Source organism: Inquilinus sp. OTU3971, assembly GCF_038440215.1.
In genome coordinates this window covers 1-44,382 of the sequence record NZ_JASATH010000047.1, presented here as the reverse complement: position 1 = coordinate 44,382, position 44,382 = coordinate 1, and the positions used below count along the sequence as shown (strand labels likewise).

Annotated in this window: 40 protein-coding genes; 22 read left to right on the top strand and 18 right to left on the bottom strand. The window is 70.8% G+C overall.

Going from position 1 to position 44,382, the window contains the following annotated elements; translation table 11 throughout:
• Positions 1-204 precede the first annotated feature (204 nt).
• The 4 genes from AAHM41_RS14360 (at position 205) to AAHM41_RS14345 (ending at position 4,008) form a co-directional block, all read left to right on the top strand.
• Positions 205-684 carry a hypothetical protein gene (locus AAHM41_RS14360; RefSeq protein WP_342237235.1) on the top strand — a complete coding sequence of 160 codons (480 nt, stop codon included), beginning with the start codon at positions 205-207 and terminating at the stop codon, positions 682-684.
• A 118-nt stretch (positions 685-802) separates the two neighbouring features.
• A complete protein-coding gene (locus AAHM41_RS14355; RefSeq protein WP_342237234.1) occupies positions 803-2,851 on the top strand; it encodes a DUF4139 domain-containing protein in 2,049 nt (682 codons plus the stop codon).
• A gap of 96 nt (positions 2,852-2,947) precedes the next feature.
• A complete protein-coding gene (locus tag AAHM41_RS14350; protein WP_342237233.1) occupies positions 2,948-3,256 on the top strand; it encodes a hypothetical protein in 309 nt (102 codons plus the stop codon).
• A 35-nt stretch (positions 3,257-3,291) separates the two neighbouring features.
• Positions 3,292-4,008: a helix-turn-helix transcriptional regulator gene (locus AAHM41_RS14345; RefSeq protein WP_342237232.1), complete on the top strand. Its 717-nt coding sequence runs from the start codon at positions 3,292-3,294 to the stop codon at positions 4,006-4,008.
• 134 nt (positions 4,009-4,142) lie between these two features.
• Here AAHM41_RS14345 and AAHM41_RS14340 read toward each other — a convergent pair whose 3' ends face one another.
• On the bottom strand, positions 4,143-4,505 hold the full coding sequence (locus AAHM41_RS14340) for an arginase family protein (RefSeq protein ID WP_342237231.1): 363 nt from the start codon (positions 4,503-4,505) through the stop codon (positions 4,143-4,145).
• Between the two features lie 127 nt (positions 4,506-4,632).
• Between AAHM41_RS14340 and AAHM41_RS14335 the strand changes: the two genes are divergently transcribed.
• The 4 genes from AAHM41_RS14335 (at position 4,633) to AAHM41_RS14320 (ending at position 7,233) form a co-directional block, all read left to right on the top strand.
• A complete protein-coding gene (locus AAHM41_RS14335; protein WP_342237230.1) occupies positions 4,633-5,208 on the top strand; it encodes a manganese efflux pump MntP in 576 nt (191 codons plus the stop codon).
• Positions 5,209-5,362: 154 nt separating this feature from the next.
• The gene (locus tag AAHM41_RS14330; RefSeq protein ID WP_342237229.1) at positions 5,363-6,526 is read left to right on the top strand and encodes a helix-turn-helix transcriptional regulator; all 1,164 of its coding nucleotides are present in this window, start codon (positions 5,363-5,365) and stop codon (positions 6,524-6,526) included.
• A 57-nt stretch (positions 6,527-6,583) separates the two neighbouring features.
• Positions 6,584-6,820, top strand: a complete 237-nt coding sequence (locus AAHM41_RS14325; protein ID WP_342237228.1) for a hypothetical protein — start codon at positions 6,584-6,586, stop codon at positions 6,818-6,820.
• Positions 6,821-6,822: 2 nt separating this feature from the next.
• Positions 6,823-7,233, top strand: a complete 411-nt coding sequence (locus tag AAHM41_RS14320; protein WP_342237227.1) for a PIN domain-containing protein — start codon at positions 6,823-6,825, stop codon at positions 7,231-7,233.
• 24 nt (positions 7,234-7,257) lie between these two features.
• Here the strand turns inward: AAHM41_RS14320 and AAHM41_RS14315 are convergent, their stop codons facing one another.
• The gene (locus tag AAHM41_RS14315) at positions 7,258-10,746 is read right to left on the bottom strand and encodes an indolepyruvate ferredoxin oxidoreductase family protein (RefSeq protein ID WP_342237226.1); all 3,489 of its coding nucleotides are present in this window, start codon (positions 10,744-10,746) and stop codon (positions 7,258-7,260) included.
• A gap of 279 nt (positions 10,747-11,025) precedes the next feature.
• Between AAHM41_RS14315 and AAHM41_RS14310 the strand changes: the two genes are divergently transcribed.
• The 3 genes from AAHM41_RS14310 to AAHM41_RS14300 all read left to right on the top strand — a co-directional run bounded on the left by AAHM41_RS14310 (position 11,026) and on the right by AAHM41_RS14300 (position 15,159).
• On the top strand, positions 11,026-12,378 hold the full coding sequence (locus AAHM41_RS14310; RefSeq protein ID WP_342237225.1) for an ABC1 kinase family protein: 1,353 nt from the start codon (positions 11,026-11,028) through the stop codon (positions 12,376-12,378).
• 101 nt (positions 12,379-12,479) lie between these two features.
• On the top strand, positions 12,480-13,307 hold the full coding sequence (locus tag AAHM41_RS14305; protein WP_342237224.1) for a universal stress protein: 828 nt from the start codon (positions 12,480-12,482) through the stop codon (positions 13,305-13,307).
• A gap of 346 nt (positions 13,308-13,653) precedes the next feature.
• Positions 13,654-15,159, top strand: a complete 1,506-nt coding sequence (locus AAHM41_RS14300; protein WP_342237223.1) for an aminoacyl--tRNA ligase-related protein — start codon at positions 13,654-13,656, stop codon at positions 15,157-15,159.
• 114 nt (positions 15,160-15,273) lie between these two features.
• Here the strand turns inward: AAHM41_RS14300 and AAHM41_RS14295 are convergent, their stop codons facing one another.
• Together AAHM41_RS14295 and AAHM41_RS14290 are read right to left on the bottom strand one after the other, a co-directional pair.
• Positions 15,274-15,870, bottom strand: coding sequence for a cation diffusion facilitator family transporter (locus AAHM41_RS14295; protein ID WP_342237222.1), 597 nt, complete (start codon positions 15,868-15,870; stop codon positions 15,274-15,276).
• Between the two features lie 13 nt (positions 15,871-15,883).
• Entirely contained in the window at positions 15,884-16,834 is a 951-nt protein-coding gene (locus tag AAHM41_RS14290; protein ID WP_342237221.1) for an arginase family protein, read from the bottom strand.
• Positions 16,835-16,970: 136 nt separating this feature from the next.
• Between AAHM41_RS14290 and AAHM41_RS14285 the strand changes: the two genes are divergently transcribed.
• Positions 16,971-17,549: a TetR/AcrR family transcriptional regulator gene (locus AAHM41_RS14285; protein WP_342237220.1), complete on the top strand. Its 579-nt coding sequence runs from the start codon at positions 16,971-16,973 to the stop codon at positions 17,547-17,549.
• Between the two features lie 160 nt (positions 17,550-17,709).
• Complete coding sequence (locus AAHM41_RS14280) at positions 17,710-18,294, top strand: DUF308 domain-containing protein (protein ID WP_342237219.1); 585 nt, start codon at positions 17,710-17,712, stop codon at positions 18,292-18,294.
• Between the two features lie 124 nt (positions 18,295-18,418).
• Here AAHM41_RS14280 and AAHM41_RS14275 read toward each other — a convergent pair whose 3' ends face one another.
• Positions 18,419-19,678 carry an NAD(P)/FAD-dependent oxidoreductase gene (locus AAHM41_RS14275; RefSeq protein WP_342237218.1) on the bottom strand — a complete coding sequence of 420 codons (1,260 nt, stop codon included), beginning with the start codon at positions 19,676-19,678 and terminating at the stop codon, positions 18,419-18,421.
• Between the two features lie 78 nt (positions 19,679-19,756).
• On the bottom strand, positions 19,757-20,377 hold the full coding sequence (locus AAHM41_RS14270) for an FMN-binding negative transcriptional regulator (protein WP_342237217.1): 621 nt from the start codon (positions 20,375-20,377) through the stop codon (positions 19,757-19,759).
• Between the two features lie 208 nt (positions 20,378-20,585).
• Here AAHM41_RS14270 and purB point away from each other — a divergent pair, with 208 nt between their 5' ends.
• Positions 20,586-21,875: an adenylosuccinate lyase gene (gene purB, locus AAHM41_RS14265; RefSeq protein WP_342237216.1), complete on the top strand. Its 1,290-nt coding sequence runs from the start codon at positions 20,586-20,588 to the stop codon at positions 21,873-21,875.
• Positions 21,876-22,046: 171 nt separating this feature from the next.
• The gene (locus AAHM41_RS14260; protein WP_342237215.1) at positions 22,047-23,198 is read left to right on the top strand and encodes a trans-sulfuration enzyme family protein; all 1,152 of its coding nucleotides are present in this window, start codon (positions 22,047-22,049) and stop codon (positions 23,196-23,198) included.
• A gap of 10 nt (positions 23,199-23,208) precedes the next feature.
• Here AAHM41_RS14260 and AAHM41_RS14255 read toward each other — a convergent pair whose 3' ends face one another.
• Both AAHM41_RS14255 and AAHM41_RS14250 read right to left on the bottom strand, forming a co-directional pair.
• On the bottom strand, positions 23,209-24,981 hold the full coding sequence (locus AAHM41_RS14255) for an ABC transporter ATP-binding protein (protein ID WP_342237214.1): 1,773 nt from the start codon (positions 24,979-24,981) through the stop codon (positions 23,209-23,211).
• Entirely contained in the window at positions 24,978-26,705 is a 1,728-nt protein-coding gene (locus AAHM41_RS14250) for an ABC transporter ATP-binding protein (protein ID WP_342237213.1), read from the bottom strand. The genes AAHM41_RS14255 and AAHM41_RS14250 overlap by 4 nt, the downstream gene beginning before the upstream one ends.
• A 265-nt stretch (positions 26,706-26,970) precedes the next feature.
• On the opposite strand from AAHM41_RS14250, the gene AAHM41_RS14245 reads away from it, so the two are divergent.
• On the top strand, positions 26,971-27,252 hold the full coding sequence (locus tag AAHM41_RS14245; protein ID WP_342237212.1) for a hypothetical protein: 282 nt from the start codon (positions 26,971-26,973) through the stop codon (positions 27,250-27,252).
• A 106-nt stretch (positions 27,253-27,358) separates the two neighbouring features.
• Positions 27,359-27,700 (top strand): hypothetical protein, encoded by a 342-nt coding sequence (locus AAHM41_RS14240; protein ID WP_342237211.1) that lies wholly within the window; start codon positions 27,359-27,361, stop codon positions 27,698-27,700.
• 7 nt (positions 27,701-27,707) lie between these two features.
• On the opposite strand, the gene AAHM41_RS14235 is transcribed toward AAHM41_RS14240, so the two are convergent.
• Positions 27,708-28,577, bottom strand: a complete 870-nt coding sequence (locus tag AAHM41_RS14235; RefSeq protein WP_342237210.1) for a phosphotransferase family protein — start codon at positions 28,575-28,577, stop codon at positions 27,708-27,710.
• 63 nt (positions 28,578-28,640) lie between these two features.
• Here AAHM41_RS14235 and AAHM41_RS14230 point away from each other — a divergent pair, with 63 nt between their 5' ends.
• Complete coding sequence (locus AAHM41_RS14230; protein WP_342237209.1) at positions 28,641-28,979, top strand: GFA family protein; 339 nt, start codon at positions 28,641-28,643, stop codon at positions 28,977-28,979.
• A 9-nt stretch (positions 28,980-28,988) separates the two neighbouring features.
• On the opposite strand, the gene AAHM41_RS14225 is transcribed toward AAHM41_RS14230, so the two are convergent.
• From AAHM41_RS14225 to AAHM41_RS14210, 4 genes are all read right to left on the bottom strand, one after another.
• Positions 28,989-30,095, bottom strand: coding sequence for an ABC transporter substrate-binding protein (locus AAHM41_RS14225; RefSeq protein WP_342237208.1), 1,107 nt, complete (start codon positions 30,093-30,095; stop codon positions 28,989-28,991).
• On the bottom strand, positions 30,092-32,518 hold the full coding sequence (locus AAHM41_RS14220) for a TonB-dependent siderophore receptor (protein ID WP_342237207.1): 2,427 nt from the start codon (positions 32,516-32,518) through the stop codon (positions 30,092-30,094). The genes AAHM41_RS14225 and AAHM41_RS14220 overlap by 4 nt, the downstream gene beginning before the upstream one ends.
• Positions 32,519-32,634: 116 nt before the next feature.
• A complete protein-coding gene (locus tag AAHM41_RS14215; RefSeq protein WP_342237206.1) occupies positions 32,635-33,579 on the bottom strand; it encodes a FecR family protein in 945 nt (314 codons plus the stop codon).
• Between the two features lie 68 nt (positions 33,580-33,647).
• Positions 33,648-34,163, bottom strand: coding sequence for a sigma-70 family RNA polymerase sigma factor (locus tag AAHM41_RS14210; RefSeq protein WP_342237205.1), 516 nt, complete (start codon positions 34,161-34,163; stop codon positions 33,648-33,650).
• Between the two features lie 182 nt (positions 34,164-34,345).
• On the opposite strand from AAHM41_RS14210, the gene AAHM41_RS14205 reads away from it, so the two are divergent.
• A complete protein-coding gene (locus AAHM41_RS14205) occupies positions 34,346-35,104 on the top strand; it encodes an SDR family oxidoreductase (protein WP_342237204.1) in 759 nt (252 codons plus the stop codon).
• Positions 35,101-36,033 (top strand): sigma-70 family RNA polymerase sigma factor, encoded by a 933-nt coding sequence (locus AAHM41_RS14200; protein WP_342237203.1) that lies wholly within the window; start codon positions 35,101-35,103, stop codon positions 36,031-36,033. Before AAHM41_RS14205 ends, AAHM41_RS14200 begins: the two co-directional genes overlap by 4 nt.
• A 12-nt stretch (positions 36,034-36,045) precedes the next feature.
• On the opposite strand, the gene AAHM41_RS14195 is transcribed toward AAHM41_RS14200, so the two are convergent.
• Both AAHM41_RS14195 and AAHM41_RS14190 read right to left on the bottom strand, forming a co-directional pair.
• Entirely contained in the window at positions 36,046-36,999 is a 954-nt protein-coding gene (locus AAHM41_RS14195; RefSeq protein WP_342237202.1) for a DUF1186 domain-containing protein, read from the bottom strand.
• A gap of 5 nt (positions 37,000-37,004) precedes the next feature.
• Positions 37,005-38,066 carry a dipeptidase gene (locus tag AAHM41_RS14190; protein ID WP_342237201.1) on the bottom strand — a complete coding sequence of 354 codons (1,062 nt, stop codon included), beginning with the start codon at positions 38,064-38,066 and terminating at the stop codon, positions 37,005-37,007.
• 206 nt (positions 38,067-38,272) lie between these two features.
• Here AAHM41_RS14190 and AAHM41_RS14185 point away from each other — a divergent pair, with 206 nt between their 5' ends.
• The gene (locus tag AAHM41_RS14185) at positions 38,273-39,067 is read left to right on the top strand and encodes an SDR family NAD(P)-dependent oxidoreductase (protein WP_342237200.1); all 795 of its coding nucleotides are present in this window, start codon (positions 38,273-38,275) and stop codon (positions 39,065-39,067) included.
• On the opposite strand, the gene AAHM41_RS14180 is transcribed toward AAHM41_RS14185, so the two are convergent.
• Positions 38,986-39,939, bottom strand: coding sequence for a helix-turn-helix domain-containing protein (locus AAHM41_RS14180; protein ID WP_342237199.1), 954 nt, complete (start codon positions 39,937-39,939; stop codon positions 38,986-38,988). The genes AAHM41_RS14185 and AAHM41_RS14180 overlap by 82 nt on opposite strands.
• Positions 39,940-40,066: 127 nt before the next feature.
• On the opposite strand from AAHM41_RS14180, the gene pobA reads away from it, so the two are divergent.
• Complete coding sequence (gene pobA / locus AAHM41_RS14175) at positions 40,067-41,233, top strand: 4-hydroxybenzoate 3-monooxygenase (RefSeq protein ID WP_342237198.1); 1,167 nt, start codon at positions 40,067-40,069, stop codon at positions 41,231-41,233.
• A gap of 128 nt (positions 41,234-41,361) precedes the next feature.
• On the opposite strand, the gene AAHM41_RS14170 is transcribed toward pobA, so the two are convergent.
• Both AAHM41_RS14170 and AAHM41_RS14165 read right to left on the bottom strand, forming a co-directional pair.
• Positions 41,362-42,975 carry a GMC family oxidoreductase gene (locus AAHM41_RS14170; protein WP_342237197.1) on the bottom strand — a complete coding sequence of 538 codons (1,614 nt, stop codon included), beginning with the start codon at positions 42,973-42,975 and terminating at the stop codon, positions 41,362-41,364.
• Positions 42,976-42,985: 10 nt separating this feature from the next.
• On the bottom strand, positions 42,986-44,203 hold the full coding sequence (locus tag AAHM41_RS14165; RefSeq protein ID WP_342237196.1) for a mandelate racemase/muconate lactonizing enzyme family protein: 1,218 nt from the start codon (positions 44,201-44,203) through the stop codon (positions 42,986-42,988).
• Positions 44,204-44,382: the final 179 nt, after the last annotated feature.

Here is a 44,382-nt window from a genome sequence, read left to right as displayed (position 1 = left end):
TCGTTCTCCCTTCGCGTTCCCGGCGATGGATCCGCAAGTTTTTCCCCGCGGCGACGCAACGTCCGACCATGCCTCAGGCCCCCGCCCGATGTCCACGATCCTTCCACCTGAAACAACGGAACCCGGACGGGGTGTCGCGCCTTGATTCCCACACCGCATCGCCGGGCGTCCGGCGCGGCCGCCGACAACTTCGAGGAACCGCCCTTGTCCACCTTCCTGCGTACCCTTGCCCTGACCGCCGCCGCCGTCGGCGCCATCGCCTGCGTCCCGCAGGACGGCTATTACGGCAGCGGCTCGTACAACGACGGCTATATCAGCGACGGCGGCTACAGCGACGGCGGCTACACCCGGATCGACAACCGCTACCGCGGCGACCGCAACGACCGCGCCAACAGCTGCCGCCGCGCCTATGACGGCGAGTGCGACGAGGGCCGCTACGGCGGCAGCAACCGCTGCGACGACGGCACCGACACCGCCGATTGCCGCGGCTATGCCAGCCGCGACCGCGACCACGGCCCGAACAGCTGCCGCCGCGCCTATAACGGCCAGTGCGACGAAGGCCGCTACGGCGGCACCAACCGCTGCACCGACGGCACCGACACCGCCGACTGCACCGGCGGCGGCTACCGCAGCAACCGCCGCGGCTATAACGACAGCGACGACAGCGGCTGGCCCTTCGACTGACGGTCCGGCCCCGGCGTGGCGGACTTTTTTCCGCCACGCTCGGCCTTTCCCGGCCGCGGCGCCGCCATGATCGCCGCGCAAGGTCGGGTCCTGCGACCGATCCTGAAGGGGGACCCGCATGACACCGATCCGCCTCGCCTTGCCGGCCGCTGCGGCCGCGGCGTTCCTGGCCATGCCGGCCTTCGCCGCCGAGCCGCTGGCGCTGAAGCGCGTGCTGCTGTCGACCGGCGGCGTCGGCTATTTCGAATACGAGGCCAAGGTCACCGGCAACGAGACCCTGGACCTCGCCGTGCCGCTGGACCAGGTCGACGACGTGATGAAGAGCATCGTCGTCTATGACGACAAGGGCGGCATCGGCGAGATCAGCCTGCCCGGGCGCGAGCCGCTGGCCGCCGCCTTCCGCGAGATGCCGTTCGGGCCGGAGGCGCTGGCCTCCCCCGCCGACCTCCTGAACGCGTTGCGCGGCGCCGAGGTCCGGGTCGAGGGCGCCCGCGGCGTCTCCGGCCGCATCCTGTCGGTGGTGCCCGAGACGGCGAAGGACAAGGACGACGCCCAGATCACCCGCCACCGCGTCAGCCTGATGACCACGGGCGGGGTGCGCCAGTTCCTGCTGGAGGAGGCGGACGGGCTGCAATTCGCCGACCCGGCGCTGCAGGCCAAGCTGGATGCGGCGCTGGCCGCCCTGGCCCGCGATTCGGCCAAGGACCGGCGCACCCTGGCGATCCGCGCCACCGGCGACGGCGAGCGCACGCTGCGCGTCGGCTATGTCGTCGAGGCGCCGCTGTGGAAGACCAGCTACCGCCTGACCCTGGCCGCCGACCCGAAGGCGGAGACGGCAGCGCTGCAGGGCTGGGCGGTGCTGGAGAACATGAGCGGCACCGATTGGCAGGGCGTCGACCTGACCGTCGTCTCCGGCAACCCGGTCACCTTCCGCCAGGCGCTGTACCAGAGCTACACCGTCGCCCGGCCGGAGGTGCCGGTCGAGGTGGCGGGCCGGGTGCTGCCGCCGGTCGACGAGCGCGCCCGGGACGCCGATGGGGACGCGCTGGGCCGCGCCGCGGCGGGGGCCGCCCCGCCGGCGCCGATGGCGATGATGGACCGGATGATGGCCGCACCGGCCATGACGGCAGAGGCGACGAGCGAACCCCAACAATACGCCAAGGTCACCGCGGCGGAATCGGGCGAGACCGCCACCCAGGTCACCTTCCGCCTGCCAGAGCCGGTGACCGTCGCCGCCGGCCATTCCCTGCTGGTGCCGATCATCGACCGCGAGATCCTGGCCGGCCGGGTCGACCTGTACCTGCCGCAGACCGAGCCGAAGCATCCGCTGGCCGCGGTCGACCTGAAGAATGACGGCCAGACCGGCCTGCCGCCCGGCGTGCTGACGCTCTACGAGCGCGCCGGCGACGGCGCCGTGTCCTATGTCGGCGACGCCCGGCTGGGCGCGCTGCCGGCCGGCGAGACCCGGCTGCTCAGCTTCGCCGTCGACCAGAAGGTGACGGTCGACCGCGAGGACAAGCAGGACAGCACCCTGGCCCGCGCCCGAATCGTCGACGGCGTGCTGGAGCTGACCAGCACCCAGCGCGCCAGCGTCACCTATGCCGTCACCGGCGCCGCCGGCGAGGACCGCACGGTACTGCTGCAGACGCCGCGCTACGAGGGCTGGACCCTGACCGAGCCGGCCGAGGGCCCAGGGAAGAATAAAATCGAGATCGTCGCCGGCCAGTACCGAATCCGCCAGCCGGTGGCCGCCGGCAAGACCGAGAAAGTGACGGTGACGCAGGAGCAGCCGCTGTCCCAGAGCATCGACCTGGCCGACGACGCCGACGACCAGATCGCCGCCTGGGCCGAGGACCGCACCCTGCCGGCCAAGGTGCGCCAGGCGATGGCGGAGCTGGCCGGCCAGCTCGCGGTGATCCGCGACCACGAGGCCGAGGCCGGGCGGCTGGACCAGCGCCTGGGCGAGATCGCCCGGGAGCAGGCGCGGCTGCGCCAGAACATCGGCGCCGTGCCGAAGGACAGCGACCTGTTCCAGCGCTATCTCGGCAAGCTGAACGACAGCGAGAGCGAGCTGGAGCAGGTCGGCACCGACCTCGCCAAGGCGCGCAAGGCGGCCGATGCCGCCCGCGCCGCCTTCCGCCAGTCGGTGCGCAAGCTGAACATCTGAGAGCCCACCCCTCCTGACAGTATGCTGTCAGGAGGGGTGTCGTATTCTCCCATCATCGAAGGCCCGTCCCCGGGCCTCACGGATGGAGAGACGGCGATGGCCTTCGTCACCGAGGTGGTGCTGTTCCGGGCCCGGCCCGGCATCGCGGTCGAGACCGCGGTCGAGACCGTGGTCGAGGCGGCGGAGGGCAGCCGACGGGCGCTCGCCGGGCTGGACGGCTATATCGACCGCAGCTTCGGGGTCAGCGCCGACGGCCTGTTCGGCGACATCGTGCGCTGGCGCGACCTGGCCTCCGCCGAGGCTGCGGCCGGAGCGGCGCCGGCCCTGCCCGGCTTCGACCGCTTCATGCAGGTCATCGACGGGCCGGGCGTTCGGCTCTATCACTTCAGGAGCCGTTCCCTCTGACCTTGCCGCCTGCCCCTTCGGCGGGCCTCCCGCCGATGCGCCGAGCCGATCGCCTGATCCAGATCCTGCTGTTGATGCGCGGCCGCAGCCTGGTCACGGCGCAGCAGCTGTCGCAGGCGCTCGAGGTCTCGGAGCGCACGGTCTATCGCGACATGGCGGACCTGCTGGCCAGCGGCGCGCCGATCGACGGCGAGGCCGGGGTCGGCTACCGGCTGCGCCGCGGCTTCGAGCCGCCGCCGGTGCAGTTCACCGCCGAGGAGCTGCTGGCGCTGAGCCTCGGCGCCCGCATGGTCGCGGCCTGGACCGACCCGGCCCTGGCCCGCGCCGCCGGGAACGCCGCGCGCAAGATCTCCGGCGTGCTGCCGGAGGCCAGCGCCGCCTCGCTCGACGAGGTGCCGATCCACGCGCCGGGCCGCCGCCCCTATCCGCTGGAGCTGATGGAGCCGATCCGCATGGCGATCGCCGAGCGGCACAAGCTGCGGCTGCACTACAGCGCGCCGGAGGCGACCAGCGAGCGGATCGTGCATCCGCTCGGCCTGTTCTTCTGGGGCAATCGCTGGACCGCCACCGCCTGGTGCGAGCTGCGCCAGGACTTCCGCAGCTTCCGCCTCGACCGGATCGACACGCTGGAGACGCTGGAGGAGCGGTTCGAGCCGGTCTCCGGCCGCACCCTCGAGGACTACCTCAACCGCGAGCGCGAGTGGCGCGAGGCGGAGGAACGGAAGGCGGCGAGCTCCCGTTCCGGTTCCTAGAGGCCGTCGCCCGAACCATGGCGTCGACGGCCGAACGAACCGGAGGCGTCGCGTGCGCTACATCCTGCTCTGGCTGCTCGGGATACCGATCCCGCTCCTGATCCTGATCTGGCTGCTCTTCCGCTGACCGCGCCTCAGCCGGCCCGCCCGGCCAGCCCGAACAGCAGGTTGAGCACCAGGGCGGCGCCGGTGCGGCCGGTGATGTCGTCATGGTCGAAAGGCGGCGAGATCTCGACCAGGTCGAATCCCAACGTCTTCGGATGGCCGCCGATCCGGTGCAGCGCCTCCTGCACGTCGCGCGCGTCGAGCCCGCCCGGGTTGGGCGCCGCGGTGCCAGGCGCCTGGCTTTGGTCGATGCAGTCGATGTCGACCGAGACATAGAGCGCGTCCACCCCGTCGGTCGCCAGTGCCAACGCCTGCTCGACCTGCCGGCGGTGCGGCTGGCCCTGGCCTGGCTGACCGCCGGTTCGACGGCTGACGGACCGAGCCGACAGCACAGGGTTCAGCCTCGGCAGCACTCTATAGCGGAGCCGAAATATCCGTTATGAAACAAAGACTTGTGCCGTTGACCCATCGCCTTCGCACGACTATCCGGGGCGCATCGACCGTCACCCGGATGCCATCGTGCCCCTTGCCACCACCCTCGGCCTCGCCTTCAGCCTGTCCATGGACGCCTTCGCCGCCGCGATCGGCAAGGGCGTCGCGGCCCGCCGCATCCCGGTCCGCGCCCAGGCGGTGGAGGCAGTGCGGGTCGGCGTCGTGCTGGGTGGGTTCGAGCTGGTCATGCCGCTGCTCGGCTGGGCATTGGGCATCGCCTTCGCCGAGTCCGTGGCGGCAGTCGACCATTGGGTGGCCTTCGTCCTGCTCGGCCTGGTCGGCGGCCGCATGGCCTGGCACGGCATCCTGCCGGAGCGGGTCTCGGCGCCGGACCGGCGGTCGAGCCTCGGCGCGCTGGCCATGGCCGGCATCGCCACCAGCCTGGACGCGACCGCGGTCGGGGTCAGCCTCGCCTTCGTCCGGATCGACATCTGGACCGCGAGCCTGACCATCGGCGCGGTCACCTTCGCCATGTGCCTCCTGGGCTTCGGGCTCGGCCGCGGTGCCGGGGCCGGGCTCGGCCGGCTGGCCGAGGTGCTGGGCGGCCTCGGCCTGATCCTGGTCGGCGCCCGGATCCTGGTGGAGCACCTCGGCGGAGCCTGAGCGGAGCCCAGGATTTCCCGCCCATCGCCGCCTCGACCGGCCATCCCGGGCGCTCGGCGCATGCCAGGAGAGCGCTGCCAGCCTTACCGACAAAGTGCCGGATTTGGTACATTCCAGGCCCATCGACTGAATCGGCGGCTCCGACGAGGCCAGGATGGAGCGGGCGGACGCAATTCTCAGCGCGGTGCAGCAGATCTACGCCTCCGCCTTGTCTCCCGATGGCTGGTCCGGCGCGCTCGACGCCGTCGCCGCGGTCGTCGAGGGGCGCTATGCCGGCGTCCTGATCGAAGACCAGACGCGAGGTCAGGCGCAGTTGCTGACGGACGGGACCTGGGATCCGGAGCATCTCGATCTCGTCACCGCCACCGCCCAGGCCGGGGTGCTGCCGCCCTGGCTCCGGGGCCTGCCCGTGGGGCTCGCGACGCGGAGCTCGACCATCCAGGCGGACCGGGACTACAGCCGATCGCTCTACTACAACGAGGTGGTCCGGCCGATCGGCAACTTCTATGCCGCGGTGGGCCTGCTGGACCAGACGCCGACGCATCGCGGCCTCTTCGCGATCGGGCGTCCCCGCGGCGCCGAGAATTTCGCCGAGGAGGACATATCGGCGCTGCAGCTGATCCTGCCCCATCTGCGGCAGGCGCTCGATCTGCGCCGGCGTGCCGGCGGGGCGGAGCTGCATGCGGCGGCCATCGAGACCGTGCTGGACCGGCTCGATCTCGGCGTAATCCTGGCCGATGCCGCGGGACGGCCGATTCACCTCAACCGCCGGGCGGAGGCCCTTATCGGCCGAGCCGATGGCCTGTCCGTGGGGCCGGCCGGAATCATGGCGGCACTGCCCCAGGAGACCCGGCGGCTGCATCGGGCGATCGCCGCCGCCGTCGCGGCCGGCCTGCCCGCCGGCAGCATCGATGCCGTGGAGCGCGCCGCGGCGGCCGGTGCCTATGTCCGGGTGTCGCGATCGTCCGGGGCGCACCCGCTGCTGTTGACCGTGGTCCCGCTGTCCGGCGCCCATGCCAGGATCCATCCCGGGCAGGCGGCATGGGCCGCGGTCCTCATCACCGATCCGAATGCCGCCGTCGCCCCTGCCCGGGCCCTGCTGCGCGAGATGTTCGGCCTGACCGCGGCGGAATCGGCGCTCGCCGCCGAGATCAGCCGCGGCGACGGCATCCAGGCGGCGGCCGACCGCCTCTCGATCTCGGGCAACACCGCCCGCACCCATCTGTCGCGCATCTTCGACAAGACCGGCACCAGCCGGCAGGCGGAGCTGGTCCGCCTGCTGGCGCAATGCCGACCGCCGGCGCTGCCGTCCGACTGAGCGGTCGCCTCCTTTGCCGCCGTTGTTTGCCGCGCGGAATGCGGCTACTGTGACCCTATGAAAAACATCACAGTTTCCGTGGACGATCACACCTATCGCCGCGCCCGCATGAAGGCCGCCGAGCGAGACACTTCCGTCTCGGCCCTGGTCAAGCAATTCCTGAACGAGCTGGCCCAGGAGGAAAGCGAAACCGAACGATTGAAGCGTGAGGAGGCCAAGTTGCGGGCCTCGATACGCTCATTCCGTGCGTCCGACCGCCTGTCACGCGACGACATCCACGGACGCGGCGCCTGAAATTGGGTCCGTTCCTCGACACCAACATCCTGCTGTATTCCGTCAGCAGCGCAGCGGAGGAAATGAAGAAGCGCGACCGGGCTCTGGCGCTGCTGGACCGCGATGACTGCGTTCTTTCCGTGCAGGTGCTGCAGGAATTCTACGTGCAGGCGACCAGGGCGTCACGACCCGACCCCCTTCCCCACGACATCGCGGTGGGCCTGATCCGCACCTGGCTGCGCTTCCAGATCCAGGAGAACACCGTCGCGATCCTGAAAGCGGCGCTGGAGATCAAGGCGCTTCACCAGTTCTCATTCTGGGACAGCGCCATTGTCGCCGCAGCCCGCGCCGCCGGCTGCCGTGAGCTCCATTCCGAAGACATGTCACACGGCCGCACCATCGACGGCGTGACCATCATCAATCCGTTCCGGTGACGTCCCCCGCCTGAGGCACCGCCCCTACTCCGCCGCCAGCTTCGGCGCGGCCGGGGTGCGCAGGGTGGCCAGCAGCTCGGCCTCACGCGCCTTGGCCTTGTCCAGGGCCTCGTCCTTGATGTGGCCATAGCCGCGGATCTGCTCCGGCACCCGGGCGATGGCGACGCAGACGGCGTGGGTGTCCGGCCCCAGCCGGGCCAGCAGCTCCTCCACCACCGCCTCGTAATCGGTGATCAGCTGCCGCTCGGCCTTGCGCTCAGCGGTCCGGCCGAACGGGTCGAGGGCGGTGCCGCGCAGCCGCTTCATCCGCGCCAGCAGGCCGAAGGCCCGCAGCATCCAGGGGCCGAAGGTGCGCTTCTTCAGATGGCCGGTCTCCGGGTCCTTCTCGGAGAAGGACGGCGGCGCCAGGTGGAACTGCAGCTTGTAGTCGCCCTCGAACTGGGCCTCGAGCTGCTTCAGGAAGGTGCCGTCGGTGTACAGCCGGGCGACCTCGTACTCGTCCTTGTAGGCCAGCAGCTTGTAGTAGTTGCGGGCCACCGCCTCGGTCAGGTCCTCGCGGCCCAGCTTCGCTTCCGCGGCGCGCACCTTGCCGACCAGCGTGCTGAACCGCGCGGCATAGGCGGCGTCCTGATAGGCCGTCAGCTGCTCGACCCGGCGGGCGATCGTCTCGTCCAGGGTGCGCGACAGCCGGTGCCCCTCCTCCTGCGGCGGCGTCGCCAGCCGCTCGACCGTGGCGAGGTCGTGGGCGGCGCGGCGGCCCCACAGGAAGGCGGCCTTGTTCATGGCAACCGCGGTGCCGTTCAGCTCGATCGCCCGCTCCAGCGCCTCGTGCGACACCGGCACCAGCCCCTTCTGCCAGGCATAGCCGAGCATGAACAGGTTGGTGGCGATGCTGTCGCCGAGCAGCGCGGTGGCCAGGCGGGTGGCGTCGACCGCGTCCAGCAGCGCCGGGTCGCCGCCGTTCTTCGCCACCGCCTCCAGCATCGACTTGCCGGGGACGACGAAGTCCGGGTTGCGGGTGAAGGCGCCGGTGATGGTCTCGTGGCTGTTCACCACCTGCCGGGTCAGGCCGGGATGGATCTTCGACTGCGCCTCGCCCGAGGCGGCGACGACCAGGTCGCAGCCCAGCATCAGCCTGGCGCCGCCGGCAGCGATGCGCACGGCGTGGATGTCGGCCGGATCGCGGGCGATGCGGACATGGCTGACCACGGCGCCGCCCTTCTGGGCCAGGCCGGCCTGGTCGAGCACCGAGACGCCCTTGCCCTCGAGATGCGAGGCCATGCCCAGGAGCGCGCCGATGGTGATCACGCCGGTGCCGCCGATGCCGGTGATCATGATGCCGTAGGGCTGGTCCAGCGACGGCAGCGTCGGTTCGGGCAGCGCCGGGAACAGGCTGCCCTCCGCGGCCGGCTTCGGCTTGCGCAGCTTGCCGCCCAGCACCGAGACGAAGGACGGGCAGAAGCCGTTGACGCAGGAATAGTCCTTGTTGCAGCTCGACTGGTCGATCGCGCGCTTGCGGCCGAACTCGGTCTCCACCGGCACCACCGACAGGCAGTTCGAGACCTTCGAGCAGTCGCCGCAGCCCTCGCACACCGCCTCGTTGATGAACACCCGGCGGGCCGGGTCCTCCATCAGGCCGCGCTTGCGGCGGCGACGCTTCTCGGCGGCGCAGGTCTGGTCGTAGATCATCACCGAGACGCCGGGCGTGTCGCGCAGCCGCTGCTGGACGTGGTCGAGCTCGTCGCGGTGCTCGACCGGCACGCCCGCCGGCAGCAGCTTGCTCTGCGTCCCCCGCTCGCCATAGATCTCCGGCCGGTCGGTGACCACGACCAGGGTCTGGACGCCCTCGGCCTTCAACTGGGCCGCGATCATCGGCACGGTGAGGGTGCCGTCGACCGGTTGGCCGCCGGTCATCGCCACGGCGTCGTTGAACAGGATCTTGTAGGTGGCGTTGACGCCCGCGGCCAGCGCCGCGCGGATGGCCAGGCTGCCGGAGTGGAAATAGGTGCCGTCGCCGAGATTGACGAAGACGTGCCTGGTGTCGGTGAACGGCGCCTGGCCGATCCAGGCCGCGCCCTCGCCGCCCATCTGGCTGAAGGTCTCGGCTTTGCGGTCGGGCATCCAGGTCGCCATGTAGTGGCAGCCGATGCCGGCCATGGCGCGGCTGCCCTCGGGCACCCGGGTCGAGGTGTTGTGCGGGCAGCCGGAGCAGAAAAACGGCACCCGGTCGACCGCCGCCTTGACGATCTTCTTCTGGCCCTCGCGCTCCTCCAGGTAGCGCACCCGCTCGGCCAGGCCGGGATGGTCCAGGTACTTCAGCAGGCGCTTGCCGATGGCGACCGCGATCTGGGCCGGGGTCAGCTCGCCGGTCGAGGGCAGGATCCAGTCGCGCTTCTCGTCGAACTTGCCGACGATCACCGGCCGCTTGTCGGCCTGCCAGTTGTACAGCTGCTCCTTCAGCTGGTTCTCGATCAGCGCGCGCTTCTCCTCGACCACGATCAGCTCGTCGAGGCCTTCGGCGAAGGCGCGCACCCCGGTCGGCTCCAGCGGCCAGGGCATGCCGACCTTGTAGATGCAGATGCCCAGCTGCGCCGCCAGCGCCCGGTCGATGCCGAGGTCGTCCAGCGCCTGGCGGACGTCGAGATAGGATTTGCCGGTGGTGACGATGCCGAAGCGGTGCCGGCCGCTGTCATAGACCAGGTGGTCGAGCTTGTTGGCGCGGGCGAAGGCGAGCGCGGCATACAGCTTGTCGCGCATCAGCCGCTCCTCCTGCACCAGCGGCGGGTCGGGCCAGCGGATGTTCAGCCCGCCGGGCGGCATCGCGAAATCCTCGGGCAGCACGATCTGGACCCGGTTCGGGTCGACATGCACCGAGGCCGAGCTGTCGACGTTCTCGGCGATGGTCTTGAAGCCGACCCACAGGCCGGAATAGCGGCTCATCGCCCAGCCATAGAGGCCGTAATCCAGGATCTCCTGGACATTCGTCGGGTTCAGAACCGGCATCATATGGGCGATGAAGGCGTGCTCGGACTGGTGCGGCACGGTCGAGGATTTGCAGGCATGGTCGTCGCCGGCCAGGGCCAGGACGCCGCCGAATTTCGAGGTGCCGGCGAAGTTGGCGTGCTTGAACACGTCGCCGGTGCGGTCGACGCCCGGGCCCTTGCCGTACCAGATGCCGAAGACGCCGTCATGCTTGGCGCCGGGCCAAAGGCCGACCTGCTGGCTGCCCCAGACCGCGGTGGCGCCGAGATCCTCGTTCAGCCCAGGCTGGAACTCGATGTTCTGCTTCTGCAGGAATTTGCGCGCCGCCCACAGCGCCTGGTCGTAGCCGCCGAGCGGCGAGCCGCGATAGCCGGAGATGAAGCAGGCGGTGTTCAGCCCGGCGGCTTCGTCGCGCCGGCGCTGCATCAGGGGCAGGCGGACCAGCGCCTGGATGCCGGTGAGATAGATGCGGCCGGAGTCGAGGGTGTACTTGTCCTCGAGGCTCACGGAAGCAAGCGCCGTTGCCGTCATCGATGCCTCCCGAAAGACCGCCGGTCTGTCGCCGCGGCCACCCCTCAATAGGTAATCTTCTTTCGCCCCGGGGACAATCGCACCAGGGCCTCTCCGGCAAGAAAGCAACGGAAACCCGACAGTATTGCTGTCCTTGATCCAAGATGTCCGGCTTTGCCGAAAACGCGACGGAAACGAACCCGAAAGGGCGCGTGCGACACCGCCGGGGGTGACGGATCGGCCTTGTGTCCCTAGATAGGTCGGGCGGCCGGGCCCGGTCGCGCGACCTCCGGTTGGATCATGGCCGACGAAGAGAACAGTTTTGGTGGCCGCCTGCGCCGCTACGCCCGCGTCTCCGGCGCCATGGGCGGCCTCGCCGCCCGGGTGGCGGGCGAGCGCTATCTCGGCCTCAAGGTCGACCGCGAGGCGCATGCCAACGAGCTGCGGGCGGCGCTGGGCGGGCTGAAGGGCCCGCTGATGAAGGTGGCGCAGATGCTGTCCACCATCCCGGAGGCGGTGCCGAAGGAATATGCGCAGGAGCTGCAGCACCTGCAGGCCAACGCCCCGTCGATGGGCTGGCCCTTCGTCAAGCGCCGGATGGCGAGCGAGCTGGGCCAGGCCTGGCAGGGCCGGTTCCAGAGCTTCGAGCACGAGGCGGCGGCCGCGGCCTCGCTCGGCCAGGTGCACCGGGCGGTCGGGCTCGACGGTCGGCGCCTGGCCTGCAAGCTGCAGTATCCGGACATGCAGTCGGCGGTCGAGGCCGACCTGAAGCAGCTGAAGCTGATCCTCGGCATCTTCGAGCGCTACGACAAGACCGTCTCGACCAAGCAGATCCACGCCGAGATCTCGGAGCGGCTGCGCGAGGAGCTGGACTACGCGCTCGAGGCCCGGCACTCGCAGCTCTATGCCGAGATGCTGGCGAAGGAGCCGAACGTGCATGTGCCGGAGGTGGTGCCGGAGCTGTCGACCAGGCGCCTCCTGACCACCACCTGGCAGGACGGCGAGGGGATCCTGACCTTCGTCCAGGGCAGCGAGGAGCAGCGGGCGCAGCTGGCGCTCAACATGTTCCGGGCCTGGTATGTGCCGCTCTACTATTACGGCGTGATCCATGGCGACCCGCATCTCGGCAACTACACGGTGCGGCCGGACGATTCGATCAACCTGCTCGATTTCGGCTGCGTCCGGGTGTTCCCGCCCAGCTTCGTCGGCGCCGTGATCGAGCTGTACCGGGCGCTGGAGACCAACGACCGCGACCGGGCGGTCGAGGCCTACCGGACCTGGGGCTTCAAGAACATCACCAACGAGCTGGCCGACGTGCTGAACGTCTGGGCCGGCTTCCTGTACGGCCCGATCCTGGAGAACAAGGTGCGGCTGATCGGCGAGGCCAAGAACGGCGTCTACGGCCGCGAGACCGCCGAGCAGGTGCATAGGGAGCTGCGCCGGGTCGGCGGGGTCGAGGTGCCGCGCGAATTCGTGTTCATGGACCGGGCGGCGCTCGGCCTAGGCTCGGTCTTCATCCACCTCAAGGCCCGGGTGAACTGGCACAGCCTGTTCAACGAGCTGATCGCCGATTTCGACCAGGCCATCCTGGCCAAGCGGCAGGCCGCGATCCTGAAGAAGCACGGCCTGACGCCGCCGGTGGCCAGCGCCTGACCGAGCCCAAGCGGGACGCAGCCATGCGGGGCACTGAAACGCTGGATCGGCGGTTTCCATGGGAGGACAATGCCCATGGACTTGAAAGCCCCGGAGGCTGCATGACCATCCAGCACCTGCTCGTCCCCCTCAGCGGCCATGCCGGCGACCGCGCCGCGCTCGATGCCGCCCTGCGCGTCGGCCGGCGCTTCGACGCCTCGGTCGAGGTGCTGTCGCTCCGCCCCGACCCGCAGCGGGTCCTGGCCTATACCGGGGCCGAGATGGCGGTCGCCACCAGCATGCTGCTGGAGGGCGCCGAGAGGGCCTCGAACGAGGTCGCCGCCCGCAACCGCGCCGTGTTCGAGGCCGCCAAGGCCGAGACGGGCGCCGGGCCCGAGGTCGAGTTCCGCGAGGAGACCGGCGGCGAGACCGCGGCGATCGGCCATCGCGGCACCGTCGCCGACCTGATCGTGACGCCCGGCCCGGGCCAGGACCCGAACGCCAGCCGGGCGGTGCTGGAGGCGGCGCTGTTCGAGACCGGCCGCGCGGTGCTGATCGTTCCCGGCGCGGTATCGGAGGATTTCGCCGAGCGCATCCTGGTCGCCTGGGACGGCGGCAAGGAGGCGTCGCGCAGCGTCGCCGCCGCCCTGCCCTTCCTGGAGGCGGCGACCACCGTCAGCGTCTATACCCGCGACGAGGGCGAGGACCGGTGCACCGCGGCCGAGCTGGTGCGCTATCTCAGCCGCCACGGCGCGCCGGCGAACCGGATCGCCGAGGACGACCCGAAGCAGGGGGTCGACGCCGCCATCCTGGCCGCGGCCCAGCGCGCCAATGCCGGGTTGATCGTCATGGGCGGCTACAGCCACAGCCGGTTCCGCGAGATGATCCTGGGCGGCGTCACCGAGCACATGCTGTTCCACGCCGACCGCCCGGTGCTGATGGCGCATTGACCCTGCCGACGCGGGGCTTTCCGCGTCCGGGCGCTTCCGCTAGTCTCGGGCTGCCGTCAGCGATGACGGCAGCCACGGACGAGGATTTCCGGTGACCATCGCCGGCACCCAGCACGACGCCAACTCCACCGCCTGCGGCGGCGGATGGGTCGTGCCTGCCCTCGTTCCCACCATCGGGCGACCGTTCCCGGCGCGCTGACCGCGTCCGGACCGTCCAAGCCAAGGCTTCCCAGCCTCACGCAACGCTCCCGGGCCCGGTCCGCGCCGCGGTCCCGTGCGTCGTTGCGTCCGGACCGTCCGTTCCTGCCTGCACGCCAGGCATCTCCCCACGCCAGGAACACCTCCGATGACACAGAGCAAGACCACCGCCGTCACCCCCACGCGCGCGGACGACTATGCCGGCTGGTACCAGGCCGTCGTGCGCGCCGCCGATCTGGCCGAGCCCGCCCCCGTGCGCGGCTGCATGACGATCAAGCCCTGGGGCTACGGCATCTGGGAGCGGATCCAGGCGATCCTCGACCGCCGCTTCAAGGAGACCGGCCACCGCAACTGCTACTTCCCCCTGTTCATTCCCCTGCAGTACCTGCAGGCGGAGGCCGAGCATGTCGAAGGCTTCGCCGCCGAGGTGGCGATGGTGACGCATCACCGCCTGGCCAATGTCGGCGGCCGGCTGCAGGTCGACGCGCCCCTCGAGGAGCCCCTGGTCGTGCGCCCGACCTCGGAGACGATCGTCGGCGAGGCGTTCTCGCGCTGGATCCAGTCGCACCGCGACCTGCCCGTGCTGATCAACCAATGGGCCAATGTGGTGCGCTGGGAGAAGCGGCCCCGCATCTTCCTGCGGACCTCCGAGTTCCTCTGGCAGGAGGGACACACCGCCCACGCCACCGAGGCCGAGGCGGTCGAGGAGACCGAGCGCATGCTGGGCATCTACCGCGAGGTGGCCGAGGACGCCCTGGCGCTGCCCGTGATCGCCGGCCGCAAGACGACGCGGGAGAAGTTCCCCGGCGCGGTCATCACCCTGTGCATCGAGGCGATGATGCAGGACGGCCGCGCCCTGCAATCCGGCACCTCCCACTTCCTGGGGCAGAACTTCGCCCGGGCCGCCGGCATCCGCTTCACCGATGCGGACGGCACCGTCAAGCTGCCCTACACCACCTCCTGGGGCGCCTCGACCCGGCTGATCGGCGCGCTGATCATGACCCACAGCGACGATGACGGGCTGCGCCTGCCGCCCGCGGTGGCGCCCGACCAGGTCGCGATCCTGCCCGTGCTGCGCGGCACGCCCGAGGATGCCGCCGTCCTGGCCCGCTGCGACGAGATTGCCGGACGGCTCCGACGAGAATCCTGGCGGGGCGAGGCGGTGCGCGTCACGATCGACCGGCGCCCCGGCAGCGGTTCCGCCAAGCGCTGGGACTGGGTGCGCAAGGGCGTGCCGGTGATCGTGGAGCTGGGCGCCCGCGACCTCGCCGCCGGCCGGATCACCACCTGGCGCCGCGACCGGCTGCAGGACGGCAAGGCGGAGACCGGGCTGGACGCGTTCATCGCCGCCCTGCCCGGCCAGCTCTCCGCGATCCAGACCGCCCTCCTCGCCGAGGCCCGCACCTATCGCGACGCCCGCCTGCGCGACGCATCGACCCTGGACGAGGCCCGCGCCCTGCTCGGCGATGGCGGCGCCGACGGCTACCGCAGCGGGGCCGGCTTCGTGCGCGTGCCCTGGAGCGGGTCGGAGGCGGAGGAGGCCGCGCTGGCCGAGATCGGCGTCACGGTCCGCTGCCTGGTCCCGGCCGAGGACGGCGCCCCCGGCACCGCCGCCGGGACGCCCGACCGGGCGATCCTGGCCCGCGCCTACTGACCGGCAGCTTCGTTGGGTTCGCGGCACGCGAACCCAATATCGCGCAGCCTGAACCCGGTTGGGTTCGCCATGGCGAACCCAACCTACGCAGAAATCACCCGGCGCCGGACGCACTCAGCCGGCCGCCGCGCGGTGCTCCTCGCGGGCGGCCTGCCAGACTTCCCTCGCCGCGTCGGCATTCATGGCCGCGATACCGAGGCCGACGATCAGGTCGGGCCAGGCCGACAGCGTATACGCCGTGAGCAGGCCGGCGGCGACGATCGCGACATTGGCCAGGGCGTCGTTGCGCGCCGAGAGGAAGGCGGCCTTGGTGAGGCTGCCGCTGCGCCCCCGGAAGCGGGCGAGCATCAGGGCGCAGCAGAGATTGACCGCGAGCGCGCCCAGGCCGGTCAGCGACAGCGCCAGCGGCTCCGGCGGCGTCGGGGCTGCGAATTTGTCCCAGGCGGTCCACAGCGTCGCCAGGCCGGGAACGAGGATGATCCCGGCCAGCGCCATCCCGACCCTGGCACGACGGCGCGCCGTCCATCCGAGCGCCGCGAGGATCAGGAGATTGATCGACGCGTCTTCGAGGAAATCGACGCTGTCGGCGAAGAGCGATACGGAGCCGATGGCGAGCGCAACCGCGAACTCGACACCGAAATAGCCGAGATTGAGGAGAGCAACCGCGCGAACGGCCCGCCGCAGGCCCTGGTCGGGCACCGACATGTCCATCTGGCCAGGCTCCTCAGCGACGGCGGGAGGCTGTCAACGGCGCCAGCCCGTCGGCCAGCATCTCGACCAGGCCCCGGGCGTAGTCCCCGTCCGGGTCCAGGTCGGGGTCGTAGATGGTGACGTCGAGGCCGAGGCAGCGCGGCGAGGCCAGGAAGCCGCGCAGCAGTTCCGCCAGCCCGTCGAAATCCAGCCCCGGGCTGCCGGGCGAATCCACCGCCGGCATCACCGCCTGGTCGAGGATGTCGACGTCGAGATGCACCCAGAACGGGATTGTGGGCGTCCGGTCCAGCACCGCGAAGCTGCGGCGCAGCCCCTGCTCCGGCCCGATCTCCAAGAGCTCGAACATGTCGATCCGGGTGATCGCGGTGTCGGCGATGTCCTCCCAGCCCCAGTCCGGGTCGCGGCCCTCGCGCTCGCCGATCTGGATCGCCCGCTCGGCCGGCACCAGCGGGTCCGGCGCGCCGTCCCAGCGCAGCATCAGCGGGTCGCCCAGGCCGATCGCCAGCGCCAGGTCCATGCCGGCGGCCGAATGCAGCGGGAAGTCCTCGTAGTTGCCGGGGTGGCGGAAATCGCTGTGGCCGTCGAGATGGACCAGCGCCAGATCCGAATGCCGCCGCGCCCCGGCCAGGGCGCCGATCAGGATCGAGCAGTCGCCGCCGACCACCACCGGGAACAGCCGATCGCGCAGCGCCGAGTCCACGGCATCGGCGACCTGCTGGTTGAAGCGGCGGATCGCCGGGCCGTTGCGCAGCACGGTGCCGGGCTGCGGGTCGGTGCTGTAGCGCGGCCGGTCCAGATCGACCGTCCGCGTCGGCGCCAGCCGCGCCGCCAGCCCGGCTTCGGTCAGCACCTCCGGCGCCCGCCAGGTGCCGGGCTCATGCCCCGGCCGCAGCGGCCGGAGCCCGAGATTGGACGGCGCCCGGATCAGCGCCGTGCCGGCGATGCCCTCGATCGGATATCCCATGATTCCCTCCCATCCGGATCGGAGTATGGCCGGGAACGCGGGACCCGTCTCGGCCAGTTCCTCGTGCACGCCAACCGCCCCTTCGAGCGGCGCATCGCAACTTGACTTGCTACCTACTAGAAGGTAGAAAATCTTTATGAGCAGCCCTCCTTCCACTGCCGACGATATCCTGGCCTGTGCGCGATCTCTGATCGTCGCCGGGGGCTACAACGGCTTCAGCTATGCCGACATTGCCGAAGTGGTCGGCATTCGCAAGCCAAGCATCCATCATCACTTCCCGAGCAAGGCCGATCTGGTCCGCACGCTCGTCTCTCGCTACCGCGAAGACGCCGAGGCGGGACTTGCACAGATCGAAAGCCATGTCACCGATCCGGCAGAGCAACTCCGAGCCTATTTGGGATTTTGGGAGACGTGCATCACGGATGCGAGCCTGTCATTCTGTGTCTGCGCCCTTCTCGCGACCGAACTTCCCATGCTGCCGGAAGCGGTGGCGGTTGAGGTCAAGGCGCATTTCCGCTTCTTGTCGGCGTGGCTGACTTCGGTGCTCGAACGCGGGATGCGGCAGGGTCGCCTCCAACTCGCGAGCGCGCCCCGCGTGGAGGCGGAGGCTTTCATGGCGACCGTCCACGGAGCGATGGTGTCAGCCCGGGCCTATGGCGACCCGACGATGTTTGCCGTCATCACGGCTCCTCTGCTCGACCGGCTGTCCAGCTGATCCTCCCAGGCGGGCTGCTGCCCGCCATCGGCGCCCAGCGGCGCGCCGCACCGAAACCGATGCAGTAAACCGCGCATCGAGACTACCGACTAGTCGGTAGATAAATTGTCGACTTCGAGGAAGCGCCCTCGAGGTCCGCCCGTAGTCGAAAGGACGTTCGATGACCGACCAACCTATGGATCTCACCAGTGCTCAGGAACGATGGTTGAGGTTCTACTACTTCGCTCGAGCGGCGTTTTCCGCCCTATGGGTGGCCGCGGCGTTCACTCTCGGGCAGCGCGCATCGGCGATCGCAGCGGTTTTGCTGATCGCCTATCCTGCATGGGATGCCCTGGCGAACTACGCCGATGCGTCGCGAAGCGGCGGGCTCGGCCGGAACCGCACGCAAAGCATCAACGTCGCCGTAAGTCTGATCACCGCCGTCGCCGTCGCTGTGACTCTGCAGACGAGCATGAACGCGGTGCTCGGGGTGTTCGGCGTCTGGGCCATACTCTCCGGATTGTTGCAGCTCGGCACCGCGGTTCGCCGGTGGACGAGCTATGGCGCGCAGTGGGCGATGATCCTGAGCGGCGGCCAATCGGCGCTGGCCGGCGTGGTCTTCATCGTGCAGGCGCGGATGCCGACGCCGCCGTCGATCACCGCTCTCGCCGGCTATGCTGCCGTGGGCGCGATCTACTTCCTGGCATCGGCGGCATGGCTGTCGGTCAGCGCGTTGCGCCGCACGGGAAAAGCGAGGGCGAGCTGACAGGGGATGACCCGCTCCTCCGCTTCGGGCCGCATCCGGGCGGTGGCAGGCCGCCTGTGAAGCGCGACCAGGGCGAGAAGGGCATTGCGTGGAGGCCCGAAACGCCTGACCGGGCACGGAGCGCCTACTCGTCCCGCCCGCGGCCGGTGATCAGCCGGGCGCTGCGCTGGCCGGTGGTGTAGATCCACAGCCAGCTCAGCGCCACGGTCAGGCGGTTGCGCAGCCCGATCAGGAAGTAGATGTGGGCAAAGCCCCAGATCCACCACGCCAGCCAGCCGCGCAGCTTGATCCAGCCGAAATCGATCACCGCGGCGCGCTTGCCGATGGTGGCCAGGCTGCCGGCATGCTTGTAGCGGAACGACCGCGCCTCCGCCTTGCCCTCCAGCCGGGCCCGGATGGTGTCGGCGACATGCTGGCCCTGCTGCTTGGCGGCCGGAGCGATGCCGGGCAGCGGCTGGCCGTTCCAGGCGTCGAGCCGGGCGGTGTCGCCGACCACGAAGATCTCGGGATGGCCGGGCAGTGTCAGGTCGGGCGCGACCATCACCCGGCCGGCGCGGTCGGCTTCGGCCCCCAGCCAGATCGCGGCCGGCGAAGCCTGCACGCCGGCGGCCCAGATGATGGTCTTCGCCGGGATCCGCTCCGTCGCCAGCGCCACGCCCTCGGCGTCGCAGGCGGTCACGGCACGGCCGGTGAGGATCTCCGCCCCCAGCCCCTCCAGCGCCGCCTTGGCATAGGCCGACAGGTCCTCCGGGAAGGCCGGCAGCACCCGCGGCCCGGCCTCGACCAGCAGGATCCGCGCCTCCTTCGGATTGAGCGCACGGAAATCCTTGACCATGGTGTGGTGCGCCAGCTCGGCGATGGTGCCGGCGATCTCCACCCCGGTCGGCCCGCCGCCGACGATGACGAAGGTCAGCAGCGCCCGGCGCACCGCCGGGTCGGTCTCGGTCTCCGCCCGCTCGAAGGCCATCAGGATGCGGCGGCGGATGGCGGTGGCGTCGTCGATGTCCTTCAGCCCGGGGGCGAAAGGCTCCCAGTCGTCATGGCCGAAATAGGCGTGGCGGGCGCCGGTCGCGACCAGCAGCGTGTCGTAGGGCACCCGCTCGTCGCCCAGCTGCACCTGCCGGCCGGCCATGTCGACGCCGGTGACCTCGCCCAGGATGGTCCGCACCTCCGGCCGCCGCGCCACCAGGTGGCGGACCGGCCAGGCGATCTCCGATGGCGCCAGCGACGCGGTGGCGACCTGGTACAGAAGCGGCTGGAACAAATGGTGGTTGCGACGGTCGATCAGGGTGATGTCGACCGGCGCGCCCTTGAGACGGAGCACGGCCTGCAGCCCGCCGAAGCCGGCGCCGATGACGACCACGCGGTGACGCGCTTCGGCCATGATGATCCCTCGCCGTGAGACTTGTCTCACCGTCCGATATTGCGGTGCGGCGAGCAAGGGCCAGGGTGTCGCTGGGAGTCAGCCTTCCGGCACCAGCGCCGCGACCTCGTCCCGGCCCTCGCCGCGCAGCCCTTCGACCACGCCGGCACGATCGGCGGCAGGACGGTTCTGGCTCATCTTCCACTTGCCCTCCAGCCGGGCGATCGGCAGGGCGAAGCCGACGATGCCCTTGAGCTGGGCGCGGACGAAATCCGCCGGCGCGTCGGCCACCGCCCAGGGCGCGGCCCGGCCGCCCTCGTGCCGCCGGGTCAGCCGGGTCACCAGGTCGAGCAGCCGGTCGGCGTCGTCGAACATCTCCAGCGGCCCGCGGGCGTGGATGGCGACATAGTTCCAGGTCGGCACCACCTTGCCGGTCTGGCGCTTGGTCTCATACCAGGACGGCGTGATGTAGGCGTCCGGCCCCTGGAAGATCGCCAGCGCCTCCACCCCCGCCAGGCCGCCGGCGGCATGCGGGTTGGCCTTGGCGAGGTGGCCATACAGCGTGCCGTTCGGCCCGGCCTCGGCATCCAGCAGCATCGGCACATGGCTGGCGACGAGACCGTCGGCGCCGAGGCTGACCAGCGTGGCCAGGCCGGCCTCGCGGATGGCGGCGTGCAGGATCTCGATCCGGTCTTCCCGGAAGGCGGGCGGGACATACATGGCAGGTCCTGGGCAGCAAGGCGGGCGCTGGACAGATGGCGATGAATCGGACTGGCCGCCAGGACCAATCGGCCCGGAACGACCGGTCCAATTCCAGTCGGCGCAGCGGCGGCATGCGCCCTTGGCAGGGCCGCGCGCTTCCGCCATGCCGGCCCTTGCTGCTATATCCCGCCTCAGCCCCTTCCCGCCTTGCATCTGGACCAAGCCGATGATCCCCCGCTACAGCCGCCCCGAGATGACCCGGATCTGGGAGCCGGAGAACAAGTACCGGATCTGGCTGGACATCGAGGTCGCGGCGCTGGAGGCGATGGCCCAGTTGGGCATCGTGCCGGAGTCGGCGGTCAAGGCGGTGCGCGAGCGCGGCAACTTCAATGTCGAGCGCATCGACGAGATCGAGCGCGAGACCCGGCACGACGTCATCGCCTTCCTGACCAACCTGGCCGAATATGTCGGGCCCGAGGCGCGCTTCGTGCACCAGGGCATGACCTCGTCCGACGTGCTGGACACCACGCTGTCGATCCAGCTGTCCCAGGCGATCGACCTGCTGATCGCCGATGTCGACGGCCTGCTGGCGGCGCTGCGGCGGCGGGCGGAGGAGCACCGGCACACCCTGACCGTCGGCCGCAGCCACGGCATCCATGCCGAGCCGACCACCTTCGGCCTGAAGCTGGCCGGCCACTGGGCCGCCTTCCGCCGCAACCGCGACCGGCTGGTGCAGGCCCGGCGCGAGATCGCCACCTGCGCCATCTCCGGTCCGGTCGGCACCTTCGCCTCGGTCGACCCCTTCGTCGAGCGCTACGTCGCCGACAAGCTGGGGCTGCAGGTCGAGCCGGTGTCGACCCAGGTGATCCCGCGCGACCGCCACGCCATGGTGTTCTCGGTGTTCGGCGTCGTCGCCTCGTCGATCGAGAACCTGGCTATCGAGATCCGGCACCTGCAGCGCACCGAGGTGCGCGAGGCGGAGGAGTTCTTCCACCCGGGCCAGAAGGGCTCGTCGGCGATGCCGCACAAGCGCAACCCGGTGCTGACCGAGAACCTGACCGGCCTGGCCCGGCTGGTGCGCGCCGCCGTGGTGCCGGCGATGGAGAATGTGGCGCTGTGGCACGAGCGCGACATCAGCCATTCCTCGGTCGAGCGGATGCAGGCGCCCGACGCCACCGTCACCCTGGACTTCGCCCTGTCGCGCCTGACCGGCGTGGTCGACAAGCTGCTGATCTATCCGGAGCGGATGAAGGCCAATCTGGAATCGCTCGGCGGCCTGGTGTTCTCGCAGCGCGTGCTGCTGGCCCTGACCCAGGCCGGGGTCAGCCGCGAGGACGCCTACACCCTGGTCCAGCGCAACGCGATGAAGGTGTGGCACGAGGGCGGCAGCTTCCTCGACCGGCTGGCGGCCGACCCGGAGGTGACGATCCCGCGCGAGACCCTGGCGCACGCCTTCAGCTACGACTTCTACACCAAGCACGTGGACGACATCTTCGCCCGCGTCTTTACGGAATAGTACCCGCCGTTCAAGTCGCTAAACCGTCATGGCGAGCCCCGAAGGGCGTGGCCATCCAGCGGCACCACCCCCTGGATGGCCACGTCGCTGCGCTCCTCGCCATGACGATCCGATAGACTCGACAGGTCGTGATGTCCTGCGGTTGATAGAACAGCTGCCGGAGGCTGGACGATGGACAAGAGCAAGCTTTCGCAGGCCAGCATCGCGGCGCAGGCGCTGGGCTGGGTCGACCCGGTGACCAAGGCGGTCACCCCGGCGATCCACCCCTCCTCCACCTATATCCGCGACCCGGACAACCAGTACCGGTCCGGCCGGATCTACGCCCGGGACAACAACCCGAGCTTCGACCAGGCCGAGGCGGTGCTGGCGGCGCTGGAGGGGGCCGAGGGCGCCGCCGTCTTCGCCTCCGGCATGGCCGCGGCGACCGCGGTGTTCCTGGCGCTGGCGCCGGGTGACCATGTGCTGGCGCCGAAGGTGATGTACTGGTCGCTGCGCAACTGGCTCTTGACCGAGGCCACTCGCTGGGGGCTGCAGGTCGAGCTGGTCGACACCCATGACATCGACGCCGTCCGCGCCGCGCTGCGCCCGGGCGAGACGAAGCTGGTGTGGCTGGAGACGCCGGCCAACCCGCTGTGGACCGTCACCGACATCGCCGCGGTGGCCGAAGCGGCACACGCCGCCGGGGCACGGGTGGCGGTCGATTCCACCGTCGCGACGCCGGTGCTGACCCGGCCGCTGGCGCTGGGCGCCGACCTGGTGATGCATTCGGCGACCAAGTACCTGAACGGCCATTCCGACGTCATCGCCGGGGCGCTGGCCACCGCCCGCGACGACGAGACCTGGCAGCGGATCAAGCGCCTCCGGGCCCAGAACGGCGCCGTGCTCGGCCCGTTCGAGGCCTGGCTGCTGCTGCGTGGCATGCGCACGCTGGTGCCGCGGGTGCGCCAAGCCTCGGCCACGGCGCTGGCGATCGCCGAGCATTTCCGCGGCCACGATCTGGTCTCCGCCGTGCTCTATCCCGGCCTGGACGATGCGCCGGGCCATGCCGTCGCCGCCCGGCAGATGCAGGGCGGCTTCGGCGGCATGCTGTCGGTGCGGGTCAAGGCCGGCGCCCAGGCCGCGATCGCCACGGCAGCGGCGGTCGAACTGTGGAAGCGCGCCACCTCCCTGGGCGGGGTCGAGAGCCTGATCGAGCACCGCGCCAGCGTCGAGGGCCCGACCAGCCCGGTGCCCGACGACCTGCTGCGCCTCTCCGCCGGCATCGAGGACCCGTCCGAGCTGATCGCCGATCTCGACGAGGCGCTGCGGGCGGCCGTCGCCTGACGACGGGCCCTCACGCCTCCAGCACCCCGTCGACCGCGGCTGCGACCAGGCGGGCATAGGGGCCGCCGCGACGCAGCAGCTCCTCGTGCCGGCCAGTCTCGACGATGCGGCCGCCCTCCAGCATCAGGATCCCGTCGGCGCTGCGGATGGTCGACAGGCGGTGGGCGATGACCAGGGTGGTGCGGCCGCGCCGCAGCTCGCGCACCGCCGCCTGCAGCGCCTGCTCGCTCTCGGTGTCCAGGTTCGACACCGCCTCGTCCATCACCAGCACCGGCGCGTTCTGCAGGAAGGCGCGGGCGATGGCGATGCGCTGGCGCTGGCCGCCCGACAGCCGCGCCCCGCGCTCGCCGCAGGGCGTGCCGTAGCCCTGCGGCAGGGCGCGGATGAAGCCGTCGGCCTGGGCCAGCCGGGCCGCTTGCTGCACGTCCTCCTCGGTCGCATCCGGCCGGCCGAGGCGGATGTTGTCGACGACCGGCAGGTCGAACAGATGCACGTCCTGCGGCACGACGGCGACGCGCCGGCGCAACTCCGCCAGCGGCAGGTCGCGCAGATCGTGGCCGCCGAGGGTGATACGGCCGGCCGCCGGGTCCCAGAACCGCATCATCAGGCTGGCGCAGGTGCTCTTGCCGGCGCCGGAGCGGCCGACCAGCGCCACCGTCTCGCCGGCCGCGAGGACGGCGTCGAAGCCGCGCAGCACATGTCCGCGCTCGTCGTCATAGCCGAAGCCGACGCCTTCGAACCGGATCTCCGGCGCCAGCGCCTCGGCCGGCCGGGCCCGGCCGCGATCCTCGACCTGCGGCGCCTGGCGCAGGATGGTCAGCACCCGCCGCGTCGCCGCCTGCAGCGCGCCGAGCTGGCGGCCGGTCTCGGTCACCTGGGTGATCGGCGCCAGCGCGGCGCCGGCCAGCACCAGGGCCGGCGGGAACAGCGCCATCGGCAGCGCGCCCTGCGCCGCCAGGCCGGCACCGGTGGCCAGCACCGCCAGCACGGCCAGCGCCAGCAGGATGTCGATCGCAGCGGCCTCCAGCCCCGCCCTCGCGCCGTAGCGCAGCTGGTGGCCGTGCAGCGCCGCCGTCCGCCGCATCAGCCGGTCGAGATAGCGCCGGCCATGGCCGAAGATCGCGAGCTCGCGCAGGCCCTGGACGCCCTCCACCACCTCGGCGTTGAGGTGGCCGAGCTCGGCCCGCAGCGCCTCGCCCTGCTGCCCGGCGCGGCGCGCCAGCCAGAACGGGATCGACGCCACCAGCGGCAGGAACGGGGCCAGCACCAGCGCCAGCAGCGGGTGGATCACAGCCAGCGCGACCAGCGCCGCCAGCGGCACCAGCGCGGCGCCGACATAGTCGCCGAGCAGATGGGCGAAGAAACTCTCCAGCATCTCGGCGTCGCCGGTCGCGGTGCCGGCCAGATCGCCGGTGCGGCGGCCGAGGACATAGCCGGGCGCCGCCCGCTCCAAGCCGTCGAACAGGCCGAGCTGCAGGTCCTCGATCAGGGCGAAAGCCAGGTCGTGGCCGAAATACGATTGGCCCCAGCGGGCCAGCGCCGTGACCATCACCCCGGCGGCGAGGGCCCAGGCGGCGGGCTGCAGCATCGGCCCGGCGGTGCCGGTGATGGCGCCGCCGACCAGCCAGGCGCCGGTGGCCAGCGTCGCCAGCATGCCCAGCTGGGCCAGAGTGCCGCACAGCGCGGTCAGGGCCAGCCCGGCGGGCCGGCGGGCGGCGACCGGCAGCAGGTCGCGCAGGCGGTAGCGGGGCGCGGCCCCGGCGGTCAGTTCGATCGTGGTCATGCGACGGCTCCCTGGGCCTGGGCAAGGCGGGCGTAGCGCCGGCCATCCGCCAGCAGCGCCTCGTGCCGCCCCTCCTCCACCACCCGGCCCTGGTCGAGCACCAGGATGCGGTCGGCCTTGCGGATGGTGGAAAGGCGGTGGGCGATGACGAGGGTGGTGCGGTTGCGGAACAGCCGCTCCAGCGCGTCCTGGATCGCCTGCTCGCTGGCGGCGTCGACGCTCGACGTCGCCTCGTCCAGCACCAGGATCGGCGCGTTCTTCAAGAGCGCCCGGGCGATGGCGATGCGCTGGCGCTGGCCGCCCGAGAGCAGCGCGCCGCGCTCGCCCACCTCGGTGTCGTAGCCCTCGGGCAGGGACTGGATGAAGTCATGGGCGTTGGCGGCGCGGGTGGCCTCGACCAGCTCGTCCAGCCCTGCCTCCGGCCGGGCGATGCGCAGGTTGTCGGCGACCGTGCCGGGGAACAGATGGGTGTCCTGCGACACCACCGCGATCTTCTCCCGAAGGACTGCCAGCGGCAGGTCGCGGATGTCGATGCCGCCGACCCGGATGCCGCCGCGCGCCGGATCGAAGAAACGCAGCAGCAGGGCCACGATTGTCGACTTGCCGGCGCCGGACGGGCCGACCAGCGCCACAACCTCGCCCTCCTCCACCCGCAGCGACACCTCGTCCAGCGTCGGCCCTTCCGCCCCGTCATAGGCGAAGCTGACGCGGTCGAAGGCGATGCCGGCGGCCAGCGGCGCCGGGGTCGGCAGGCGCGGCGCATCGATCACCGCCGGCTGCGCCGCCAGCAGGGCCGCGATCTCCTTCCCCGCGCCGATGCCGGCCCAGGCGGCGTGCAGCGCCTGGTCCATGCGCTCGATCGGCCGGAACGCCTCGCGCGCCAGGAACAGCGCCAGCAGCAGACCGGCCGGCGCCAGCTCGCCCGCCGAGACGCGCCAGGCGCCCCAGGCCAGCACCGCGGCGACGCCGCCGAGCGAGCACAGCGTCGTCACCCCGTCGCGCATCAGCGTGACGCTGAGCTCGCGCATCGATTCCCGCCGCAGCCTAGCGGCGTGCTCCGACAGCTCCTGCCGCCGCCGGCCGACGGCGTTGAACGCCTTCAGCGTCACCAGCCCCTGGATGCTGTCGAGCAGGAAGGCGCCGAACACGGCCATGGCGGCGAAGATCCCGGTCGACCGCGGCATGCGCCAGGCCAGCCACAGCGAGTTGACCAGCGGCGCCAGGATCACGAAGACGGCCAGGACGGCAGCGGATGTGGGATCCAGCACAGCCAGGCAGACCAGCACTGCGAGCGGCCCGAGCACGGCGACGATCACCGAGGGCAGGTAGCGTGCGACATAGGCCTCGACCGCCTCGACCCCGCCGACCAGCGTCGCCTGGATCTCGCCGGTCCGGCGCTCGGTGGCGAAGCCGGGGCCGAGCTGCAGCAGCCGCTCGAACAGGCGCCGGCGCAGCGCCAGCTTGGTCTTCTGGGCGGCGCGCTGGGCCGCCAGCTCGGCCAGCCAGACCAGCCCCGCCCGCAGCAGCACCAGCCCGGCCAGGAGGCCGATCCACGGCAGCACCGGTGCCAGCCCCTGCCCCTGCAGCAGCCCGCCCGCGACCAGCGCCAGCAGCACGCCCTGGCCGAGATTGGCCGCGGTGACGGCCAGCCCCAGCCCGGCGCCCAGCGCCACCTCGCCCCCGACCGGCCCGGCCAGGGACAGCATCGTCCGGTTGATCATCATGACGGCCACGCTCCGCAACCGATGGAACCGCCTTCGCGAGGTCGGTGGACTACTGATGACTGACCGGCGGTCATTGAGTCAATGAAGAAATGCAAATGAGAGTTGATCGCATCCGCTCGACGCCTGGAGACGCTGCCGGGAGCGTGGGTCGGGGTCCGGCTCCGCCGCGGTCCGTCGCATCGCCTTCATCGACAGGTTGTTGCGGAACGCCGGAACAAATCGCCGCCCCATGTCTTGTGTGAAGACCATGCTGATGGCAGACCGAATGACGAACGACGGCCGGAGCCTCGCGCAGACGCTGCACTTCTGGTTCCGCATCCAGGGCCAGAACTGGGAGGACGGATTTCCGCCCAGCCCGGAGGAGACATGCTGGATCTCCCTGGCGATGGTGGCGGCGCGCCAGGGCAGCCTGGGGCGGACCCAGGAATGCATTCTGCACGCGATCCTGCAGGACCTCGCCCCTCCCCAGGAGACCGGAGACTACAGCCTCGCCAGCTTCCGGCGCGATCTCTCCGCCTTCCAGACCCGATATCTCGACAGCCGCTAAAATCCCTGGAAAATCCGTAGGATAAATTATTCGCAAGGGTCCGCTTCCGGGTTGCCAAATGTCCCGATCCAAGGGATCGTCGACCGTTGATTTCTGGGAGGTCCCTATGGATCGGCCGACACGCATCGTTCCACCGATCCGCTTCACCTCGACCGAGGGCGACGAGGCGTCGATCGCCGCTGCCGCCACGCTGGTCGAGCATCTCGACGCCCTCTACGACACGCTGCTCGACCCCAGGCGCCGGGAGGCGCATGTCGCCGGCACGCTGCGGACCAAGCACCTCGACACCATCGAGCAGCTGCTGTTCCGGGTGACCGACGAGATGGGCCGCGGCGCACCGCAGCTCAGCGACGCGCTGCGGACCCAGGCGGCGCTGCTGATCGGCCAGTACCGGCTGATGGACACGCCGGTGCGGGCCGGCCGGAGCGAGGACCGGCCGGCGCTCTGATCCGCCCCTAGAAGCGGCCCGCCGTCGCCACCCAATCCGCAAAACTGCGGACCATCGTCGACACATGCTCGGGATCGTCGGCGAGTTCGGCCAGCTCCCACAGGCGGTGCATGCCGGTCAGGATGGTGATCCGCCGGTGGTCGAGCCCCAGCCCGGTCAGCGCCTCATACGCCGCCACGAGCCGGGCGGTGAGGTCGGGCGACACGAAGCTCGAATAGACGAACTCCTGGTGCAGCGGGCCGAGGCCCGAATCCGCGAAATCGTAGATGCCGTTGAGCCGCTGCCGGCCATGGTCGAACGCCATGTTCCAGCCATGCCCGTCGAAGAAGCCGTAGATCGCCTCATGCGGCTCGGCCGGCAGCCGGTCATAGGCGGAGAGCACATGCTCCGCCATCGGGCGCAGCTCCGGCGTCAGCGCCGGCAGCGCCTTGGCGCCAATCCTGTCCGCCCCGCCCCACTCCTCGACCGGCCCGGCGCCGGCGGCCGCCATCCGGCCGGGATCGAGCCGGTGCAGCTCGGCGTGGAAGCGCGCCAGATCCTCGGCGAGCCGCCGGCGGGCTGCCTCCGGCAGCTCGTCATAGTGCCGCGTCAGCAGATGCTCACCCGGGATCTTGGCGTGCCGGGAGAACAGGGGCGGCCCCTCTTCGAGCATGAGATCGGGGACCGGCAGCGACACCGCGGGCCGGATCATGGCCAGCAGCGCGGCCTCCTTGCGCAGCCGCCCTGCCGCCGCCTCGTGGCGCGGGAACTTGAAGACCAGGCCGTCCGCCTCGACCGCCGTCGAATCCCAGCTCTCCGCCAGCAGCCGGAAGTCCGACGCGGCGAGGTCGGGGAAGGCGCGAAGGATCGCGGCGCGATACCGATCGAGATCCGTCATCAGGCTTTCCTGCGAAGCGCGGCACCGCCAGTATCACGGAAACGACGACCACGGGAGGGGTCGATGATCGAGGCATCCTGCCATTGCGGCGCCGTCCGCATGGCGATCGACACGCCGCCGGAGGAGGTGACGGCCTGCGACTGTTCGATCTGCCGCAAGCTCGGCGTGCTCTGGGCCTATTACGCGCCGCAGCAGGTCCGGCTGACCGCCGCGCCGGACGCCACGCTGGTCTATCTGTGGAACCGCATGGCGCTGGAGTTCCACACCTGCCGGACCTGCGGCTGCACCACGCATTGGGCCCATGTCGACCGCACCTATCACCGCATGGCGGTGAATGCGCGGCTGATGGAACCGGCGGTGCCGGCCGCGACCAGGGTCCGCGAACTCTCCAACAGCGGCTAGGCGCGCCACTCAAGGATCGAGGCTGACCCAGTAGGTGCCGGCGAAAGGCACGGCCAGGAAGCGGCGGTTGATCTCCGCCAGCGTCGCTGCCGGATCGAGGTCGCCGAACAGCTCCGGCCGGATCCAGCGCGCCATCGCCTCGATGCCGACGATGCTGAGCGGGCCGCCGTTGAAGAAGTTCCACAGCGCGTGCACCCGGCCATGGCGCATCGCCGACAGCCCGGCCAGGCCGGGCTCGGACGCCAGCGCCGCCAGCCTGGCCCGCGCCGTCGCCGCGTCGACCCCGCTGCCGATGCTGATGCTGCCGGCCTGGTCGAGCTGCGGCAGGCCGGTGGCGATGTAGACCTCGGGGTCTGCCGCCAGGACGTATTCCAGGTCCAGCTGGCCGCCATTCGGCGTCGGAAACCGGTCGGCGCCGATGTTGCGGCCGCCCAGCAGCGCGATCACCTCGCCCAGGCTGCCGCTGCCGGCCGACCAGCAGCAGGCCCACAGGCCGGGATAGGCGTGCAGCATCACCCGCGGCCCCGGCCCCGCGCCGGCCATGCGGTCACGGATCCGGCGCAGCCGGTCTTCCGTGAAGGCGATGAAGGCCTCGGCCACGTGCTCCCGCCCCAGCGCCCGGCCGAGCAGCCGCAGGCTGGGCGCCATGTGCGTCAGCGGCGACTGGTAGAAGTCGATGAAGATCACCGGGATGCCGGCCTGCTCGAACGGCGCGGCCACGGCCTCGGGGCTGGTCGCCGCCGCCTGCCAGGCACTGAAGATGGCGAGGTCCGGTGCCACCGCCAGCGCCTGCTCCATCGAGAAGGTCTCGCCGCTGCCGAGGCCGACCACCGGCAGCTTCGCCACCGCCGGGAAGCGCGCCTTGAACAGGGCGTAGGTCGCCGGGTCCTGCTTCTCAAGGTCGCCGCCCCACCCGGCCAGCCGCGACACCGGGTCGGGGTCGAGCAGCGCCAGCGCGATCAGCTGAAAGCCCTCGGCCAGCAGGATGCGCCGCGGCTCGTGCGCGATCGTCACCGATCGGCCGAGGATGTCGGTGACCGTCCGCGGCCATTCCGCCCGGGCCGGCAGCGCCGCGACCAGGGCGAGCAGCAGCGCGCAGAGCCCCCAGCGCCTCACCAGCTGGCGCCCAGCGTCAGCTTCACCATGCGCCCGTCGCCGTAGTAGCAGGCGTTCGGGCCGTTGCAGCCGGCGACATAGCTGCGGTCGAACAGGTTGGAGGCATTCAGCGCCACGCGCCAATTGTCATGGGTATAGCTCACCGCCGCGTCGAACACGGTGGAGGCCGGCACCTTCAGCGTGTTGGCGGCGTCCGCCCAGCTGGCGCCGACATAGCGCACGCCGCCGCCGAGGCCGATACCCTCGAACGCGCCGTGCAGGACCTTGTAGTCGAACCACAGCGAGCCGAGCTCCTCCGGCACGCCGATCGGCACCTTCCCCTTGTCGACGTCGTTGCTCTTCGTCACCTCGAGGTCGTAGCGGGTGTAGGAGGCGACCAGATCCAGCCCCTCCGCCAGGCTGGCGGTCGCCTCCAGCTCCACGCCGCGGGAGCGGACCTCGCCGGTCTGCAGCTGGTTCAGGACGTTGTCCGGATCGGGGGTGGTGACATTCTCGCGCCGCAGGTCGAACACGGCGGCGGACAGGAAGCTGCGCATGCCCTCCGGCTGGTATTTCACGCCGATCTCGACCTGGTCGCCGCGCTCCGGCTCGAAGGGCCGGCCGCCGAAATTCGTGCCGACCACCGGGTTGAAGAAGGTGGCGTAGCTGACATAGGGGGCGAGGCCGAGATCGGATTTGTCGAGCAGCGCGATGCGCCCGGTGAAGGCGCCGTCGGTGGAGCTGGTGCCGGTGCCGGTCAGGTGGTCGTCGATGTCGGAGGACACCCAGTCGTAGCGGCCGGTCGCGGTCAGGAACCAGTGGTCGTCCCAGCTGACCTGGTCCTGGACGTAGACACCGAGCTGACTCATCACCTGCCGGTTCAGGATGTAGCGCGACGCCGGGCCGGGCAGCTGGCCGTAATGCGGATGGACGATGTCGAGCGGCGCGGCCGGGCCGGACGCCTGATCGTCGTCGATCTGGTAGCGCTTGTAGTCCAGCCCGAACAGCGCGGTGTGCTGCAGCGGCCCGGTGTCGAACTTCGCCTCGGCCTGGTTGTCGACGGTGACGAAATTGACCTCGGGCCGGGTCCGGTAGTTGAGGCGGGCCAGCTGGGTCTGGGCCGCATCGGCATAGCCGATGCCGAACATGCCGTCGTTGTAGAGGTCGAGATGGGCGAAGCGGAAGTTCTGCCGCACCGTCCAGGTGTCGTCGAGGCGGTGCTCCAGCTGATAGCCGATCATCGCCTGGTTGCGGATGAACGTGTCGTAGCCCGGCTCGCTGGTGAACAGGTCGCGCGGGATCCGGCCGAAGCCGGCCCGCTTCACCGTGCCGACATAGGGCAGGAAGCCGGCCGCCTGGTTCAGGTCGTCATGCTGGTAGCTGGCCAGGATGGTCAGCGTCGTGTCCTGGTTCGGCTTCCAGGTCAGGCTGGGGGCGATGAAGTCGCGGAAATCCTCGGCCTTCTCGGTCTCGGTGCCGCCGGAATGGACCAGCGCGGTCAGCCGGTAGAACCACTTGCCGTCGTCGTCCAGCGGGCCGCCGATGTCGAAGGCGCCATAGGCGCGGCCGTATTCGTTGATCCCGGCCTCGGCCGAGCGCAGCGCCTCCTCCGGCGGCCGCTTGCTGACCAGGTTGACCAGCCCGCCCGGCGACCCGCCGCCATAGAGGAAGGAGGACGGGCCGCGCAGCTGTTCGATCCGCTCCAGCCCGTAGGGTTCGGCACGCCAGCCTGCCAGCGCGGTCGAGAACAGCGACAGCCCGTCGCGGAACAGCCCGTCCTGATAGGCGCGGAAGCCGCGGATGGTGAACCAGTCGAAGCGGCTGTCGGTGCCGTAGGGCTGGGCCCGGATGCCGGGGGCGTAGCGCAGCGCCTCGTCCACCGTGCGGACCGCCTGGTCCTCCATCTGGGTCCGGCCGATCACCGAGACCGATGCTGGCGTCTCCAGCAGCGGCGTGTCGGTCTTGCTGCCGGTGGCGTTGCGGGTGGCGACATAGCCGTCGACCGGCCCCCAGGCAGTGCCGCCGGCGCCGGTGACGACGATCGGGTCGAGCGCCAGCCCGCCCCCGGCGGCGGCGTCGCCCGGCACCCGCTCCAGCGTCACCGTGTCGGCGCCGGTGAAGCGCCAGGTCAGGCCGGTTCCGGACAAGAGGCGGCGCAGCGCCTCGTTGCGCGACATCGCGCCGGTGACGCCGGGCGAGGCCAGGCCGCGCGCCAGCTCCGCCGGATACAGCAGCTGCAGCCCTGCGGCGTCGCCGAACTGCGCCAGGGCGGCGGCCAACGGCCCGGCCGGGATGTCGAAGCGGACCGCGGGCGCCGCCTGGGCCAATTCGGCCCGGCCGAAGGCGGGCGCCAGCGCCGTGCAAGCCAGCAGCACCGCGGCCAGGCCGCCCAACATCCTGCGCGCCCCGCCCGGCAAGGCCGTCCAATCACTCTGCATCATCATCCCACGCATCCGAGTTAGGAGTGAGACGCAGTCGCGACACCCCTCGCCGAGATGACGGATCGGCCCTGCCGCCCCCTCACCTCGCCGGTCGAAAAAAGTTCAGAGGCGAAAAAACCTCAGGCCGGCCGGAGAACGACCAGGTACCGGGTCAGCGAGACCACGCGCACCGGCAGGGTGCGGGTGATGGCGTCGAGCGCCACATCCGGATCGGAGACATCGAAAATGCCGCTGACCCGCAGCTCGGCCAGCGCGCCGTCGGTCATCGCCACCGTTCCGCTGCGATAGCGCCCGAGCTCCGCCACCACCTGGCGCAGCGGCCGGTCCTCGAACACCAGCCTGCCGCGCCGCCAGGCGGTCTCGACCTGGCCGTCCGCCTTCCGCACCGCGCCGAGCCCGGCGGGGCCGTAGGACACCTGCTCGCCGGCAGTCACCCGGGCCTCAGCCATGCCGCCGGCACCGGGTGCGGCGACGGCGACGGCGCTCTCGGTCACTGCTACCGTGACCTCGTCGGCCCAGCGATGGACCACGAACTGGGTGCCGAGGGCGATGCTGCGCCCCGGCCCGGCCACGACCCGGAACGGCCGCGCCGGGTCCCTGGCCACCGTGAACAGCGCCCGGCCGTGGTCGAGCGAGACCTCCCGCACCGAGGCCGAGAAGGCCAGCGACAGGGCCGAGCCGGCATCGAGATCGACCCGGGTCCCGTCCTCCAGCGTCACCGTGCGCAGCTCGCCGGTGCCGGTCCAGATGTCGCTGGTCAGCCCGGGCGGCAGGCCGGTCAGCGCCACCACGCCGCCGAGCCCGGCGACGGCGAGGCCGCCGGCCAGGACCCGGCGCCGGCCGAACAGCGGCGCCCTCGCCCGCGGCACGGGCCGCGGATCGGGGATGCGGCCGAGATCCGCCCACAGCCCGGCCAGGGCCTCGATCTCGCGGCCATGCGCCGGGTCGGCCGCGAGCCAGGCCTCGAAGACGGCGCGGTCGGCGGCAGAGGCGTCGCCGGAGTTGATCCGGACGAACCAGTTGAGGGCCTGATCCCGGGCGTTGGGCTGGAGATCCATGGTCATGTCTTCGGTCGTTCGAGGCGGTGCCCGTCAGAAATGACGTTTCCGCCGGGCCCTTCCCTCACCTTCCGTCAGTCGAGCAGGCCGCGCATGCGGTCGCGGCAATGGGCCAAGGCCTTCATCACATGCTTCTCCACCATGCTTCGGGAGATGCCGAGCCGGACAGCGATCTCGCCATGGCTCAGCCCGTCGAACTTGTGCAGCAGGAACACCTCCCGGCATTTCGGCGGCAGCTCGGCCACCGCGCGCTGCAGCACCTGCAGCCGCTGCCGGTGGTCCAGCACCGCATCCGCCCCCGGCGCGTCGGAGGGGCGGTCGTCGCCGAGCTCGGCTGGCAGCAGGGTGCGGGCGCGGACGGCGTCGCTGCGCAGCCGGTCGCGCGCCAGGTTGTCGGCGATACGGAACAGATAGGCCTGGGGGTTCTGCAGCTCCGGCACGACCTCGGCCCGGCGCAGCCGCAGCCAGGTGTCCTGGGCCACGTCCGCCGCCGCGCTGGCGCTGCCCAGCCGGCGGGTCAGATGGCGCAGCAACTCCTGGTAGTGGCGCGTCACCAGCGCCAGCAGCGAGGACCGATCCTGCTCGGCCATTCCAACCCTGATTTCACCCCCGAAACGAGACCCGCGCGACCTTATTTTAAATGCAAATCATTCGCAATTGCGGATTCGCAGGGCGGATGATCGGCGAACTCGGTGGCCGTTCCGGGCCACGACGACTCTTTTCCGCAGTGCCAAACGTCTTAGGCTCAGCAGACCTGAAACAGGAGCGGGCGATGAGCCTCAAGGACAAGACCATCGTGGTGACCGGCGGCAGCCGAGGCCTGGGCCTCGGGCTGGTCGAGGCCCTGGTGGATCAGGGCGCCAGGGTCGCCGTCGTGGCACGCGGCCAGGCCGCGCTTGCAGCGGTGGAGCGGAGGCTTGGCGTTACCGCGATCCCGGCCGATGTCACCGACGAGGCGGCCGCTCACCGCATCCTTGCCGAGGTCCGCCCCGACATCCTGGTGCTGAACGCCGGGACGACGCCGCGGATGGGTCGGCTGGACCGGCTGAGCTGGGCGGATTTCACCGCGCCCTGGGAGACCGACGTCAAGGCCGGGCTGTATTGGCTGCAGGCGGCGCTGAGGCTGCCGCTCAAGCCCGGAAGCCGCGTCCTGGTGGTGTCGAGCGGCGCGGCCGTGGGCGGATCGCCGATGTCGGGCGGCTATGGCGGCGCCAAGCGCATGCTCTGGTTCATGGCCGGCTACGCCAACCGCGTGTCGGAGCAGAAGGACCTCGGGATCCGCTTCCAGGCGATCGTGCCGCGCCAGATGGTCGCCGGCACCGGTGTCGGCGACGAGGCCTCCACCGCCTACGCACGCGCCTTGGGCATCGGGACCGAAGAGTATCTGGCGCGCTTCGGCGCGCCGATGCCGCCGCGCCAGTTCGGCGACCACGTGGTCGCGGTGCTGGACGATCCGCAATACGCCGCGGGCTTTGCCTTCGGCCTGAAGGGCGATACGGGGATCACGATCCTCGAGGGAGAGACGGCTTGAGCGAAGGCCCATCCCCGATGGCGCGCCAGGCGCAGCTCCTGGCGCTCGCCGGCGAGCTGCGGCCGGAGCTGCATCGCTACTGCGCGCGCCTGATGGGCTCGGTGATCGAGGGCGAGGACGTGGTGCAGGACACCTTCGCCCGCGCCTTCGTCGCCCTGGACGAGCTGCGGGAGGCTCCACCGCTGCGCGCCTGGCTGTTCCGGATTGCCCATAACCGCGCCCTGGACCTGCTGCGCAGCCGCGCGATCCGGGCAACCGAGCCGATCGAGGCGGCGCTCGAGGTTGCCGATCCCGCGAGCCCGGATCCCATGGAGGTGCTGATGCGGCGAGAGGCGGTCGATACCGCGGTGTCGCGGTTCGTGGAGCTGCCGGCCGTGCAGCGCAGCGTGGTGATCCTCAAGGATGTGCTCGACCAGTCCCTGGAGGAGATCGCCGCCCTGCTCGACCTCACGGTCAACGCGGCGAAGGCCCATCTCGCCCGGGGGCGGGCCCGGCTCAAGGTGATCAACGCCGAGGCGCGGGCCCAGCCTGCGCCGCGCATACCGTCACCCGCCGTGGCCCGCTATGTCGCCCTGTTCAACCGGCGCGACTGGGAGGGGCTGCGCGCGATGCTGGCCGACGACGTGCGATTGATCCAGTCGTCGCATCCGCCGCGCGCCGGCGCCGCCGACGTCGGCATGTTCTTCGGCGTCTATGCACGGAGCGCCCCGGTCCGGCTCGCCCCCGCCTGGCTCGATGGCCGCGAGGTGATCGCGGTCTGGGAGGATCCTCATTCGGCCAAGCCCAGCTACCTGATGTGGCTGGAATGGACGGATGGACGGATCAGCTTCATCCGCGACTACCGCTATGTCCGCTACGTCATCGACGACGCGGAGCTGGTCCTCGCGCCGGATGCCGCTGCTCCGGGCGAGACGACCGGCCCCGGATAAGCCGCGCTCCGCCTATTTCGCCAGGCAGCACTTCTTGTACTTCTTGCCGCTGCCGCAGGGGCACGGGTCGTTGCGGCCGACATCCCGAACCGGATTGACCGCAGGCTCGCCGAACGCAATGGACGGCCATCCACGGGGGACCAGCGGATCGTCCAGATCTCCGAGCCTGTCGCCCGGGTCATCCCCTCTCGCCAGTTGCTCCCGGTATTCCTCCGAGAAGCCGTGCCAGGTCGACAGGGTGCCGACCGCATCCACGAACGGGCGCACGTCATTGGCGGTGAAGCGCGCCATCCGATCGGGATCTTCGAGGATCTGGCGGAGATCGTCGCGGAAGTGGCCGACGTCCATGACATAGAGAAAGAATTCATCGACCAGCCGCTCCGCCTTATCAGCCAGATCCTCGTAGCCCAGGCTCGAGACCGCGTTCACCCAGCCGAGCCAGACGACATTTTCGTCCTGCGGCCGCATGTGCTCGTGGAGATGCAGCAGATAGGCCCGCATGTCGTCGTCGGAGATCGCGCCCATGCGGCAGTGCCAGGCCAGGGCCTCGAACGCCGCCTCGCGCACGAACTCGTCGGCCGCGGCGTCCTCGATCACCGCCTTCAGCAGCGCAGCATTGCCGTCGAAGGTGCTGATCAGAATCTGGTTGAGCGTCTCGGTGATCGCGTCTCCGAGAATCAGCTCGATCGCCTCGCTGTCGCGGGCCAGCCGGCAAAGAGCCGGAAAGGCGCGCTTCTCCTGCATCTCCGCCAGCATGTGGAAGATGAAGAAGAGCGCATCTTCCATGCCCTCCGACCAGACGCCGCCATCGGCACAGCGCTCCAGCAGCTCGACGAAGCGGGGGCCGGCTTCGTCCCAATGCTGCAGCGCCCAGGTCATGGCGTCCGCGGGCAGGACGCCGTCCGGCGCTTCCGCAAGCTCGCGGATCGCCTCGTCGACAGTCATGATGGTCCGTTCGTCAGACATCGCGATCACCCGCCCCAGCTCCGCTCCAGCACCCCGAACCAGTTCTCGGTGCCGAGCTTGCGCAGCAGCGCGTCGTCATAACCATGGGCGCGCAGCGCCTCGAACAGCCGTGGCAGGCCGGCCGCGTCCTTGATCGCCGCCGGCACCGTGGCGCCGTCATAGTCGGAGCCCATGCCGACGCCGTCCTCGCCCAGCCGCTCGATCAGCGCGTCGAGGTGCCGGATCATGACCTCGAGGTCGGTGTCGGCGTTCATCGACCCGTCCGGCCGCAGGAAGGCGGTGGCGAAGTTGAGGCCGACCATGCCGCCGCTCTCGCGGATCGCATCGAGCTGCCGGTCGGTCAGGTTGCGGGCATGCGGGCAGACCGAATGGGCGTTGGAATGGGTCGCCACCAGCGGCGCGGTCGACAACTCCGCCACGTCCCAGAAGCCCTTCTCGTTCAGATGCGACAGGTCGATCAGGATGCGGCGCTCGTTGCACACCCGCACCAGCTCGCGGCCCGCATCGGTCAGGCTCGGCCCGGTGTCCGGCGTGCTCGGGAAGGTGAACGGCACGCCGTGGCCGAAGGCGTTCGGCCGGCTCCAGACGATGCCGAGCGAGCGCAGGCCCGCGGCGTAGAGCAGGTCGAGCATGCGGAAATCGGTGTCGATCGCCTCGCAGCCCTCGATGTGGAACACCGCGGCCAGTGAATCCCGGGCGATCGCGGCGCGGATCTCGGCGACGCTGCGGCAGACGCTGAGGCCACCGCCCCGATCGAGCCGCAGCAGGATCGATGCCATCGCAATGGTCGAGGCTTGGGCCTCGGCCAGCCCGAGCTCCGGCGGCAGCGGCACGGTGTAGCTGCCGCCCTGCATCCGGTCGATCGAGCCGGAGGAGTGCGGCGACGGCGGAAAGATCGCGAACATGCCGCCGACGAAGCCGCCCCGCCGCGCCCGCGGCAGGTCGAGATGGCCGGTCGCCGTGCCCTCGATGAAGGCGGCCTCGGCCGAGCCGGCATGGGACTTCAGCAGGCGCAGCAGGACATCGTTGTGCCCGTCGAAGACGGGAATGGGCGCGGGCTCGGTCATCAAAGGTCCATCGTCTCGGGGGTGCGGCCGCGGATCAGCCGCAAGGCAGTTTGAGCAGCCATCGTTCCCGCTGGCAAGCCGCTGCGGCCCGACGGCGCGGCCGGCACACCCTGACACCGCGACCGGCCCGGCCTATATCGATGGCGGGCGCCGGCCGGATGCCGCCGCTTCCCTCCTTTCATGCGGCAGAACCGCGGAGACACCAGATGAAGATCGACCTGTCGGGCAAGACCGCCCTCGTCACCGGCTCGACCACCGGGATCGGCTACGCCATCGCCGAGGGCCTGGCGGCCGCCGGCGCCGAGGTGATCGTGAACGGTCGCAAGCCCGCCGCGGTGGCGGAGGCGATCGAGCGGATCGGGCAGGCCGTGCCCGGCGCCGCGTTGCGCCCCGCCGTGGCCGATGTCTCGACCGCCGCGGGCTGCGTCGAGCTGATCGCCGCGGTGCCGGAGGTCGACATCCTGGTCAACAATGTCGGCATCTTCGAGATGAAGGACTTCTTCGACATCCCGGACGAGGACTGGGACCGCATCTACGACGTCAACGTCATGTCCGGCGTGCGGCTGTCACGAGCCTATCTGAAGGGCATGCTGGCGCGGAACTGGGGCCGCGTGGTGTTCATCTCCTCCGAATCCGGCCTGAATATCCCGGTCGAGATGGTGCATTACGGCGTCACCAAGACGGCGCAGATCGCACTCGCCCGCGGCCTGGCCAAGCTGACCCGCGGCACCGGAGTCACCGTCAATTCGGTGCTGCCGGGCCCGACCATGACCGACGGGGTGAAGGAGTTCCTGCGCGGGATGGCGGAGGAAGGCGGCAAGTCGATCGACGAGGCGGCGACCGACTTCGTCCGCACCCACCGCCCGACCTCGATCCTCGGCCGCATGGCCACGACCGAGGAGGTCGCCAACATGGTGGTCTATGCCGTCTCGCCCCAGGCCGCGGCCACCAACGGCGCCGCCTTGCGGGTCGACGGAGGTGTCGTCGACTCGCTGGTCTGATCCCGCCGGTCACCGCTGCGGCGGAAGGCGCGCGGCGACCGGCCGGTCTCCTTGGTGAACAGCCGCGAGAAATAGGCCGGGTCGTTGAAGCCGAGGGTGTAGGCCGCCTCGGCCACCGAGACATTGGTGTAGAGCAGCAGGCGCTTGGCCTCGAGCAGCAGCCGGTCCTGGATCAGCCGGGCCGGCGGCGCGCCCGCCACCCGGCGGCAGGCGGCCCAGAGCTGCTTCGGGCTGACCGCCAGCGCCCGGGCATAGTCCTCGACCTCGTCATGGCCGCGGTAGCGCTCCTCGATCCGCTCGCGGAACCGGGCCACCAGCAGCGCCTGCGGGCCCGGCGCCGCCGTCTCTCCACCCCCGGCCTGCGGCGCCAGGCGCAGCACCTCGACCAGGATGCCGACCAGCAGCGCCTCGACCGCCGCGGCGCGGCCGGGCGCCAGCCAGGCCAGCTCGCGCGACAGCCGGCCCAGGCTGGCCAGGATGAAGCCCTGGTCGGCGACCGGGATCACGGCCGGGGCGGCGAAGAGCGGCCGAAACTCCGGCTCGCGCCGCATCAGCTCGCGCAAAGTGGTCTCCGACACGGTCAGCACGGAGCCGACCGTCTCCGGCTCGAAGTCGAAGCCGTGCACCACCCCGGCCGGCATCAGCAGCAGGCAGGGGGCCGGCAGCCGGATCGACTGCCCCTCGGCCCGGACCACGCCGCCGCCGCGGGTGAAGTGGAAAACATGGTTCAGGTTGGCATGGGCATGGGCCCGGATGGTCCAGCCGCTGGGCCGGCTGCGATACGCCAACGCCTCCAAATGCAGGAACCGGTCGTCGACCGCCCGCGGCGCTTCGCCATAGAGGAAGAAGTTCGGTATCGCGGGCGTTTGCATGGATTCCTGCCTCCTGACCGCCCAAAACGTGGGGGAAGAATTGTCCAAGTTTTTCGACACCGCGTCCATGGCTTTCCGCGCCGCTGCGCCTAGCCTCTTCCGGAGAGAACAGGCTCCGGGAGGGCCTATGCGCACCCAGATCGCGATCATCGGCGCCGGGCCGGCCGGGATGGTGCTGGCCCATCTGCTGCACCGCGCCGGCATCGAGGCGGTGGTCGTCGAGCGCCGCAGCCGCGACTATGTCGAGGGCCGGGTCCGCGCCGGGGTGCTGGAGCAGGGCACGGTCGACCTGCTGGATGGGCTGGGCCTGGGCGACCGGCTGCGCCGCGAAGGGCTGCCCCATGCCGGCACCAACCTGGCGGTCGACGGCGAGGTTTTCCGCATCGACATGCAGGCCCTGACCGGCTCCTGCATCACGGTCTACGGGCAACAGGAGGTGATGCGCGACCTGTTCGACGGCGCCGAGGCGCGCGGCCTGCCGGTGGTGTTCGAGGCCGGGGACGTGGCGCTGCACGGCATCGACACCGAGCACCCCGGTGTCACCTGGCACCAGGACGGCATGGAGCAGCGCCTGGATTGCGACTTCATCGCCGGCTGCGACGGCTTCCACGGCGTCAGCCGCGGCAGCATCCCGGACGCTGTGCGGCGTGAGTTCGAGCGGGTGTATCCCTTCGGCTGGCTCGGCGTGCTGGCCGAGGTGCCGCCGGCCCATCACGAGCTGATCTACGCCAACCACGAGCGCGGCTTCGCTTTGGCCAGCATGCGGTCGGCCCATCGCAGCCGCTACTACGTGCAGTGCCCGCTGGACGACCGGATCGAGGACTGGCCGGACGACCGGTTCTGGGACGAGATCTGCCTGCGCCTGGGCCCGCAGGCGGCGGTGGTGCGCGGCCCGTCCTTCGAGAAGAGCATCGCGCCGCTGCGCAGCTTCGTGTCCGAGCCGATGCGCCACGGCCGGCTGTTCCTGGCCGGCGACGCCGCCCACATCGTGCCGCCGACCGGCGCCAAGGGGCTGAACCTGGCGGTGTCCGACGTGGCCATGCTGGCCGAGGCCCTCGGAGAGTTCTATGCCGATCGCTCGGCCGCCGGCATTGATGCGTATTCCGCCCGCGCCTTGGCCCGGGTGTGGAAGGCGGAGCGCTTCTCCTGGTGGTTCACCGGCCTGACCCACCGCTTCCCCGACACCGGGCCGCTGGAGCGCCGGCTGCAACGGGCCGAGCTGGACTACATCCGCGGCTCCCGCGCTGCCCAGACGGTGCTGGCGGAGAACTATGTCGGGCTGCCGATCGTCTAGGCGCCGCCTGACCAGCCACTCCTTCCCATACCGTCATCCCCGCGAAAGCGGGGATCTCATACCAGTTTGGGCGGAAAGAGATTCCCGCTTTCGCGGGAATGACGTCCAAGGATAAAGGGTTGGAGCCCCTACCCCGCATCCGCCAGGATCATCCCGGCGCCCTTCTCGGCCACCATCATGGTCGGGGCGTTGATGTTTCCGGCGGTGATGTTGGGGAAGACCGAGGCGTCGACCACGCGCAGGCCCTGCAGCCCGTGCACCCGCAGCCGGGCGTCGACCACCGCGGTCGCCGCGTCCGGCCCCATCGCGCAGCTGCCACACAGGTGGTAGATCGAGCCGCTGTTGGCCCGGAACCAGTCCAGCAGCGCCGCGTCGCTCTCGGCCCCGGCGGAGGGCGGCATCTCCTCCACCGTGATCGCGGCCAGGCTCGGCGCCGCCATGATCCGGCGCGCCAGCCGGCTGGCCTGCAGCACCTCCTCGACGTCGCGGTCGGTCGACAGGTAGTTCGGCCGGATCTTCGCCGCCGCCGCCGGGTCGGGCGAGGCGATGGCGATCTCGCCCCGGCTGGTCGGCCGGCACGCGTTGAAGGCCAGCAGGAAGCCCGGATAGGGCTCCGGCTTCAGCCCGGCCTTCGGGCTGTCCGGGATCCGGTAGGACAGCGGGTTGAAATACATCTGGATGTTCGGCCGCGGCTCGCCCGGCGCGCCGCGGAAGAAGCCGCCCGCCTGGTTGACGCTCATGGCGAAGGGGCCTTTGCGGGTCAGCAGGTATTGCAGCCCCAGCCGGGCCTGGCCCCACAGGTTGCCGAAGGTGCCGTTCAGGGTCGGCACGCGCGAGCGGTAGTAGAAGCTGGCGCAGAGATGGTCCTGCAGGTTGCGGCCGACCGCCGGCAGGTGATGCGCCACCGCCACCCCGGCCCCGGCCAGTTGGGCGCCGTCGCCGATGCCGGAGAGCTGCAGCAGCTTCGGCGTGTCGACCGCGCCGGCGGCCAGGATCACCTCGCGCCGGGCCGTGACGATCCGGGTCTCCGACCCCTGCCGGATCTCGACGCCGGTGGCGCGGCCGGTGTCGTCCAGCACCACGCGCAGGGCCTGGGCGTCGCGCTCGACCGTCAGGTTGCGGCGGCCCAGCGCCGGGCGGAGATACTCGAAGCTCGACGACGACCGCCGCCCGTTGCGGGTGTTGACGTCGTAGACGCCGGCGCCCTCGATCGTCGCGCCGTTGAAGTCGCCGTTCTCCGGCAGCTGCAGCTCGCGACAGGCGGCGAGATAGGCGTCGGTCACCGCATGGGTCGCGCCGCGCATCGGCGTGACATGGATCGGTCCGTCGCCGCCATGCCAGTCCGAGGCGCCGCCGGCATGGCTCTCCAGCCGGCGGAACTGCGGTAGCACGTCGTCATAGGCCCAGCCGGGGTTGCCGGCCGCCGCCCAGTCGTCGAAATCGGCCGCGGCGCCGCGCACGAACACCATGGCGTTGATCGAGCCGGAGCCGCCCTGCACCTTGCCGCGCGGGCAGTAGATGCGCCGGCCGCCCAGCGCCGCCTCCGGCTCCGACCAGTACATCCAGTTGACCCGCGGGTTGTAGTAGCTGCGGGCGTAGCCGACCGGGATGCGGAACCATAAGGAATCGTCGCGGCCGCCGGCCTCGAGCAGCAGCACGCTGTGCCGGCCGCTCTCGCTCAGCCGCGCCGCCAGGATGCAGCCGGCCGAGCCGGCGCCGACGATGACGTAGTCGTGGACCATGAAGCGCTGCTCAGCCGCGTGCCGGGGCGAACTGCTTCACATCGGCCGGCTCGGGCGCCATCTGCAGGTGCAGCCGGTCGCCGGTGTAGGGCGAGTGCTTCGCCACCACGTCGAGGTCCAGCTCCACGCCCAGGCCGGGCTCGCGCGAGGGCAGCAGGTAGCCGTCCTCGAAGGCCAGGGGCGTCCTCAGGATCTCGGCGTGGAAACCGCCGAAATCGAGGATCGATTCCTGGATCAGGAAGTTCGGCGAGGCCGCGCCGAGCTGGATGCTGGCGGCGGCGACGACCGGGCCGCAATACACATGCGGCGCGATCTGGGCGTAGTGGGCCTCGGCCATGCTGGCGATCTTCTTGGTCTCCAGGATGCCCCCGACCCGCCCGATATCGGGCTGCAGGATCGAGGCGGCGCCGAGCTCCAGCACCCGCTGGAACTCGTATTTCGTGCACAGCCGCTCGCCGGTCGAGATCGGGATCGAGGTGGCGCGCGCCACTTCGGCCATCGCCGCCTCCTGCCCCGGCGGCACCGGCTCCTCGAACCACAGCGGGTCGTATTTCTCCAGCCGCTTGGCCAGGCGGATGGCCGAGGACGGCACCATCTGGCCATGCGTGCCGAACAACAGGTCGGCGCTGCTGCCCACCGCCTCGCGCAGCTTGCGACAGAAGGTTTCGCAGCGGTCGAGCACGCCGAGGGAGATCTGGTGCCCGGAATAGGCGGTATAGGGGCCGGCCGGGTCGAACTTCACCCCGGTGAAGCCCATCGCCACCATCTCGGCGGCGCATTCGGCGGCCAGGTCCGGGTCGTTGAAGTCGAACTCGCCGGCCGCGTTCTTAGGGTAGAGATAGGTGTAGGCGCGCAGCTTCTCGTGCACCAGGCCGCCGAGCAGGTCGTAGACCGGCCGGTCCGCCGCCTTGCCGATGATGTCCCAGCAGGCCATCTCGAGCCCCGAGACGATGCCCATCATCGTCGGGTCGGGGCGCTGGGTGAAGCCGCTGGAATAGGCCGACCGCCAGAACCGCTCGATCCGGTGCGGGTCGTGGCCCAGAAGGTGGCGCTCGAACACGTCCGCGATCAGCGGCACCATCGCCTGGGGGTGGAAGGCCGTCGAGTAGATCTCGCCGACGCCTTCGATGCCGTCATCGGTCTTGAGCTGCACGAAGATCCAGTACATGCCCCCGACATGCGGCGGCGGGACGGCGACGATATGGGTCTCAAGCGACGCGATCTTCATCCGGCGGCCTTTCGCTCGGGCCGGCGCAACGGCACGCCGAGACCCAGGCCATCATGGATCGCCGTGGTCAGCCCCTCCAGGCCGGCGGCGACGGAAAATCCCGCGCAAACGACGCGGTTCCGGCCGGCACATCACGAGGCGGTGGCTCGGCCGTCATCACCCTGTCATGCTTCGCCTCT

Excerpts from the sequence above, each read along its gene's own strand:
- AAHM41_RS14355 (WP_342237234.1), top strand. The coding sequence starts at position 803 with ATGACACCGATCCGCCTCGCCTTGCCGGCCGCTGCGGCCGCGGCGTTC.
- AAHM41_RS14350 (WP_342237233.1), top strand. The coding sequence starts at position 2,948 with ATGGCCTTCGTCACCGAGGTGGTGCTGTTCCGGGCCCGGCCCGGCATC.
- AAHM41_RS14345 (WP_342237232.1), top strand. The coding sequence starts at position 3,292 with ATGCGCCGAGCCGATCGCCTGATCCAGATCCTGCTGTTGATGCGCGGC.
- AAHM41_RS14330 (WP_342237229.1), top strand. The coding sequence starts at position 5,363 with ATGGAGCGGGCGGACGCAATTCTCAGCGCGGTGCAGCAGATCTACGCC.
- AAHM41_RS14325 (WP_342237228.1), top strand. The coding sequence starts at position 6,584 with ATGAAAAACATCACAGTTTCCGTGGACGATCACACCTATCGCCGCGCC.
- AAHM41_RS14315 (WP_342237226.1), bottom strand. The coding sequence starts at position 10,746 with ATGACGGCAACGGCGCTTGCTTCCGTGAGCCTCGAGGACAAGTACACC.
- AAHM41_RS14310 (WP_342237225.1), top strand. The coding sequence starts at position 11,026 with ATGGCCGACGAAGAGAACAGTTTTGGTGGCCGCCTGCGCCGCTACGCC.
- AAHM41_RS14305 (WP_342237224.1), top strand. The coding sequence starts at position 12,480 with ATGACCATCCAGCACCTGCTCGTCCCCCTCAGCGGCCATGCCGGCGAC.
- AAHM41_RS14300 (WP_342237223.1), top strand. The coding sequence starts at position 13,654 with ATGACACAGAGCAAGACCACCGCCGTCACCCCCACGCGCGCGGACGAC.
- AAHM41_RS14295 (WP_342237222.1), bottom strand. The coding sequence starts at position 15,870 with ATGGACATGTCGGTGCCCGACCAGGGCCTGCGGCGGGCCGTTCGCGCG.
- AAHM41_RS14290 (WP_342237221.1), bottom strand. The coding sequence starts at position 16,834 with ATGGGATATCCGATCGAGGGCATCGCCGGCACGGCGCTGATCCGGGCG.
- AAHM41_RS14285 (WP_342237220.1), top strand. The coding sequence starts at position 16,971 with ATGAGCAGCCCTCCTTCCACTGCCGACGATATCCTGGCCTGTGCGCGA.
- AAHM41_RS14280 (WP_342237219.1), top strand. The coding sequence starts at position 17,710 with ATGACCGACCAACCTATGGATCTCACCAGTGCTCAGGAACGATGGTTG.
- AAHM41_RS14275 (WP_342237218.1), bottom strand. The coding sequence starts at position 19,678 with ATGGCCGAAGCGCGTCACCGCGTGGTCGTCATCGGCGCCGGCTTCGGC.
- AAHM41_RS14270 (WP_342237217.1), bottom strand. The coding sequence starts at position 20,377 with ATGTATGTCCCGCCCGCCTTCCGGGAAGACCGGATCGAGATCCTGCAC.
- purB (WP_342237216.1), top strand. The coding sequence starts at position 20,586 with ATGATCCCCCGCTACAGCCGCCCCGAGATGACCCGGATCTGGGAGCCG.
- AAHM41_RS14260 (WP_342237215.1), top strand. The coding sequence starts at position 22,047 with ATGGACAAGAGCAAGCTTTCGCAGGCCAGCATCGCGGCGCAGGCGCTG.
- AAHM41_RS14255 (WP_342237214.1), bottom strand. The coding sequence starts at position 24,981 with ATGACCACGATCGAACTGACCGCCGGGGCCGCGCCCCGCTACCGCCTG.
- AAHM41_RS14250 (WP_342237213.1), bottom strand. The coding sequence starts at position 26,705 with ATGATGATCAACCGGACGATGCTGTCCCTGGCCGGGCCGGTCGGGGGC.
- AAHM41_RS14245 (WP_342237212.1), top strand. The coding sequence starts at position 26,971 with ATGACGAACGACGGCCGGAGCCTCGCGCAGACGCTGCACTTCTGGTTC.
- AAHM41_RS14240 (WP_342237211.1), top strand. The coding sequence starts at position 27,359 with ATGGATCGGCCGACACGCATCGTTCCACCGATCCGCTTCACCTCGACC.
- AAHM41_RS14235 (WP_342237210.1), bottom strand. The coding sequence starts at position 28,577 with ATGACGGATCTCGATCGGTATCGCGCCGCGATCCTTCGCGCCTTCCCC.
- AAHM41_RS14230 (WP_342237209.1), top strand. The coding sequence starts at position 28,641 with ATGATCGAGGCATCCTGCCATTGCGGCGCCGTCCGCATGGCGATCGAC.
- AAHM41_RS14220 (WP_342237207.1), bottom strand. The coding sequence starts at position 32,518 with ATGATGATGCAGAGTGATTGGACGGCCTTGCCGGGCGGGGCGCGCAGG.
- AAHM41_RS14215 (WP_342237206.1), bottom strand. The coding sequence starts at position 33,579 with ATGACCATGGATCTCCAGCCCAACGCCCGGGATCAGGCCCTCAACTGG.
- AAHM41_RS14210 (WP_342237205.1), bottom strand. The coding sequence starts at position 34,163 with ATGGCCGAGCAGGATCGGTCCTCGCTGCTGGCGCTGGTGACGCGCCAC.
- AAHM41_RS14205 (WP_342237204.1), top strand. The coding sequence starts at position 34,346 with ATGAGCCTCAAGGACAAGACCATCGTGGTGACCGGCGGCAGCCGAGGC.
- AAHM41_RS14195 (WP_342237202.1), bottom strand. The coding sequence starts at position 36,999 with ATGTCTGACGAACGGACCATCATGACTGTCGACGAGGCGATCCGCGAG.
- AAHM41_RS14190 (WP_342237201.1), bottom strand. The coding sequence starts at position 38,066 with ATGACCGAGCCCGCGCCCATTCCCGTCTTCGACGGGCACAACGATGTC.
- AAHM41_RS14185 (WP_342237200.1), top strand. The coding sequence starts at position 38,273 with ATGAAGATCGACCTGTCGGGCAAGACCGCCCTCGTCACCGGCTCGACC.
- AAHM41_RS14180 (WP_342237199.1), bottom strand. The coding sequence starts at position 39,939 with ATGCAAACGCCCGCGATACCGAACTTCTTCCTCTATGGCGAAGCGCCG.
- pobA (WP_342237198.1), top strand. The coding sequence starts at position 40,067 with ATGCGCACCCAGATCGCGATCATCGGCGCCGGGCCGGCCGGGATGGTG.
- AAHM41_RS14170 (WP_342237197.1), bottom strand. The coding sequence starts at position 42,975 with ATGGTCCACGACTACGTCATCGTCGGCGCCGGCTCGGCCGGCTGCATC.
- AAHM41_RS14165 (WP_342237196.1), bottom strand. The coding sequence starts at position 44,203 with ATGAAGATCGCGTCGCTTGAGACCCATATCGTCGCCGTCCCGCCGCCG.